Raw genomic sequence first — 57,671 nt, forward strand, 5'->3', positions numbered from 1 at the left:
CGATTTCTCCGGGATCACGATGGGCATCGTCTGGAGCAGCGCGGTCACGCTCGCGATCGTCGCGAGCCTTGAATCGCTGCTGAGCGTCAAGGCAGTCGACGAGATCGATCCGCGCCGTCGCTCGACCGACAAGAACTGGGAATTGATGGCGCAGGGCGGCGGCAACATCCTGTCCGGGCTGATCGGCGGCCTGCCCGTCACCTCGGTGATCGTGCGTTCGTCCGCCAACGTCGATGCCAAGGCCGAGAGCAAGCTGTCGACGATCCTCCACGGCTTCTGGCTGCTGGTCAGCGTCGCGCTGATCCCCGCGGTGCTCAACCTGATTCCGCTGTCGGCGCTCGCCGCGGTGCTGATCGCAACCGGCTACAAGCTGACCAAGCCGAAGCTCTATACCGAGCGCTTCAAGCAAGGCTGGACGCAGTTCATTCCGTTCGTCGTCACGGTCGCGGCGATCCTGTTCACCGACCTGCTCGAGGGCATCGTCATCGGCCTTGCCGTCGGCTTCGTGTTCGTCGTCGCGCGCAACTTCCGCACTGCGATCACCTTTGCCTGCGACGACGAGGATTGCCTCGTCCGTGCCCGCCGTAACCTGTACTTCATCCATAAATACGAGTTGCAGAAGTCGCTCGCCAAGGTGCCCGACAATGCGAACCTGCTGATCGACCTGTCGTCGACCAGCTATGTCGATCTCGACAACGTCGACATCATCAACGCGTTCATCAAGGGCGCGCAGTATCGCGGCATCACCGTGCTTATCCGCGGCGATCTCGCGATGCGCACGGTCAAGCTGATCAACGCCCCCCAGACCGAGGTCCGTTTCGCATGAGGCAGTACAAGCAGCTCCTGCTCGCCAACAAGGCGTGGGCGGCCGAGATCATCGAGGAGAGCGCCGACTTCTTCCAGCGCCAGCTGGTCGGCCAGAACCCGGAGTTCCTGTGGATCGGCTGTTCGGACAGCCGCGTCGGGCCCGAGCAGATGACGATGACGCCACCCGGCAACATGTTCATCCACCGCAACATCGCCAACCTCGTCAACGACGACGACATGAACCTGATGTCGGTGCTGCAATATGCGATCGACGTGCTCGGCGTGCGGCACATCATCATCTGCGGCCATTATGCGTGTGGCGGCATCCGCGCGACGCTGGACGGCGGCACCACCGGGCCGGTCGACGACTGGCTCTCCACCGCGCGCTGCGTCTTGCACGACCATGCCGACGAGATCGACGCGCAGCCCGACCGTGGGCAGAAGGTCAACCGGCTGGTCGAGGTCAATGTCCGCGACCAACTCGTCCGCCTTGCGCGTACCAAGACGATCCAGGGCGCGTTCGCGCGCGGCCAGGAAGTGCTGCTGCACGGCTGGGTCTACGACATCCGCGACGGGCTGATCAAACCGATGATGGAGATCGATTCGACGACCGTGCTCGAAGAGGTCGGTCGGCCGGACAAGGTGCTGGTTTAAGCGAGCGCTGCCTGCCTTCTTGGTTCCCCGCGAGGGTGGGGAACCAGCCTGGGCTCCCGCCTTCGCGGGAGAACAAGAACGGCAACCTGACGGTGCCGATCCGCCCCTACCCCGGTAGCTTGAACCGGACCTGTTGCGACAGGCCGCCGCAGCCGAGGCCGCCATCTGGGCGAAACGTCTTGCTGTACCGCGCGCCAGCCATCGTTTCGGTACCCGCCTTGGTAAAGACGAACGGCGGATAGCTCAGCACGGCGCGCTGATGTATTACCTTACCGTCGGCGCCGACATCGAACTGCGTCTTGGTCCACCCCTCGAAGCCCCACGCCATCGCTTCGTTGGGGAACGTCCCACCCGCGGACAGGAACCGTGGTGGCGCATCCAGGATCGCGCACTGGTTCGCCGCCAGTCCCGATCGATCGAACGTCGCACGCGCGGTGGCGGTGTCGCCCGCCTGCTGCTGGAGCGAGGCGAGACGGATCAGCGCGCCGACGCGCAACGGATCATTCGCGGCGAGCGCCTTGTCGTCCGCGACCTGCTGCAACAACACAGCGCGGCGCGTGCGCGAACTGGTCCGCTCCGCCATCAGCAACAGGATTGCCGACCGCGCCTTCGGATCGTTCGCGTAGACCGGCACCGACAGCAGCGGCGTGACCGCGCGCGCGTAGGTGCCATCCTTCCAGCTGTCCGTGCTGCCGCTCTCACGGACGCTGATGTCCAGCGACAGCCGTGCGGTCGGCGGCGCGCCCTGCGCCTCGGCGATCGCAAGCGCCCGCCGCGCGAGGACGTTGCTCTCCTCGCGTCCGACGACCGCATTGTTCACGAGTTGATAGAGCGGGGGCAGCGCGGCGATCGATGTGGGTCCGGACTTCGCCTCCGCCGCAGTCAGCGCGGCACGCTGGCGCACGACCGAAACTGCGTCTGCGCCGCGCTCCTCGCTCGGCAGCGAGAGACCCTTCGACTCGAGCCAAGTCGCCATGTCGGAATCGAGAAACTTGGTGATCGATGGGCGTTCGAACAACGTCGAACAGCGCATTTCGACCCGGACGTTGTAGCGGAAGAACGCGGGCAGCGCCTTGACCTGTTCGGGCGTCCACGACCAGTCGCGGACCGCACGCGCAAACTCCAGCGCGACCGCACCGCCGCCCGCTGCGTAGATCGGCGCGACGTTTCTCACCACGCCGTCGTCGCCGATCGTGAATTCGACCACCGCCATGTCCGCCGGCCGTAGATCGGCCTCACCGCCACACGGCGGCACGTCCATCTGCACGGCCGGATCGAACTCGCCCTTGGTCAACCGTCCCGCCCCGGTCATCGCCATATAGCGTCGCGCCTCGTCCTGTTTACCTGCCAGGAGCGACGCGATCGCTGCATCGGAACGGGCGGAGACATCGTTCACGTCGGTCTGCGAGGTCAGGCCACCGAGTTGCTTGACCGCATCGATCGCGTAAACGCGTGCCGGCTCAAAGGCGCCGCGATTGAGCAACAGAATGGCGTGGCGGCGCGCGACCAGCGCCTTCAGCTTGCCATCGGCCTTGAGCGGCTTCAGCAGCGCATCGGCACGAGCGAGCGCGGCATCCGCAGCGGCGGGGTCGGTGAACGTCTTCGTGTTGGCCAGCGCCAGGATCGAGGCGGCTTTCAGGGCAGGCGTATCCGCAGCAGTCTCGGCACTCGCATAGGAATCGCTTGCGCCGGCATAGTCGAGCGCGTCCTCCGCAATGATGCCAAGATTGTAATAGGCGCGCCAGCGGTCCTCTGCGAGCGTGGGATCGCTAGCCGGCAGCAGGGCAAGTCCGGCGCGTGCAGCGATTACCGCATCGTCGGAGCGGTCGAGCTTGAACAAAGCTGCGCTCTTGCGGGTAAGTGCGACGCCGCGGCTGCGTGACCCAGGTTTGGTACGGGCCTCGAGCTTTTCCCAGGCGGCAAGCGCCGCGGTTTTGTCACCTTTCGTATCGAGCGCGGCTGCGGCGTCGAAATCCTGTTGGACCGTGGTGGTCGCCGGGGCCTGAGCTACCACCTGAACCGACCCGGCGACGAGCGCCGCCATGCCCGCACCGAACAGACCAACATTGCCGAAACGCATCACTTTCCCCCCACGCGTAGTTCCGCCGCAGTCTGCAATGGTTCGGGGAAGGATGCCAGAGGGTCTGTAAGCCGGGTTCTGTCCATTTCCGATCCTTCGATACGGAAGTTAGGCGACCATTCCTCTAGGACGACGGTTGCCCGCCGCCTCAAGCAATCAACCCGGGTGACGAGCTGAAACGAAGCCCATGTGCCACCCCTATTCGATCTTGCTCCCGGTGGGGTTTGCCGTGCCGCCCCTGTTACCAGGCGCGCGGTGCGCTCTTACCGCACCCTTTCACTCTGACCGCCCCGACCGAAGCCGAGGGTTGGCCGTCTGCTCTCTGTGGCACTTTCCCTGAGGTCACCCTCGCCGGGCGTTACCCGGCACCGTCGTTTCGCGGAGCCCGGACTTTCCTCGCGTGTCCAAAAACACCCGCGGCCGCCCGACCCTCTGGCGAGGCGAGCCCTAGCGCGGGTGCGGGCGATGCACCACCGTTTTTAGCGAGGGCTCCCCGAAGCCAACGCTCTACCCTCCCTGGAAGGGAGGGGTCGGGGGTGGGTAGGTTGGTTTTGGTCGCAACCGTGCCGTGATGCGGAAACCGACCCACCCCTGCCCCTCCCTTTCAGGGAGGGGAGAAAGACGTCCCGACCCACCCTGCCTCTCTCTTCCACGGAAGAAGGACGTAGCGTTCGTCAGTCGTCACCCATTGGTTTCGGCAGCAGCAACGCCAGCAGGATGCATCTGCATTCGGCATCGACTTCGCCATCGACCAGTTCGGGACGGAAGCGCCGCTGGAACGCCATCGTCGCGGCCATGCGATTCTCGACGTCATAGCCGAAGCGTTCGAGCGCGAGGCAGAAGCCGCCTTCGGTCCAGCCCGGGTCCATCAAATTCTTGGTTGGTCGCGGCAATGCCAGCCGGCGCCGCGCCAGTTCGTGCCACGGAAACAGCTCGCCTGGATCGCGCTTGCGCACCGGGGCGATGTCCGAATGGCCGACGATGTTGCCGCGGGTGATCTCGTGGCGATCCTTGATCTCGGCGACCAGTTGCACAACCGATGCGATCTGCTCCGGCGGGAACGGGCGATAGCCGAACTCGTGGCCCGGATTGACGATCTCGATGCCGATGCTGGCCGAGTTGACGTCGTCGACGTCGCGCCAGTGCGACTTGCCCGCGTGCCAGGCGCGCTTGTCCTCCGCGACCATGCGCAGGACCGTGCCGTCCTCCTCCACCAGGTAATGCGACGACACCTTCGCCTCGGGATCGCGCAACCGGGCGATCGCCGACGCGCCGTCCTGCATCCCGGTATAATGCAGCACGATCATGGTGATGGGCAGCGAACGATCGTCGAAATTAGGTGACGGGGTCTCGATGAACTTCAAGCCAGCTTCCCTTCTAGCCGTCGGGCCAGCACCGGTGGCGCAGTCTCGATCGCGGCGATCGTGACGCTACATTGTGACGCCACCGCTCGACCGCATCAATAGCCTACGCGCATAAGCAGACGCTTCGTGAAGGAGTCGTGGTCGGGGCTACACGTGATTCGGCGGGTCCCTCTTGCCGTCCGCCCGCATCCGGGCGAAAGCCGCTCGCGAAAAGGGAGTTGCCATGTCCGTGATGTCCGACCGCTGGATCCGCGAGCGCGCGCTGGGCGATGCGATGATCGAACCGTTCCACGAAGCGCAGCGCCGCGACGGCTGCATCTCGTACGGGCTGTCGTCCTATGGCTACGACGCGCGCGTTGCCGACGAGTTCAAGATCTTCACCAACGTCGACAGCGCGATCGTCGACCCGAAGGACTTTGCCGCAAACAGCTTCGTCGATCGCAAGACCGACGTCTGCATCATCCCGCCGAACAGCTTTGCGCTGGCCCGCACCGTCGAATATTTCCGCGTGCCGCGCGACGTACTGGTGATCTGCTTGGGCAAGTCGACCTATGCGCGATGCGGGATCATCGTCAACGTGACGCCGTTGGAGCCGGAATGGGAGGGGCATGTGACGCTGGAATTCTCCAACACCACGCCGTTGCCGGCCAAGATATATGCGAACGAAGGCGCGTGCCAGTTCCTGTTCCTCAAGGGGAACGAGCCTTGCGAAGTGAGTTATGCGGACCGGGCGGGGAAATATATGGGGCAGCGGGGGGTGACGCTGCCGCGACTTTAGGGCTTGGGCTTGGGCTTGGGCTTGGGCTTGGGGGCTCGGGCGAGACCACCGCAGACGGTTGCTCAGCGTTAAACCTGATCTAATTGCTCAATATCGCCAAACTGCGCGATCCCGCCGCGATGCTCCCCGCAACTTGGCAACCACTTGTAGGCAGCGAGTAAACGGCATGCCCTTCTAGCCAACCTCCCCGGCGAAGGCCGGGGTCCAGGTGGTGAGGTCTCGGTGATGACGCTTACCGCTGAGTTGGCAGCGGTTCCCAACCGGGCACCGGCCTTCGCCGGGGTAGTGAGATGCTTGCCGCGGTTGACGGGGTTTTCGGCTGCTAACGACCGTAAGGTCGCAAGCGGACAGAGCACGACACATCGGATTCGCCTGATCGCAGTACCTTCCAACCGCCGTCATGGCGATCCAATCGAACGGTGAAGTACCTTCTCCTCAACTTGTTTCCCCGCGAAGGCGGGGACCCGGTCTGGGCTCCCACCTTGGCGGGAGAACAAGGTAGTACGCGACCTCCTCGGACGGCGCGCGTCAGTCGTCAGCGAGTCGCAATCTGCTGCGATTGCCGCGCCAATGCGCGGGTGGCCAGATCGTGCGAGGACGCCACTGCGCCCGATGGCAGGTCCATCGCGACCGCTGGGCGGTCGAGCACCGCCGCATACAGCGCGCGTGCCTCCGACTCGCGACCGGTACGGTGGTAGACCGATGCCAGGTTGAGCATCAGTTCGGGGCGCTGCGGGAAGATCTTCCGCTCGGCGACGATGCGCTGTTCCGCCGTCGACAGGTCGCCCGCCGCTATCGCGACGTAGCCAGTGCGATCAGTCGACGCGGACTGGTCCGCCAACGCCGGCGTTGCGGCACCCAGGGTTGCTAGAACGAACAGGACGGTCTTGCGCATCATCCATCTCCACTGACCTTCGCGTATCGGAAGGTTTCATTTTTGTGACAACGGTGTGTCACTTCGATGACTGTCATACAAGCACATTGATCAAGTTCGGTCCCGCGAGCGGATTATCTCTTCTCGATGCACCACGACGCGTTCCGCCGCTGCAGTTCGTCCGCGGTCCAGTGACGACCGCACGACAAAAAAAAAGGGCGGTCCCGGAGGACCGCCCTTTGGACGTTCGATACTGTACGCAGCCTGCCTTAGAAGGCGTTGCGATACTGCTCGTTGCCGATGAAGCCGAGCTTGGTGATCGCGGACCGCTTGATGACGGCCAGCGTGCGATCGACCACTTCATACTTCGATTCGGGATCGGGCTGGAAGTGGAGTTCAGGCTCGGGCGTCATGCCGGCGGACTGGTCCAGATACTGGCGCAGCGTGACCTCGTCGACCGGCGAACCGTTCCATGCGACCGTACCGGCGGGATCGATCGAGATCTTGTTCTTCTGCGGATCGACCGGATTCTGCGGCTGGTTCTTGCTGTTGACTGGAAGGTCGACCTTCACCGCATGCGTCTGAATGGGGATCGTGATGATGAACATGATGAGGAGAACGAGCAGGACGTCGATCAACGGCGTCATGTTCATTTCCATCATCGGCGCGCCATCTTCTTTGCCGCCGCTCATTGCCATCTTATACTACTCCTAAATACGTCCGAGCGATCATCAGCGTTCGGCATCAGCGTTCGCCATCAACGTTCAGTGGTGCCGCCGGGAGGCGGTTCGGAGATGAAGCCGACGCGGGCGAACCCAGCCTGCTGCATCGTGTAGATCGTTGCGCCAATGCAGCGATACGGTGCGTTCACGTCACCGCGGATGTGAGCCTCGGGCAATTCGAGACCAGCCGCGTTGACACCGCCCTGACGCGCGATCTCAGCCTTCAGCTTGTCGACGGCACGCTGCAGCAGCTCTTCGTGAGTCACCGGCGAAAGACCCCAGTACACCTGGCACTGTCCGCCAGCCGACGTTACCGACAGCGAGACGTTCTCAGGCTTGGTCATCGTCGGATCGAACCGAACATCCGGCAGCTTCAGCTGCACAGCCTGGACCGCGACAGTCGTCGTCACCAGGAAGATGATCAGGAGCACGAGCATGACGTCGACCAGCGGCGTCGTATTGATGTCCGATATCGAACTCTCGGTGGAATCGCCACCAACACTCATCGCCATGTGCGAACTATCCTATCCATATAATCGCCACCGGAACTGCCGGCGGCAATGAAGCGGGGCCGCTGCAAACAGCAGCCCCGCCTTTCGCGTCTTAGTTGGCGCGCGGTACGCCACCGGTCTGGCCGGCAGTCGTGGTCGTCGTAGCAGGCTTGGCCGAAACCGGCTTGGCAGCCGTTGCGATCGACGGACGCACTGCGCCGTTCGAAGCCAGGAAGCCGAGTACGTCGTTCGAAAAGGCCGACAGGTCCTCTGCGATCGACTTGTTGCGGCGCTGCAGCCAGTTGTACGACAGAACGGCAGGAACCGCGACGACCAGACCCAGAGCGGTCATGATCAGTGCTTCACCGACCGGCCCTGCGACCTTGTCGATCGATGCCTGACCCGAAGCGCCGATCTTCACGAGTGCGCGGTAGATGCCGATAACCGTACCGAACAGACCGATGAACGGCGAAACCGAACCGACCGTCGCGAGGAAGGCGAGACCGCCACCCAGCTTCGAGTTGATCGCGGCTTCCGAACGCGCCAGCGAACCGTGCAGCCAGTCATGTGCCTCGACCGGATCGGTCAGCTTCGAATGCTGGTCCTGAGCGGCCAGACCGTCGTCGACGATCTGCTTGTAGGCCGAGTTCTTCTCGAGCTTGGCCGAACCTTCGCGAAGGCTGTTCGACGACCAGAAGGCCTGACGGACGCGCTTGCCCTGGCCGATGATCTTCTGCTGCTCGAACAGCTTCGAGAACAGGATGTAGAACGACACGACCGACATCAGCACGAGAATGCCGAACACGGTCTGCGAAATCAGGCCGCCTTCGCGAAGTGCGGCTTGCAGGCCGTACGGGTTGGCGTCGGCTGCGGCGGGCGCTGCCGCTGCAAGAATGGTGGTGATCATGTTCGCTTAGTCCTCTGACTGAATTTTATCTGGTGCGGTTGACGTAGGATGGATCATTCCTGAGGCAGGACCCACCTGATGTTCAGCTGGTACGACGACCCTACGGCATTGCCGTTCTCGTCCTTGGCAGGCGTGAAACGCACCCTCGCCTTGGAGATCCGGCAGGTCGCATCATCCAGCGTCGTGTTGCCGCTGGACGACGTCACCGAACAGTCGGTCACGCGACCATCCGTACCGATCGTCAGCTTCGCGGAAACGCGACCCTGAGCACCCTCGCGCTGTGCCGACGGCGGATAATTGTCCGCGCCGAAATACTGCCCTGGGTTACCCTTGAGACCAGCAGCCTGCGAGACACGTGGCGTCGGCGGCGGTGCCGGCGGCGCTGGTGGTGCGGGCGGCGACGGCGGTGCCGTCGGCTGGAACCGAGGAATGATGCTCGACGTCGTCAGCGCGGGCGCTGGCTGCGGCGTTACCACGACTGGCGGCGGCGTCACGACCGTGGTCGGTGGCGGCGGCAGGTTTGGCTGGTCGGGTGGCGGCGGCGGGGGCTCGTCGGGCGGAGGCGGCGGCGGTGGCGGCTCCACGTCGAACGTCGTCATCTTTTCCTGGGCCTTTTTCACGTACTGGTACGCGAGGCCAGTGACGAAAGCATAGCCCAAGGCCGCATGAATCAGCGCGACGATCACGATCGCGACGATTTTGCCTCCGGACATCTTTTGGTCAGTATAGGCCATTCAGAAACGACACTCCCTTAATCTGCCTGCTCCGTACGCACGTGCCCGCAATGGGTACGCGGCACATGCGTCTGCCGTTGGCCGGAATAACCACGGGGCAGTGAGCAAGTCCTATCGCCACGTTCTGCGACACGCAAACGCTTTGTCGGACGCAACAAACGTACAACCATAGGATGGCAGAATTATTTCTGTATCGTTCAGCTTGCGTAGCGTAGCCTGAAGACATGAATCTTCTCTTTCACGTTACGGCTTCGGCCCTCTCCGTCATCATCGCGGCAACTCCTGTAAGCGCTCAGGAAACCCCGGCCGCACCCCGGGTTTTCGCCGATAACGCGGATGCGTCGCAGGGTGCGGTGCAGCGCGAACCGGCTGGCGGCATTGGATATTCCGACATCGCCGACCTGGTGCTTTCCGCCCCCGTGATCGCCGACGCGACCGTCCGATCGACGACGAAGATCAAGCCGGCCGAAGCACCGAATCTCGCGGCGGGTCATGTCAGACTATATGTCGAGGTCGACGTCACTGCGCTGGTCCGCGGCGCCGACGGGCTGCCGCCGCGAATCGGGTATCTGCTCGACGTGATGCCCGACGCAGCCGGTCGGGTGCCGAAATTCAAGAAGGCGCGCGTACTGATCTTTGCCCGACCGGTGTCCGGCGCGGTGAATCAGGTCCAGCTGGTCGCGCCCGACGCGCAGCTGGATTGGACGCCGACCGCAGATGCACGCGCCCGGAAGATCGCCCGCGATGCACTGGCGAGCGATGCGCCGCCGGTCATCACCGGTATCGGCAACGCGTTTCACGTGCCGGGCGCACTGCCCGGTGAGGGCGAGACCCAGATATTCCTGACGACTGCCGACCAGCGCCCGGTTTCGCTGTCGGTGCTACGTCGTCCCGGCGAACAGCCACGCTGGGCGGTTGCGCTGAGCGAGATCGTTGATGAATCGGCGGCGCCCCCCGCCCCGGAGACGCTGCTGTGGTACCGGCTGAGCTGCGCTTTGCCGCAGGCCTTGCCGGACCGCAGCACGGGATCGCTGGAGGCCGCCGATGCTGCGATCGCGCGGGAGGATTACGCATTCGTCGTGGCCGCGCTGGGGCCGTGCGGACGGACTCGGAAAAGCTGAACTACCCTCGGAAGCGCGCAGGCTAGCCGACAACCAGCAATTGTCCGGTGGTGGAGCGCGCCTGCTCGAGAAACGCGACCGCGGCCTCAACATCGGCGTGTCGAGCCGCCTCGGCCGGTGCCACCGCATTCACGCGGACCGCTGGCGCCAATTCGATCGCGAGGGGGCCGATCGCCGCCCTCGCCTGCGCCATCGTCAGCGGATCGAGGTTCGCGGGGATCAACACGATCCGCGATTCGCCGACTGCGCCACGGACGAGCGCCGCGATGTCCCCGCCCGGCTCCAGCCTCAGCAGCATGCGATCAGCGGCGATGTCGGACGAGGGTCACGCCGATCGCCTCGTCGGCTTCGGCGATCGCGAGCTTCACGATCTTGACCATCACGCGCAGGACGCGCGCATCCTGCAGGAACAACGTCTCGCAGATATGATCCGCAACGCCCTCGATCAGCGTGAAATGCACGCCGGCCGGCAGCGCGGTGGTCGCGGCGTTCTTCAGATCGAGATAATTCTTGGATGCCGACAACGGCGTATCCGGCGCGAAGTGTCTCGGGCAGACCATGTCCACGGTCAGAGAAATCCGCAGCGGCTGCGGCAGATGCGTCTCCTCCGAATAGATGCCGGTCAGGACCTGCACTTCGAGATCGTGGACTTCGAGTTGGAGACTGTCTTCCATCTGCGCGCCTCTAGCAGACGCACCGCGAGATGAAAGTCACACCGTTCGCGCGCCGGGTCGCCCGCGTCGATCCGGTTATCCTTGCGTTCAGCGTCGCCACGGCTAAAGCGCGCTGCCCTTCCCGCGTGTACGCGGCGCAGTCCGGGCCGGAGATGCCGTTGATCACTCTCGTTCCCCTGGCCAGCATCAACCCGACAGCGGTCGAGATGCTGCTCGATGCCGCTTTCGGCCCGGATCGGTTCACGCGAACCGCGTACACGATCCGCGGTGGCACGAAGCCGGTCGCCGCGCTCAGCTTCGCCGCGGTCGAGGATGGCGTGTTGGTTGGCTCGATCCAGTGCTGGCCGATTGCGCTGGTCGACGACAACAGACTGTTTCCGCTGACCATGGTCGGCCCGGTCGCCGTGGTACCCGACCATCAAGGAGATGGCATCGGTCGTCGCCTGATGACGCAGGCGCTCGACGCGGCCGCCGTCACGGGGCTCGACGATGCGCTCATGCTGATCGGCGACCCCGACTATTACGGCCGGTTCTTCGGCTTCACCGCCGAGCGCACCGCGCGCTGGGCCGCGCCCGGCCCGGTCGAGCGCCACCGCCTGCTCGCCCGTGGCGATGCCGTACCGGACAGCAGTGGCATGCTCGGTCCCCGCGTTGCCGAGACCATGCCGGTCGCCGCATCCGCATAAGCCACCGCTTTACCTCCGCCCCCTGCCCGCCTAGTCCGCCGCCATGCCCATGGATGCCATCCCCGATATCGCCTCGCTCAGTCTCGCCGAGATCGCCAAGCTCGTCGAAGAGGCCAAGCTCCCGCCGGTCGAGAAATGGAACCCGACTCACTGCGGCGACAGCGAGATGCGGATCGCGCGCGACGGCACCTGGTATCACCAGGGCTCGCCGATCGGCCGCCCGGCGATGGTCCGGCTGTTCTCGACGATCCTGCGCCGCGAACCCGACGGCAGCCATGTCCTCGTCACGCCGGTCGAGAAGCTCGATATCGAGGTCGAAGACGCGCCGTTCATCGCGGTGGAGATGAAGGCCGAGGGCAACGGTCGCGATGCGAAGCTCGCCTTCCGGCTCAATACCGGCGACCTCGTTACGGCGGGTCCGGAGCACCCGTTGCGCTTCGTCGAGGACACGACCGACGGAGATGGCGGTCCGCGCCCCTACCTCGCCGTCCGCGGCGGGATGGAGGCGCTGGTCGTCCGCTCGGTCTATTACGAACTCGCCGAGCGCGCGATCGCCGACGACGCGACGCCAGCGGGCCTGTGGAGCGACGGCGAGTTCTTTCCGCTGGAGCCCGCTGCATGAGCCTGACGGAACGGATGACCGCGGCGCTGGCGAAGGGCGCCGGGTCGCACATGATTTTGCTGACAGGCGACCAGCATGACGGCGATCTGACCGCCGCCGACACGCTGCTCCCCGCCGCGGTGCTGATCGCGGTGACCGATCGCGCCGATCCTGGGGTGATCCTGACGCAGCGCACCGACACGATGAGCCGCCACCCCGGCCAGATCGCGTTCCCTGGTGGTCGGATCGATCCCGGCGAGGACGTCGTGACCGCCGCGCTGCGCGAGGCCGAGGAGGAGATCGCCCTCCCTCGCGACAAGGTCCGGGTGATCGGCGAGGCCGACAGCTACCGCACGGTCACCGGGTTCCAGGTGACGCCGGTGATTGGGATCATCCCGCCCGACCTGGTCTTCACACCGAGCGAAGCCGAAGTCGCCAGCGTCTTCGAAGTGCCGCTCGCGTTCTTGCTCGACGAGGCGAACCATGTCGAGGCGACGCTCGAATGGCAGGGCCACGACCGGCATTATTACGAGATCATGTGGAACGAGCGCCGTATCTGGGGTGCGACTGCGGCGATGATCGTCAACCTTGCCCGCCGCCTGAGGTGGTCTTGATACTCCCGGCTGCGCCGTGGCGCGAACGGGACGGCCTCGAAGCACTAACGAAAGTTCTCGGCGCGGCGGAGGGCGAGTCGCGCTTCGTCGGTGGTGCGGTGCGCGACACGCTGCTCGGGATCGACGTCGCCGATGTCGACATTGCCACGCGCCTGCCGCCACAGGAGGTGATCGAGCGACTCCAGGATGCGCGGATCAAGGCGGTTCCGACCGGCCTCGCGCACGGCACGATTACTGCCGTCACCCCCGCAGGTCCGGTCGAGGTAACGACATTGCGTCGTGACGTCTCGACCGACGGCCGCCACGCGATCATCGCCTATACCGACGACTGGCGCGAGGACGCGGCGCGGCGCGATTTCACGATGAACGCGCTCTACGCCGATCCCGCGACGGGCGAGATCTTCGACTATTTCGGTGGTCTCGACGATCTCGCAGCCCGGCGCGTGCGCTTCATCGGCGACCCGTTGCAGCGGATCGCCGAGGATCACCTCCGCATCCTCCGCTTCTTCCGCTTCCACGCGCGGTTCGGCACCGCGATCGACCAAGCCGGTCTTGACGCCTGCACCGCGCGCGCGAACGACCTGATGGCGCTGTCCCGCGAACGCGTCGCGAGCGAAGTGCTGAACCTGCTGGTCGCGGCCAACGCCGTGCCCGTAGTCGCGCTGATGGTCAAGCGCGGCATTTTTCGCGCGGTACTGCCCGAGATAGATGCCAGGGGAGCAGCGCGTCTCGGCGTGCTGGCCGAGCGAGAGACGGACGCGGGCATCGCACCGGACCCGATCCGCCGCCTCGCCGTGGCGATCGCACCTGCCGCCGCCGAAGCCGTCGGAGCGAGGCTGAAGCTGTCGAACGTCGACCGCAAGCGCCTCATGGCTGCCACTGCGGGACCCGGTGAGGAAGGCCCGCTAGCCTTGGCCTATCGTGTCGGTGTGGCCGGTGCAGTCGACCGTCTGCTGATCGCTGGCGGAGACGTGTCCCAAATCAAGGACTGGACGCCGCCTGCGTTCCCGTTCTCCGGCGGGGCTCTGGTCGAGCGCGGACTTCGCAAGGGGCCGGACGTGGCTGCAATGCTGCGCCGAGTCGAGACGCAGTGGATCTCGGAAGGGTTTCCGGGCGCCGAGCGCGTGGCGGTCATCGCCGACAGACTGGTGGCGGAGGTTTCCGCCTAACCCGTTTTCAGCCGGCGTGGGCGCCAGTCAGTTGGTAGCAGTGATACAGTTGATCATCGCATACGCCGCGTCCGGCTCCAGCGGTCGTGCATAGAAATAACCCTGCCCGTACGTGCAGCCCAGCGCCGCGAGCGTCTGGGAGAGTTCATGCGTCTCGACCCCCTCGGCCGTCGTCCGCATCCCCAGTGCCTGCGCCAGACTGAGGATAGCGCGGACGATCGACACCTTGTCGCGGTCCGCCAGCATGCCCGTCACGAAGCTTCGGTCGATCTTGAGGATGTCGATCGGCAGCTTCTGGAGATAGGCGAGGTTCGAATACCCCGTCCCGAAATCGTCCATCGCCAGGTTCGTCCCAAGCGCCTTCAGCGCGTGCATCGTCCCCGCGATCCGGTCGGGATCCGAGACGATCGCGCTCTCGGTCAGTTCGAGTGTGAACCGATCTCCCGACAGCCCCGTCGAGTCCAGCGCCGCCTGCAGCACCGGGGCGATCGCATCGCGCTGCAACTGGATCGCCGACAGGTTGACGGCGAGCCTCACGCCGCACGGTCCGCCGTTCGCCGCGTCCCAGCGCGCCAGCGTCTGCGCCGCCTCCTCGATCGCCCATCGCCCCAGCGGCACGATCAATCCCGATTCCTCGGCGACCGCGATGAATTCGGTGGGCGAATGTTCGCGGCCATCCTTATCGGTCCAACGCGCCAGCGCTTCGAACGACACGATCCGGCCGGTCGCCAAGTCACAGATCGGCTGATACGCCAGCCGCAGGTCGCGGTGCTCGATTGCGCGACGTAGCGCGGTCTCCATACCGAATTGCGCGCGGGCGATCGCGAAATCCTGGACCTGATAGAACTCGGCGCGACCACTCACCTTAGCGCGTTTGACCGCGAACTGCGCGTGGCGGACCAGGTCGACATTGTCGCCGGACTCATCGGCACCAAAGGCGATCCCAACCGAGCACTCGACGTTGATCTCGTAATCGGTCAACCGGAACGGCGTTTGCAACGTTCGGTGGATCCGCTCGGCGAGCGCCTGCGCCTCCTCACGATCCTGATCGATCGATATCAGGATACCGAATTGATTTCCTCCGATCCGTGCAAGCGTATCCCGCGCGCGCAACGCGCCCTTGATCCGACGCGCCACCGTGATGAGCAATTCGTCTCCCGCCAGCGAGCCAAGGCACGAGTTCAGCCGGCCGAACCGATCGAGGTCGATCGCGAGCACGGCCCTGACCGTATGGTCTTCGAGCTCCTCGATCAGGTCCGCGAACCCTTCCCGGTTCAACAGTCCCGTCAGGCTGTCGGTCGTCATCTCGCGACGCAAGCTACGCTCGGTCTGGACCTGCGACGTCAGGTCGATGAAACTGATCGTACACCGTTCGCGGAATATGGGATCGGATCGTGCAATCGTGACGCGGTAATGGCGGCAGTCAATCTCGTCGCCCAGGACCCAATCAAAGTCGGACCTAATCTGCTCCGACCCGAGAAACGCCCGGATCCGGTCGCCGAGCTCCGCAATCATCGGCGAGCGTTCCGCAACGACGCCGAACCCAGCCAGACGATACGCGCGATTCATCGCGAACAGCTCGAGTTGCCCCGCGTTCAGGACGATATGAACCGCGGGGATCGGCACGAGTTCAAGCCCGCGTGCGACCATATCACTCGTCACGATCGGCTTTGCAGTCTGTTCGAGGGCGGTCGATGGCATGCTCCCCGGTACCGCGGGTTCGTTAAGAGGCTCTGAAGGACCCTGAATGGGGCCTTTCTCATCCATTATCCGAACCGATTATCGCGCGGAAAGCCCGTTGGCGGCATCCGCCCGGCGGCTCCGCGGGCAGCGCGCCATGGCCCAAGGTCCGATTCGGTCCGAGTGCGGCCGGTGCCGCCGCCCATCGTCCAGCTAAGCCCTTCGGCAAAGACGAACGTGATCGCGTCGGCGAGTCCGCCGTCGCGGTAGCGCTGCAACTGGAGCCCCTGCCCGCGCGTCATTTCGACCAGCTCGGCGAGCGGGAACACGAGCATCTTGCGATTGTCGCCGATCGCCGCGACGTAATCGTCGTTGGGGCCAATCGGCCGGACGATCTTCAATTGCGCACCCGGTCGCGGCGTCATTACTGTCTTGCCCTTGCGGGTTTCGGCGATCACTTCGGCGCTGCTCACCGAGAAGCCGCGGCCATCGGTTGCGACGACCAGCAGTTTCGGATGCTTGCTCGCGGGCAGCAGCGCGACGATCCCTACGCTGCCGTCAAGGTCGATCATCGCGCGCACCGGCTCGCCGAACCCGCGGCCGCCGGGCAGCTTGTCCGCCGCCAGCGTGTAGAACCGGCCGTTCTCCGCGGCTAGCAACAGCTTGTCGGTGGTCTGCGCGTGGAAAGCGTAGGCCGGGCCGTCGCCCTCCTTGAACTTCAACGCCTCCGGGCTCGCCAGATCATTGTGCCCCTTCATCGCGCGGATCCAGCCGCGCTGCGACAGGATCACGGTGATCGGCTCGCGCTCGATCATCGCCTCGAGCGGGATGTCACGGGTCGGCGCGTGCTCCTCGATCGTCGTGCGTCGTTTGCCGAGAGGGGTCTCAAGTCCGTATCGATCGCGGATCTTCGCCATGTCGCGCTTCATCCGCGCGCGCTGCTTCTTCGGATCGGCGAGCAACGCCGCCAGCGTCGCCTGCTCCTTGTCGAGCTTGTCGCGCTCGGTCTTGATCTCGAACTCTTCGAGCCGCCGCAGACTGCGCAACCGCATGTTGAGGATCGCCTCGGCCTGGCGATCGGTGAGCGCGAACTCGGCGATCATCACCTTCTTCGGCTCGTCCTCGGTGCGGATGATCTCGATCACGCGGTCGAGATTGAGGTACGCGATCAGATAGCCGTCGAGCAGCTCGACGCGGTCGGCGATCTTCGCCAGCCGGTGCTCGGTGCGCCTGCGCAACACGACGAACTGGTGATCGACCCACGCCGCCAGCGCCTCGCGCAACGACATCACGCGCGGCGTGCGGTCCTTGTCGAGCACGTTGAGGTTGAGGCTGATCCGCGTTTCGAGATCGGTCAGCCGGAACAGGCCGTCCATCAGGATCTGCGCATCGACCGTGCGGCTGCGCGGTTCGAGTACGATGCGGATCTCGGTGTCCGATTCGTCGCGCACGTCGGCGAGGATCGGCAGGCGCTTGGCGTTGATCAGATCGGCGATCTGCTCGATCAGCTTGCCCTTCTGCACCCCGTACGGGATCTCGGTGACGATCAGCTGCCAGCCACCGCCCTTCTCGCGCTCGGTTTCCCAGCGCGCACGGACGCGAAAGCCACCACGTCCGGTCGCATAGGATTCGCGGATCACCGCCGGCGGATCGACGACCAAGCCACCGGTGGGGAAATCGGGCCCCTTCACATGCTCCAGGATCGCCGCATCGTCCGCGTCGGGCGTATCGATCAGGACGATCGCCGCCTCGAGCAGTTCGGCCGCGTTGTGCGGGGGTATGCTCGTCGCCATGCCGACCGCGATCCCGCTCGCGCCATTGGCCAGCAGGTTCGGGAACAGCCCCGGGAACAGCTCGGGCTCGTGATCCTCGCCATTATAGGTCGGGCGATACGCGACCGCGTCCTCGTCGAGCCCGTCCATCAGATCGATCGCGACCTGAGTCAGCCGCGCTTCGGTGTAGCGGTAGGCGGCGGCGTTATCGCCGTCGATGTTGCCGAAATTGCCCTGCCCGTCGACCAGCGGATAGCGCATCGCGAACGACTGCGCCAAGCGGACCATCGCGTCGTAGACCGACTGATCGCCGTGTGGATGGTATTTGCCGATCACGTCGCCGACGACGCGCGCGCACTTCTTGTACCCCTGCGCCGGATCAAGCTTGAGCAGCCGCATCGCCCACAGCAGGCGCCGATGCACCGGCTTCATCCCGTCGCGAACGTCGGGCAGCGACCGCGCGGTGATCGTCGACAAGGCATAGACGAGATACCGCTCGGACAGCGCACTGTCGAAGGGGGCGTCGACGATGGAGTCGAACGGATCTTTAAAATCGGTGGCCATTGCGCGCAGCGATAGCAGCCGGGAACGAAACGATCAAAGCATGAACGTACGAAGCGGTCTGCACGTTCGATCACGATGATATGCCTGCATGACGCGGTCGATCGAGCTCGCTACACCAACCCCATGATCCGCCTTGCCTTTCTCGCGCTTGCCGCGATGTCCACGTCCGTCGTGGCGCAAACGCCTGCTTCGCCGCCGCCCAAGTTGTTGACCTGGCCCGACCTGACGAAGCGGCCGAAGCCGACGCCCGATGTGACCGTCGACTATGGCACCGACCCGATGCAGAAGGTCGACGTCTGGCTCCCCAAGGGCAAGACCAAGGGGCCGTTCCCGGTGGTCGTGATGGTCCATGGCGGCTGCTGGACGACGAGCATCGCCGATCGCAGCCTGATGAACTGGATCGCCGACGACCTCCGGAACACTGGCGTCGCGGTCTGGAATATCGACTATCGCGGCGTCGACCGGAGCGGCGGCGGCTATCCCGGTACATTTGCGGATGCTGCGAAGGCTACCGACCAACTCAAGGTCAGCGCCAAGACGTTCAACCTAGATACGCGCCACGTTCTAGCGATTGGCCACTCAGCCGGCGGCCACCTTGCGCTCTGGCTCGCCGCCCGCGCGAAGCTTCCCACGACGAGCCCCCTCTACACCGCGCACCCACTCCGCATCCGCCATGTCATCAGCCTCGGCGGCCTGCCCGATCTCAAAGCCACCGCGACTAACGCCGACAATGGCTGCGGCACCGAAGTCGTCGCGAAACTCGTCGGCACGCCCACGCCACAGCATCCGGACGTCTACGCCGACACCTCGGTCCCGCGCCTCCTGCCGCTCGGTGTAGCGCAGGATCTCGTCAACGGTCGCGAGGACCGGATCATCCCCTTCGTCATGGCGACCGACTATATCGCCAAGGCAAATGCTGTCAGCGATACCGCCACGCTCCACACCATCGCGGCGACCGGTCATGTCGAACTGATCGCGCCGGAAACGCCTGCCTGGGCCGAGGCCAAACGCCTGATCCTGTCCTATTTCGGAAAGACCCAGTGACTCTCGAAGACGCCCGCGCGCTCGACGCGACCGATCCGCTCGCCGCGTACCGCGACCAGTTCGCGCTCCCCGAGGGCGTTATCTACCTCGACGGCAACTCGCTCGGCGCGCTGACTAAGGCCACGCCCGCCGCTCTCGCCGACGTCGCGACGCGCCAATGGGGCGACCGCCTCATTAGAAGCTGGAACGAAGGTTGGATCGAGGCCCCCCAGCGGATCGGCGCTAAGATCGCCCCGCTGATTGGCGCCGCACCGGACGAGGTGATCATCGGCGACACGACTTCGACGCATCTTTTCAAGGCCTTGGTCGCCGGCCTTCGCAGCAACCCCGACCGTCACACCGTTATCAGCGAAGCCGGCAATTTCCCTACCGATCTCCATATCGCGGAAGGCGCCGTCGCCTGCGTCCCCGGCGCACGGCTCAAGGTGGTCGCGCGCGAAGAACTCGCCGCCGCACTCGACGACGACACCGCGGTGCTCCTCCTCACCCACGTTCACTACAAGACCAGCGACCGCTTCGACATGGCCGCCTGGACTGCCCGCGCGCACGACGCCGGCGCGTTGATGCTCTGGGACCTGAGCCACAGCGTCGGCGCGGTCCCGATCGACCTCAACGGCGCGAACGCCGATCTCGCGGTCGGCTGCACCTATAAATACCTCAACGGCGGCCCCGGCGCGCCCGCGTTCCTCTACGTCGCCAAGCGCTGGCAGGATACGCTCGCCAGCCCGCTCTCCGGCTGGATGGGCCACGCCGCGCCGTTTGCGTTCGAGGATGCCTACCGCCCCGCCCCCGGCATGAAGCGCTGGCTCGCCGGCACGCCTGCGATGCTCTCGACCGCTGCGCTGGAAGCCGCGCTCGATCTCTGGGCTGGCATCGACCAGCACGCCGTCGCCACCAAGAGCGCGCAACTGTTCGACATCCTCGCCGCCGCCGGCGACGCACTGGGTCTCGACTGCGTCAGCCCCCGCGATCCCGCCAAACGCGGCAGCCACATCAGCTTCCGCCACCCGCATGCCTATGAACTCACGCAAGCGCTCATAGCCCGCGGCGTCATCGGCGACTTCCGCGACCCCGCCATCCTCCGCTTGGGCCTGACACCCTTGTACCTCAGCCATAAAGACGTCTGGCGCGCAGGTGAGATATTGCGGGACACGGTGGAGACCGAAAGCTGGCGCGACCCGGCATATTCGCAACGGTTGGTCGTGACCTGAGCACGCTTGACGGCATATCCCATTCAATCGATAGTGATTAGATCGATCACGGGAGACTGTCCATGAAGTGGGTTGTTAGTAGCGCCATCGCGTTGTCCCTCGCCGGATGCAGCAAGACTCCCGAAAGTAGCGCCGGGGAGCCCGACATCGCCGGCAACTCTGTTGCCGGGGTGGCATTCGACTATAGCTATGACCTGACGCTTCCCTCGTCCCGGATCTCGGATCTTCAGGAGGAACATGCACGTGCCTGCGAACGGCTTGGCGCAACGCGCTGCCGTATAACGGGATTGCGCTACACGGTCGGCCGGCAGGGCGACGTGAGCGCGAACCTGTCGGTCAAGATCGCCGCCCCCCTTGCGCGTGCCTTTGGCCGGGCCGGGGTGAAGCAAGCGGAGAGCGTGGGCGCAACGCTGACGGGGGCCGATATCAGCGGAACCGATGTCGCCACCGCCGCCGCGGCGACCGCCACCGAACGGACCGACGTCGCAGCCGAACGCGCTCGGATCGACCGCGAACTGGCACGCGTCGATCTGTCCCCGCGCGAACGTGCCGAACTCCGCCAGCAACAGGCGGTTGCGCAGGGCCAAGCCACGGCAGCGGCCGCGACGGCATCCGAACAGCGCGAAAGTCTCGCCAATACGCCGATGTCGTTCGACTATACGACCGGCCGCGGGACCGGCCTGGTCGACCGTCTGCAAGATGCTGGCGACACTGCGCTCGGCTCGATCGGATTGACGGTCACGGCGCTGCTATGGGTATTGGCGGCACTCGGCCCGCCGCTGCTGGTGATCTTGCTGGTCTTTCTGGTCTGGCGACGCTGGATCCAGCGTTGGTGGACCGAATTGATGGTCCGCATCGATCGTCGAACCGGCCGACCGCTCGCGACTGCCCACGACGCGTCGTCCCCGCCCCTGCGATGACGTCGGGCAGTATTCCGGGGGCAGTCATGCGCCGCGATTGCACCCCCCGCACCCTTCGCCTATAGGCGCGGCCTATTCCGGCCTCGGCTTCGCGGTACATAGCGCGTAGGCTGGGGCCGCTCGATTTTCATCGCTCGATTTCCAGGGGACCGCGCATGGCTCGCCGCCGCCAGATCTACGAAGGCAAGGCCAAGATCCTCTACGAGGGTCCCGAGCCGGGCACGCTGATCCAGTATTTCAAGGACGACGCGACCGCGTTCAATGCCCAGAAAAAGGGCACGATCAACGGCAAGGGCGTGCTCAACAACCGGATTTCCGAGCACATCTTCACGCTGCTCGATCATATCGGCGTGCCGACGCACTTCATCCGCCGCCTCAACATGCGCGAGCAGCTGATCCGCCAGGTCGAGATCGTCCCGATCGAAGTCGTCGTGCGCAACGTCGCCGCGGGCTCGATCTCGACGCGCCTCGGGATCGAGGAGGGCACCAAGCTGCCCCGCACGATCATCGAATATTACTACAAGGACGATGCGCTCGGCGATCCGATGATCTCCGACGAACACATCGCCGCGTTCGGCTGGGCGAGCCAGGAGGAGATGCACGACATCGCCGACCTCGCGATCCGGGTGAACGATTTCCTGTGCGGGCTGTTCGCCGGCGTCGGTATCCGCCTGGTCGACTTCAAGCTCGAATTCGGCCGCATCTTCGACAACGACTTCGGTCGCATCATCCTCGCCGACGAGATCAGCCCCGATGGCTGCCGCCTGTGGGACATGGAAACCAACGAGAAGATGGACAAGGATCGCTTCCGTCGCGATCTTGGTGGTGAAGTCGAAGCGTATCAAGAGGTTGCACGCCGTCTTGGCCTGCTGCCCGAGGGTGCCGACAACGCCGTCCTCGACCTCGAAAAGCATCGCAAGAACCGGGGCAAGTAAATGAAACTCAAGGTTTTCGTGACATTGAAGCCCGGCGTGCTCGATCCGCAGGGCCGGGCGATCCACCACGCGCTCGGCAGCCTCGGCTTCGACGGCGTGCACGACGTCCGCCAGGGCAAGCTGATCGAACTGGAGGTCGCCGACGACACCGACGACGCGACGATCGACGGCATGTGCCGCAAGCTGCTCGCCAACACGGTGATCGAGAATTACCGGGTCGAGCGCGCATGAAAACTGCGGTCATCGTCTTCCCCGGCTCCAACTGCGACCGCGACATCGCCGTCGCGCTGGAGGCGGTGACCGGCGTCAAGCCGCTCATGGTCTGGCACGGTGATGCGGACTTGCCGGCGGATGTCGGCCTGGTCGCGGTACCCGGTGGCTTCTCGTACGGCGACTACTTGCGCTCGGGTGCGATCGCGGCGCGGTCGCCGATCATGCGCGCGGTCGTCGAGCAGGCGGGCAAGGGCTTGCCTGTGCTTGGTGTCTGCAACGGCTTCCAGGTGTTGACCGAAGCGGGGCTCCTGCCCGGCGCGCTGATGCGCAACGAGGGGCTGAACTTTGTCTGCCGCGATGTCGCGCTGACCGTCGAGACGGCGAGCTCGACGTTCACCTCGGGCTACTCAGCCGGTGAACGTGTCTCCTTCCCGGTAGCGCATCACGATGGCAATTATTTCGCCGACACCGAGACGCTCGACCGCCTCGAAGGCGAAGGCCGCGTTGCGTTCCGGTACGCCGAGAGCGTCAACGGTTCTGCGCGCAACATCGCGGGTTTGCTGAACGATAAGGGCAACGTGCTCGGCATGATGCCGCATCCGGAGCGTCGTATCGAGGCGGCGCACGGTGGCACCGATGGCCGTCGTCTGTTCGAAGGTTTGCTGGAAGCCGTCAGCGCCTGACCCTTGTTCCCCGCGCAAGCGGGGGCCCAGGATACCACCCACATCGACCGTGACCCTGGACTCCCGCGTGCGCGGGAGAACAGTCAAGGTCGAGGCGTCAAACCCGCGTGCGGAACGGCGAGAAGTCCGTCCCCCGGTCGTACACATCGACCCCCTCGCGCCGCTTCAGCCACCCCACCGCCATATACGTCAGCGGCGTCAGCAGCACCTCCCACGACACCTTCAGCAAGAACTGGCTGACCATCACCATCAGCATCGCCTCCACGGGCCAGTCCGGCGCGCCGTAGAAGGCGAGCGGGTAGAAGATCAGGCTGTCGAACGCCTGCCCCACCACGGTGCTGCCGATCGTCCGCGTCCACAGCATCCGCCCCTGCGTCCAGATCTTCATCCGCGCGAGCACGAAGCTGTTGGCGAACTCGCCGACCCAGAACGCGCAGATCGACGCGAACACGATCCGCGGCACTTGGCCGAATACGGACTCATACGCCGCCTGCCCCGTCCACCCCGCATCGGGTGGCAACGCGACGACGACCGCCGACATGAACACCATGAACAGCATCGCGCCGAACCCTGCCCAGATGCAGCGCCGCGCGTACGCATAGCCGTACACCTCGGTCAGGACGTCGCCGATCACATAGCTGACCGGAAAGAACAGGATGCCCGCGCCGAACGGCCACGCGCCGATGAACGGCAGATCGATCACCGCGCGCTTGCCCGCGCCGATGACGTTCGACAGCAGCAGGATCGTGACGAACGCCGCCATCACGAAATCGAAATAGCGAAACTGCGCGCCGCCGACCGCGCTCGCGTCGACCGGTTCGAGCCCGGGCGCCTGATCCGTTCCAATTTCCATGCCCGGCGTTATGATCGAGGTTCCAAGCCTGCACAATCCGCGCTAGTCGTCGCCGCAGCGCGCGCCCGTAGCTCAGCTGGATAGAGCAAGGAGCTTCTACCTCCTCGGTCGGGGGTTCGAACCCCTCCGGGCGCGCCAACTCGCAAGCCGCCCTCGCCGGGCTTTCCGGCAACCATGGGACCTCGCGCATGAGTGCCAGGCTAGGCGCGATGATATCGATACCACAGTTTTGGTAGCGCCTTTGAGGTTTTCCGTACGCAGTTATCGGCTGCCGGACACCGCCTTCTCATATTTTAATTGTGCGATTAATCGGTCGCGTTTACTTGAATCGTCGTGACTTCTGGGACGGGTCACCGACGTGACGTCAGGATTGGGGACTTGACGCTGACGCTGCGCAGCATACGGTACCGCTAACAAAAACGGAGGGGATAACATCGTGGAGATCGCATTCACGTCGGCGGGGGCTTTGCCCGTCGACTGGGAACAGGCGGCGTTGCTCGGTCGTATCGACCTTGGCGACGGTCCTACGCCCGTGATCGTTCGCGGTGGCCGCGTGTATGACATGTCCGCCGTTGCGCCGACAGTCGCCGATTTGATCGCGGGTGGGGATTTCGATACCGATGCCGGCGCGGATCTCGGTGCCCTCGGCGACTTAAACCTGACGCCAGCGGCCGATGGCAAGACCCGCCTGCTCAGCCCGATCGATCTCCATGTGGTCAAGGCATCGGGCGTAACCTTCGCCGTATCCGCGCTCGAACGTGTGATCGAGGAGCGTGCTCGCGGTGACGCGTCCGCAGCGACTGCGGTCCGCGCCCGCCTCGAAGAGCGCGTCGGCGGCAGCATCCGCTCGGTCGTACCGGGTTCGCCCGAAGCGACCGCGCTGAAGGCCGCGCTGATCGAAGACGGCATGTGGTCGCAATATCTCGAGGTCGCGATCGGCCCCGACGCGGAAATCTTCACCAAGGGTCCGACGCTCTCGACGATCGGCTGGGGTGGCGAGATCGGCATCCGCTCCGACTCCACCTGGAACAACCCCGAACCGGAAGTCGTGCTGGTCGTCGATCGCACTGGCAAGACGGTCGGTGCGGCGCTCGGCAACGACGTCAACCTGCGCGATTTCGAGGGGCGCTCGGCGCTCCTGCTCGGCAAGGCCAAGGACAACAACGCGTCCTGCTCGATCGGGCCGTTCATCCGGCTGTTCGACGAAACGTTCGGCATGGACGACGTCCGCGCCGCGCAGATTGCGCTGACGATCGAGGGCGCAGACGGCTACCGCCTCGAAGGCAGCAGCTCGATGGACCAGATCAGCCGCGATCCCGAGGAACTCGTCCGCCAGGCGATGAGCGAGCATCAATATCCGGACGGCTTCGTGCTGTTCCTCGGCACGCTGTTCGCACCGACGCAGGACCGCGACGAGCCCGGCCGCGGCTTCACGCATGCGGTCGGCGACGTCGTTACCATCTCCAACCCGAAGCTCGGCGCGCTGGTCAATCCGGTGACCACATCGAAGGATGCGGCGCCGTGGAACTACGGGATCGGCGACCTGATGCGCAATCTCGCGAGCCGGGGGCTGCTCGGCCATACCAAGAATCAAGGGGCGTAAGCGCGTGTTGCAGAAGACCGAAATGGCCGACCAGACGGCGATCTATCCGAGCCTGAAGGGCAAGCGCGTCCTGATCACTGGCGGCGCGTCGGGGATCGGCGCCGGTCTGGTCGAGGCGTTCGCGCGTCAGGGAGCGCATGTTGCGTTCGTCGACATGGCCAAGGACGCCGCGGAAGCGCTGATCGAGACGCTGACGCCCGACGTCGCGACCGCGCCGATATTCCTGCCGCTCGACCTGCGCGACGTCGACGCGCTGAAGGCGACCGTCGCGACGATCGAGGACCGGCTCGGCGGGATCGACGTGCTGATCAACAACGCCGCGAACGACGATCGCCACACGATTGAAGAGATCACGCCTGCCTATTGGGACGAGCGGATGGCAACCAATTTGCGCCATTTGTTCTTCGCAGGGCAAGCCGTGGTGCCGTCGATGAAGCGCGCGGGCGGCGGCGTGATCCTCAATTTCGGGTCGATTTCGTGGCATCTCGCGCTGCCCGAACTGCTGATCTACCAGACCGCCAAGGCCGGCATCGAGGGCATGACCCGCGCGATGGCGCGCGATCTTGGCGGCGACGGCATCCGCGTCAACACGATCGTCCCCGGCAACGTCGAGACGCCACGCCAGCTGAAATGGTATACGCCCGAGGGTGAGGCCGAGATCATCGGCGCGCAGTGCCTCAAGACCCGGGTCCAGCCTGCGGACGTCGCGGCGCTGGTACTGTTCCTCGCGTCGGACGATGCGCGGATGTGCACGGGCCACGATTATTTCGTCGATGCCGGGTGGCGCTGAGATGAGCCGCGCGGTTCCCGTCGAAACGACCGCGGAAAGCATCCGCGACGTCGGCGCGACTCTCGGCGAGGGCCCGATCTGGATCGCGCGTGACGCCGCGCTCTGGTTCGTCGACATCAAGTCGCCGTGCGTGCACCGGTTCGATCCGGCGACGGGAGCGCTCGACACCTGGAAGGCGCCAGACCAGATCGGCTGGATCATTCCGGCAGACGATGGCGGCTTTCTCGCCGGAGTCCGTGGCGCTCTCCACCGGTTCGATCCCGCGACCGGCGCGTTCGATGAGATTGCGGTCGTTCACGCCGAGACTCCCGGCAATCGTCTCAACGATGCCGCGCGCGATCCCAACGGCCGCGTATGGTTCGGGACGATGGACAACGCGGAATCTGAGCGCACCGGCCACGTCTATCACTGGCATGACGGTGAATTGACCAAGACGGAGATCCCGCCCGTCGCGATCACCAATGGCCCCGCGATCTCGCCCGACGGCCGCACGCTGTATGCGGTCGACACGCTCGGCAAGCGGATCGACGCCTACCCGATCGACGCGGACGGTAATGTCGGCAAGCCACGGCTCTTCCTGACGATCGGCCCCGACGATGGCCATCCCGATGGCGCGATCTGCGACTCCGAAGGCGGCGTCTGGGTCGGGTTCTTCGGTGGTTGGGCGGCACGCCGGTTCGCGCCGGACGGCACCTGCACCGACATCGTCCGCTTCCCGGTCGCGAACATCACCAAGATCGCGCTCGGCGGCCCCGACGGTCGTACCGCCTTTGCGACGACCGCCGCGAAAGGCCTCGACGACGAAGCGCTCGCAGCCCAGCCGCTGGCCGGAAACCTGTTCACCTTCCGCGTCGCCGTTCCGGGCGTTCCGGTCGAACCCGTCACACTTTAGTGCAATCCATTTTACAACACCCCATTCACGATAAGCGTCGCCGTTAGAGCGCCGTCACGGAGAGGAAAACCAATGACTATAGCGGCAGAATCCGCGCCCCAAGTGAACCGAGCCCTGATTGCGATGATCGTCATCGTCGCGACCATCGGCGGGTTCATGTTCGGCTATGACTCGGGCGTCATCAACGGCACGCAGGCGGGGCTTGAGAGCACGTTCGCACTATCGTCGCTCGGCACGGGCTTTACCGTCGGCGCGATCCTGATCGGCTCGTCGGTCGGCGCGTTCATGGCCGGGCGGCTTGCCGACAATCTCGGCCGCCGCAACGTCATGATGATCGCCGCGGTGCTGTTCATCGTCAGCGCACTCGCAGCGGGTGCGGCGACTTCGGCAACCATGTTCGTGCTCGCCCGCATCGTCGGCGGCCTCGGCATCGGTGCGGCCAGCGTGCTCGCCCCGGTCTACATCTCCGAAGTCGTCCCCGCGAACGTCCGCGGTCGGCTTTCGAGCGTCCAGCAGATCATGATCATCACCGGCCTGACCGGCGCATTCGTCGCCAACTGGTATCTCGCGCGCATCGCAGGGTCTTCGACCGCGTTGTTCTGGCTCGACTATCCGGCATGGCGCTGGATGTTCTGGATGCAGGTCATCCCCGCCGCAATCTATCTCGCGACGCTGTTCCTGATCCCCGAAAGCCCGCGCTTCCTAGTCCTCAAGGGCCGTTACGACGAGGCGCAGGTCGTCCTCACGCGCCTGTTCGGTGCCGCCGAGGCCACGCGCAAGGTCGCCGAGATCCGCGGCTCGCTGTCGGTCGATGCCCACCGCCCCAAGCTGTCCGACCTGATCGACAAGGCGAGCGGCAAGATCCGCCCGATCGTCTGGACCGGCATCGGCCTGGCGATCTTCCAGCAGTTCGTCGGCATCAACATCGTGTTCTACTACGGTTCGGTGCTCTGGCAGTCGGTTGGCTTCAGCGAGAGCGATGCGCTGCTCATCAACATCTTGTCGGGCTCGCTGTCGATCATCGCCTGCCTGCTCACGGTCGCGCTGGTCGACAAGGTCGGTCGCAAGCCGCTCCTGCTGATCGGTTCGGCCGGCATGACCGTTGCGCTGGCGATCGTCGCGATCTGCTTCGCCAGCGGCGCGATCGTCGAGGGTTCGCTGCACCTGTCGGATCGCAACGGCCTGATCGCGCTGATCGCGGCCAATGCGTATGTCGTGTTCTTCAACCTGAGCTGGGGCCCGATCATGTGGGTGATGCTTGGCGAGATGTTCCCGACGCAGATCCGCGGTTCGGGTCTGGCGGTCGCCGGCTTCGCGCAGTGGTTCGCCAACTTCGCGATCTCGGTGAGCTTCCCGACGATGGCGATCTCGCTCGGACTGTCGCTCACCTACGGCTTCTACGCACTGTCGGCGTTCGTCTCGTTCTTCTTCGTCTGGAAGATGGTTTCGGAAACGCGTGGCCGCGAGCTGGAAGATATGGTGGGGTGAAGCCGACCACCGGACCGCGGCGTAGGTCGCGGTCCGGGTAGGTACGGGTCATCGCGCGGTTCGATTTGGCGTGGTCGTGTCAGACCGCCATTGTCCTCCCCATGATAGCACTACCCCGGCGGAGGCCGGGGCCCAGTTGGCGAGGCGGAAATAACGGCGGACCTTCCTCCGTTAGCAACGTCCCCCAACTGGGCCCCGGCCTCCGCCGGGGAGGTGCGAGATAAAGCCGCTCGAAGACCTGAACGTCAGATGCCCCCTGCCCTTCTCCTTCCCCAGCCGCCTTCCGTGACTCCAGCGAAAGCTAGAGTATTTCACAGCGCGGATGACGCCCGTCACATAAAGATTCGAGGTTCCGCTCGGATAACGGGGGCAGGGATCGGCTCTGCGGGACTATCGAGTTTAGATGGCGTGGACGGGACGAGTGGCGAAGGTCCGCCGCAACATTGCCAGCATCCTCGCCATCTCTTCCGTCATTCCCCCGGGGGCGGGAAACCATACCGGTTCCCCCTGATAGCGCAGCGCTAGGCGGTCGTAGGGACCCGCCTGCGCGAAACAAAGACAGTCATAGGACGAAGGGCGAGGCACAGGCCCCGCCCCCCGCACTCTCAGTGGTTATGTCGAGGCGTCTTCGCCGAAATCCCGCGATATTTCACCGCGAAGTCGAGCACGCCGCCCTCGGCCAGCTGCCCGGTCTTCTCGCGGTACAATTCCTCCCACGGCGTATTGCTCTCGGGCACCGGCGGCAGCCCCTCGCCCTTGCGTCGCGCGATCTCGTCGGGCTCGACCAGCGCATCGCAGGTCCCAGCGATCAGATCGATCCGCACCACGTCGCCCGTCCGGATCCAAGACAACCCACCGCCGACCGCGCTCTCGGGCGAGACGTTCAGGATCGACGGACTGTCCGACGTCCCCGACTGGCGCCCGTCGCCGAGCGTCGGCAGCGCCAGCACGCCGCGCTGGATCAACGCGTCGGGTGGCTGCATGTTGACGACTTCCGCCGAGCCCGGCCAGCCGATCGGCCCCGCGCCACGAATCACCAGGATACAGCCCTCGTCGATGTCGAGCGCAGGATCGTTGATCCGGTGGTGATAATCGTCAGACCCCTCGAACACGATCGCCCGCGCCTCGAACCGATCCTCGGCCCCCGGAGTCGAGAGATAGCGCGTGCGGAACGCCGGCGAGATCACCGACGTCTTCATGATCCCGAAATCGAACAGGTTGCCCTTCAGCACCAGGAAGCCGGCGCGTTCCATCATCGGTGCATCGAACGGCTTGATCATCTCGCGATCGCGCGTCTCGCGGCCAGCGATGTTCTCGCCGATCGACCGCCCCGTGACGGTCAGGCAGCTCGTGTCGAGCTTACCGCCTGCGATCAGTTCGTGAAGCACCGCCGGCACGCCGCCCGCCCGGTGGAAGCGCTCGCCGAGATACTTGCCAGCAGGCTGCATGTTGACCAGCAGCGGCAAGTCGTAGCCATGATCCGACCAGTCCTCCGGGTACAGCGTCACGCCGGCATGCTGCGCCATCGCCATGATGTGCGGCTGCGCGTTGCTCGATCCGCCGATCGCGCTGACCACGCGGATCGCGTTGAGGAAGCTGTCTCGCGTGAGAATCTTCGACGGGCGCAGATCCTCATACGCCATCTCGACGATCCGCCGGCCGGTCTCGTACGCCATCTGCCCGCGCTCGCGGTAGGGCGCAGGAATCGCCGCGCAGCCGGTTAGCGACAGCCCGAGCGCCTCGGCGACCGCGTTCATCGTCGAGGCCGTGCCCATCGTATTGCAATGCCCGGCGGACGGCGCGCTGTCGGTGGCGCGGTTGAGGAATTCTTCCTCGTCGATCTCGCCCGCGGCCAGCTTGCGCCGGCTGCGCCAGATCACCGTTCCCGATCCGACCAGCTCGCCGTCATGCCAGCCGTCGAGCATCGGCCCGCCCGACAGCACGATCGCGGGGATATCGACGGTCGACGCGGCCATGATGCCCGACGGCGTGGTCTTGTCGCACCCGGTCGTGAGAACGACGGCATCGATCGGATAACCGTACAGCGTCTCGACCAGCCCGAGATAGGCGAGGTTACGATCGAGCGCCGCAGTCGGCCGCCGGCAATTCTCGAAGATCGGATGGACCGGAAACTCCATCGCGATGCCGCCTGCGTCGCGGATGCCGTCACGCGTGCGCTTGGCGAGTTCGAGATGGATGCGGTTGCACGGGCTCAGGTCGCTGCCTGACTGCGCGATGCCGATGATCGGTCGCCCTGAGCGCAACTCCGCCGGGGTCAGCCCGTAGTTCATGAAGCGTTCGAGATACAGCGCGGTCATGTCCGAGCGGGCGGGATCGGCGAACCAGTCGCGCGATCGGAACGGCTTCACCGGTACACGGTCCACTGCAAACTCTCCTGAACGCGGTCGATTATCTTATGGGAGCGCTACCGCGACGGTCGTCGGTCGGTCAAGCGCCAGTCGATACTATGCGTGAACGCGCGACGGTGGTCGACGACGCGGCGCAGCGTCCGACTGACGGCGGACCAGCGTATAATCGAGAACGACGTGGCCGTTCGCATCCTTGCCGCCGCTGCGACGATTGAAGATCGCCGAGACGAGCAGTTCGACCGCCGCGCGCGACATGTCGGCGATCGGCTGGTGGATCGTCGTCAGTTCGGGCCAGATCGTCGTCGCGAGCGCGCTGTCGTCGAACCCACACACCGTCAGGTCGCCCGGCACGTCCAGGCCGCGGCGATGCGCGACCGCGACGGTCGCCGCCGCCATATCGTCGTTGCTGGCGAAGATCGCTGTGGGCGCGTCCTTCGCGTCGAGCAATTGCTCAGCACCGTCGAGACCAGAGCGATAGGTAAACAGGCCGCCCACCACCAGCGACTCGTCCGGCGCCAGACCGGCATCGGCGATCGCCGCGAGATACCCCTCGTGACGAAGCCGGCTCGCGGTCTGGTTCGGGTTGCCGATGATGAACCCGATCCGCGAATGCCCAAGTTTGACGAGGTGTTCGGTCATTGCACGTGCCGCTTCGAAATCGTCGATCGTCACCGCGGCCGACCCTTCCGGTGGGGACCCGGTCGCGACGACCACGGTCGGCACGCCGGCCTCCGTCAGCACGTCGAGCACCGCGCGCGAATCGCACAGCGGCGGCGGCAGGATGACGCCGTCGATGCCGCTCTCGATCATGTGCCGCGCGACCTCGATCTCATGGTCGCCGATGTCGCATTTCTCGACGATCAACTGGACGTCGCTGCGGCTCGCCTGTTCGAGGCTGCCGACCAGGAACTCGCTCAGATACGCAGCGCTCGGGTTGCTGTAGAGCAGGCCGATCCGCATCTGCCCGCCGCCGGCCAGGCTGCGCGCGGCGCGGTTAGGTGCGTATCGCAGCGTATCGATTGCGGCATTGACCGCCTCGCGCGTTGCCTCCCGGACCTTCGCTTCCCCGTTGATCACGCGCGATACGGTCATCGGTGAGACGCCTGCGAGAACCGCGACGTCGGAAATGGTGGGTGCGCCGCTTCTGCGGCCCGAAGTGTTGCGCGGCTTGCGCGTGGCGAGGCTCATGCCGCGCTTTTTAGCAGGTGATTGCAATATTATCAGCATGTAATCTGAGTTACCGTGGTCGTATACTCAGAGAACATCGCGCCGCGGCCGTTCGCTCTTGCGTGTTATCGCTCCCAAGATTAGTCGGACAATCGGGTTTTGCCTTACCGGGCAGTAAGCACACAGGGGGACGGACGGGCTGTGCGCGTGCGATACGATCTGATCCGTACACTCTACCCCAAGCCATGGCCTCGGTGTCATATTGCCGTCCGCGACTGCTGCTACGCACTGGAACATGGTTCGCCTTCGCACCACATTGGAGCAGGTAGCTGAGAGTGATAGCGCGACCTTTGTGGCCTCGGCGCATCTTGGCCGACGATTTCCCGACGCACCGCCGTTCCGGTCGGTGCGTCCCTCGATTTGATTTGGAGAACTGACATGGACGGTACCTTCCCGATCGGCGCGCGCGCCGTAGACAGCGACGTCACCTTCCTCGCGATCGATCCGTCGACCGATGCGAAGATCGAACCCGCCTTTGCCGTTTCGAGTGAAGAAGACGTCGCGGAAGCCTGCAAGCTCGCCGAAGCAGCGTTCGATACCTTCCGCGAGACCGACCCCGAAACGCGCGCGAAATTCCTCGAGACGATCGCCGAGGAGATCGAGGCGATCCACGATCCACTCGTCGCCCGCGCGATCCAGGAAAGCGGCCTGCCCCGCCCACGCCTCGAAGGCGAGCGCGGCCGTACCACCGGTCAGCTCCGCCTGTTCGCCAAGCATCTCCGCGCCGGCACCTGGGCCTCGGTCATCATCGACGAAGCACAGCCCGATCGTAAGCCCGCCCCCCGTTCCGACCTGCGCCAACGCCGCATCGCGGTCGGCCCGGTCGCGGTGTTCGGCGCCTCGAACTTCCCGCTCGCCTTCTCGGTCGCTGGCGGCGACACCGCGTCGGCACTCGCCGCCGGTTGCCCGGTCGTGGTCAAGGGCCACCCCGCGCATCCCGGCACGTCGGTGATGGTCGGCAAGGCGATCCAGGCCGCGGTCGCCAAGTGTGGCTTGCCCGAAGGCGTGTTCTCGCTGGTCCAAGGTCCCGCGAACGAACTCGGCGCCGCACTCGTCAAGGACGCCCGCATCAAGGCGGTCGGCTTCACCGGCTCGCGCGGCGGTGGCCTTGCGCTGGTGGCACTCGCCGCAGCCCGCCCCGAGCCGATCCCGGTCTATGCCGAAATGAGCAGCGTCAACCCGGTGATCCTGTTCCCCGCCGCCCTCGCCGCGCGCGGCGAAGCGCTCGGCAAGGCCTATGTCGGCTCGCTGACGATGGGCTCGGGCCAGTTCTGCACCAACCCCGGCATCGTCGTCGCGGTCGACGGTCCAGACCTCGACACCTTCGTCGAAGCCGCCGCCGCTGCGCTTGGCGAAGCTGCGCCGCAGGTCATGCTGACCCCCGGCATCCATGCCAGCTACGACAAGGGCGTCGCCGCGCTCGCCGGTCACGATGCGGTCGAGACGCTCGCTCGCGGCACCGAGGCCGAGGGCGCAAACCGCGGTCGTGCGGCTTTGTTCTCGACCACCGGCAAGGCGTTCGTCGCCGACCCTGCGCTGTCGCATGAAGTGTTCGGTGCGGCCTCGATCATCGTCCGCTGCGCCGACCTCGCCGAGGTCCGCCAGGTTCTCGAACAGGTCGAGGGCCAGCTGACGATCACGCTGCAGATCGACGAGGGTGATTACGCGGACGCGGCAGCGCTGGTGCCGGTGCTGGAACGCAAGGCCGGTCGCATCCTCGCGAACGGCTGGCCGACGGGTGTCGAGGTTGCCCCAGCGATGGTCCATGGCGGTCCCTTCCCCGCGACGTCGGATCCGCGCACGACCTCAGTCGGTACGGCTGCGATCGAGCGCTTCCTGCGCCCGGTCTGCTACCAGGACCTGCCCGATGCGCTGCTGCCCAAGGCGGTTAAGCACGACAACCCGCTGGGCCTGCCGCGCACCGAGGGGTGATCGTGTTACGGAGATGAGGAAGGGGGTGCTATCGCATGGCAGCCCCCTCCTCCTTGTTCTCCCGCGAAGGCGGGAGCCCAGTCTGGGTCCCCGCCTTCGCGGTGAAACATGCTACCTTCAATACCACCGCGGCGAAGGCCGGGGTCCAGTTGGTGAGGTGGCAATAACTAAGGGCAACGCTTCGTTAGCAACGTCCCCCAACTGGGCCCCGGCCTTCGCCGCGGTGGTGTTAGGGGGGTGCTCGGAGGGATGCACGATCCGCCTGCCCCGCGCAAACACCCCTAATCATTGACACGCGTGCGCGCGATACCCACTAGTCCGGCATGACAACGCCTGACTCGTCGCGCACCATTTCCCTGCCCGCAGACCTCGGCAGCTACCTCGATGAATTGACCGGCGGAGGGCATGGCGACGCCGCCGCCATCGTCCGCACCGCGCTCCAGCAGATGCGGGACCGCGACGCTGGCTCGGCCGCACCAGCGGAAATCCTGATCGGCGGCGGCGAATGCGGGATGCTCGTCCGCCAGCGCGACTGGAGCGCGACCTCGCTCGGCCCGATCGACTCGTGGCCCGCCGAACTCCGCGTCACGCTCGCCAACATCCTCAACTCCCCCGTCGCCAAGGTCGTGATGTGGGGCCCCGAGCACATCATGCTCTACAACGACAGCTATCGCGCCGTCGCGGGAGACCGCCATCCCGCCGCGCTCGGCAGCCCGGTCGCGACCGCCTTCCCCGAAGTGTGGGACTGGAACCGCGCCGTCCTCGAAGCAGGCCTGAGCGGCGAGACCGTCGCCTACCGTGACCAGCCGATCCTGTTCCAGCGCCCCGACGGCCCGGAAACGCTGACGCTCGACCTGTTCTATACGCCCGTCTATTGCGCCGGTGGCACAGTCGGCGGCGTCCTGTGCACGATGGTCGACAATAGCGGCCGCGTCGAAGCCGAGCACCGCCTCGCCGCCAGCGAAGCCGAACTGCGCCGCGTCACCGATGCGGTGCCGATGCTGATCTCGTACATCGACCGCGATCACGTCTATCGTCTCGCCAACGCGCAATATGACGAGTGGCTCGGCGTCGCGCCCGAGACGATGATCGGCAAGTCCGTCCGCGAAGTGCTCGGCGACGCGGTCTACCAGGATCGCCGCCCCTCGTTCGACCGCGCGCTGGCCGGCGAGAGCTTCATCGCGCAGACCGTCTTCCCGCACCGCGACGGCCGCCCACGCCGCTCCGAATTCCGCTATGTTCCGCATATCCAGGCGGACGGCTCGGTCGCCGGCATCTACGTGCTCGGCATCGACGTCGAGGACCGTGCCGAGCGCGAAGCCGCGCTTGGCATCAGCAACGGCCGGTTCCGCACCGCGATGGACGCCGTCCACGGCGTGCTCTGGACCAACAGCCCCGACGGCCGGATGATCGGCGAGCAACCCGGCTGGGCGACGCTCACCGGCCAGTCGATCGACGAATACCAGAATTTCGGCTGGGCCGACGCGATCCACCCCGACGACGTCGCATCGACGATCAAGGCGTGGACCGCCGCCGTCCTGAACAAGTCGATGTTCGTATTCGAACACCGCGTTCGCCGCCATTGCGGGGCATGGCGCACGTTCGCCGTACGCAGCCTGCCGATCCTCGATTCAGGCGGCGAAGTCATCGAATGGGTCGGCGTCCACACCAACATCACGCATCAGCGCGCCGCTGAAGCCGCCTTGCGCGAGCAGGCCGAAGCGCTCGCCCGCCAGGTCCGCCACCGCGAGCGCGCCGAGGACCAGCTCCGCCAGCTCAACGAGACGCTCGAGGCGCGCGTGATTGCCGAGATCGGCGAACGCCGCGAGGCCGAAGCCAAGCTCGCGCAATCGCAGAAGATGGAGACCGTCGGCAAACTCACCGGCGGCGTCGCGCACGACTTCAACAACCTGCTCCAGGTCGTCTCGGGCAATCTCCAGCTGCTCGGCAAGAACCTCGCCGGCAACGAGCGTGCGGAGCGCTGGGTCGCCAACGCGATGGCCGGCGTCACACGCGGCTCGAAGCTCGCCTCGCAATTGCTCGCGTTCGGGCGTCGCCAGGCGCTCGAGCCCAAGGTCGTCAACGTCACGCGGTTCGTGCGCGGGATGGACGACATGCTGCGCCGCGCGATCGGCGAAGGCGTCGAGATCGAGACCGTGGTCGGCGGTGGCCTCTGGAACACCTTCATCGACCCCGCGCAGATCGAGAACGCGCTGCTCAACCTCGCGATCAACGCGCGCGATGCGATGGAGGGCCAGGGCAAACTCACCATCGAACTCGGCAACGCCCACCTCGACGACGCCTATGCGCGCAGCCACGAGGAGGTCGAAGCCGGGCAATACGTCCTGCTCGCAGTGTCGGACACCGGCAGCGGCATGAGCCCGGAAATCATCGAGAAGGTGTTCGAACCGTTCTTCTCGACCAAGAGCGAAGGCAAGGGGTCGGGCCTCGGCCTGTCGATGGTCTACGGCTTCGTCAAACAGTCCGGCGGCCATGTGAAGATCTATTCGGAGGTCGGCGAAGGCACCACGATCAAGCTCTATCTGCCGCGCGCGATGGAGAGCGAGGATTTCGAGGTCGTCGCCGATGCGGGGCCGATCTGCGGCGGCACGGAGACCGTGCTGGTGGTCGAGGATGACGACGAGGTCCGCACCACCGTGGTCGAACTGCTGACCGACCTCGGCTACAGCGTCCTGAAGTCGGTCGACGCGGCCAGCGCGCTCAACGTGGTCGAGAGCGGCGTGCCGATCGATATCCTCTTCACCGACGTGGTGATGCCCGGAACGCTGAAAAGCCCGGAACTCGCGCGCAAGGCGAAGGAGCGGCTGCCCAATCTCGTGGTGCTGTTTACGTCGGGCTATACCGAGAACTCGATCGTGCACGGCGGCAAGCTCGATGCTGGCGTCGACCTGCTGTCGAAGCCGTATTCGCGCGAGGCATTGGCACGGAAATTCCGCGAAGTGCTGGCCAATCGGCAGCGCGGCGACTCGCCTGCCGCCAAGAGCGCCCGCGATGCACGGATCGAAGCGGATCGACGGCTGGACGCGTCGGCACGGCGCACTGTCCTACTGGTCGAGGACGACGAGATGATCCGCGCGAACACTGCCGAGATGCTGCAAGGCAGCGGCTTCGTGGTGGTGGATGCCGCCAGTGCGGAGGACGCGATGACCGCGCTTCAGACCGTGCCGATCGACGCGCTGGTGACCGACATCAACCTGCCCGGCGTATCGGGACCGGACTTCGCCCGCACCGCGCGCGCGTTGCGACCGGGTGTCGGGATCGTCTTCGCGAGCGGTGATACCGCGTCGGTCGAAGGGGATACGGATGCGATCATGCTGGAGAAGCCGTATGGGCTCGACGCGCTGACGGCGGCGGTGCTGGCATCGTTGGGTGAGACGGCGCTGGCGGAGCCGCTTGCGGCGGACAGGGTGGACTCGGCGGAGTAAAGCCGGTCGCAACGGAACGATCCTCCCCCGCCAGGGGAAGGTGGCAGGCACTTGCCTGACGGAGGGGGCGGCAACCCACACATCGGTTCCGTGTCCTCCCCCTCCGTCACCTTCGGCGACACCTCCCCCTTGCGGGGGAGGATTGGCGGGCGTGGCCGTCGGCCAAAGCTTGCATAGTCGAGACAAGCCTTCACGCCGCGGCAAAGCCGCGTCGTCGGACGGGGCTTTTGGCCCCGCCGGCCGGGCGTGATGCCGGATCCGCGCCGGAGCTTTCGCTCCGGCTTGGGCATCACGCCGCAAATTGATTCATCGTATTATGCGCTCCCCCCGCCTTCAGCGCAGCCTCACCCGCAAAATACTCCTTATGATCATCGCCAAGATCGGAACCCGACATGTTCTGGTGCTTCACGCAGGCGATGCCCTCACGGATCTCCTTGCGCTGGACGCCCTTCACATAGCCAAGCATGCCGGCATCGCCGAAATACTCCTTGGCAAGGTTGTCGGTCGAAAGCGCAGCCGTGTGATACGTCGGCAGCGTGATGAGGTGGTGGAAGATCCCCGCCCGCTTCGCCGAATCCGCCTGGAAAGTGCGGATGCGTTCATCGGCTTCGTCGGCGAGCGTCGTGCCATCGTAATCGACGCTCATAAGCCGCGCGCGATCGTAGGCGGAGACGTCCTGACCCGCAGCCGACCACGCATCGAACACCTGTTGGCGGAAGTTCAGCGTCCAGTTGAAGCTCGGCGAGTTATTATAGACGAGCTTTGCGTTCGGCACGACCTTGCGGATGCGATCGACCATGCCCGCGATCTGCTCGATATGCGGCTTCTCGGTCTCGATCCACAGCAGGTCGGCGCCGTTCTGTAGCGACGCGATGCAGTCCATCACGCAACGATCCTCGCCGGTCCCTGCGCGGAACTGGAACAGGTTCGACGGCAGGCGCTTGGGACGGAGCAGCTTGCCGTCGCGGTTGAGGATGACGTCGCCGTTCTGCGCGGTCGCCGGGTCGATCTCCTCGCAGTCGAGGTACGAGTTATACTGGTCGCCGAGGTCGCCCGCTTCCTTGCTGACCGCGATCTGCTTGGTGAGGCCGGCGCCGAGCGAGTCGGTGCGCGTGACGATGATGCCGTCCTCGACGCCGAGTTCGAGAAACGCGTAGCGGCAGGCGCGGACCTTCGCGAGGAAGTCCTCGTGCGGCACGGTGACCTTGCCGTCCTGGTGGCCGCACTGCTTCTCGTCGCTGACCTGGTTCTCGATCTGGAGCGCGCAAGCCCCCGCCTCGATCATCTTTCGCGCGAGCAGATACGTCGCCTCCGCATTGCCGAAGCCCGCATCGATGTCGGCGATGATCGGCACGACGTGCGTCTGGTGGTTCTCGATCGCGTTCAGCAGGCGCTGTTCCTCGATCGCGTTCCCCGCGGCGCGCGCGGCATCGACGTCGCGGAACATCATCCCGAGCTCACGCGCATCGGCCTGACGGAGGAAAGTGTAGAGTTCCTCGATCAGCGCGGGAACGCTGGTCTTTTCGTGCATCGACTGGTCGGGCAGCGGGCCGAATTCGCTCCGCATCGCCGCGACCATCCAGCCGGAGAGGTAAAGATACCGGCGGTCGGTCGTGCCGAAATGCTTCTTGATGCTGATCATCTTCTGCTGCGCGATGAACCCGTGCCAGCAGCCGAGCGACTGCGTGTAGTGCGCCGGATCCGCGTCATAGGCCGCCATGTCCTTGCGCATGATCGCCGCAGTATAGCGCGCGATGTCGAGGCCGGTGGTGAACCGGTTCTGCAGCCGCATCCGCGCGACGGACTCGGGCGAGATCGCATCCCACGTGCCGTTCTGGTCGGCGATGAGGTTGGTCAATTGGGCGATGTGCGTCTGGTAGGTCACGGGCGATCCTCGTCTGCTGCGATGATCGACGTGTAGGTATATTTACATTGCTGAGTGGCCAAATCCCCCTAAGATTGGCGTGCGCGTGTAACGAACGCCGCTTTTCGAATGTGACGATGTAAACTTCGTGACACAAGGCGGATTTCGCGCGGGATCGAATGTCCTGATCGATATCAAGTCTTGCAAATTCAAGACCAAAGCGGCGGAACATAGGTCTTCGGACACTGTTGGAAGGACTTCGCAGCCAGGAGACGGTGATGACTGAAAGCGATCCAAGAGATGACGCCCCACTAAGCACGTCCAAGCGAAGCGACGCCGTAGCGGACGCGACGCAGGACCTCGCGGACGGCAAGGGCAGCAGCATCGTTGCCCGTGCGGTTACGATCAATCGCTCGGTCGGCGAACTGTTCGCCTATTTCCGCGATTTCGCAAACCTTCCAACCTTCATGGAGAATGTCGAGCGTATCGACGTCCTCGACCAGCGTCGCTCGCATTGGGTGGTCAAGGGTCCGGCGGGAAAATCCTATGAATGGACGTCGGCGATTACCGATGAAGCGCAGGACAGCTTCATCGCATGGTCGTCGGAGGATGGCGCCGATGTGCCTAACAGTGGCCGCGTCGAGTTTCGGGATGCGGGCGCGCGCGGCACGGTGGTCGTTGCGACCATCCTGTACAATCCGCCGGGTGGCGTGATCGGCAAGTTGATCGCCAAGATGTTTCAGCGCGAGCCTGCGATCCAGGCCCGCCGAGACCTACGCCGTTTCAAGCAGTTGATGGAAACCGGCGAGATCGCGACTGCCGCGATGAACCGCAAGCAGCATGAAGAGGAACTCGCCTGATGCGCGCGATACTTATTGAGGAGCAACGCTGATGCGCGCACTGGCATGGCACGGTAAGCACGACGTCCGCGTCGATACGGTCGACGATCCCGAAATCGTCAACCAGCGTGACTGCATCATCAAGGTCACTGCAACTGCGATCTGCGGCTCCGACCTGCATTTGTACGACGGCTATATCCCGACGATGCAGGCCGGCGACATCCTCGGCCACGAGTTCATGGGCGAAGTCGTCGAGGTCGGTGCAAAGTCGACGCTGAAGAAGGGCCAGAAGGTCGTCGTCCCGTTCACGATCGCCTGCGGCAGTTGCTACCATTGCGGCAAGCACCAGTATTCGGCGTGCGACAACGGCCTCCCCGCCGACAACCAGGACATCGCGCAGGAAATCTATGGCCAGCCCATGTCGGGGTTGTTCGGCTATAGTCACATGACCGGCGGTTATGCCGGCGGACAGGCGGAATATGTCCGCGTGCCGTTCAGCGACGTCGGCCCGATCGTCATTCCCGACGGCGTCGACGACGAGAAGGTGTTGTTCCTCTCCGACATCCTGCCGACCGGCTGGATGGCGGCGGAGAACGCACAGATCGAGCCCGGCGACACGGTCGCGGTGTGGGGCTGCGGTCCGGTCGGGTTGTTCGCGGTGCAGTCGGCGTTCCTGATGGGCGCCGAACGCGTGATTGCGATCGATCACTTCCCCCACCGCCTAGACCTCGCAAAGAAGTTCGGCGCCGAGACGATCAACTACGAGGAAAGCGCGGTCTACGAGGCGCTGATGGTCATGACCGGCGGGATCGGCCCCGACGCGGTCATCGACAGCGTCGGGCTCGAGGCACACGGCTTCTTCGTCGACAACGTCGTCGACCAGATCAAGGCCTCGACCTTCCTTGGCACCGATCGGACGCATTCGATCCGCCAGGCGATCATCGCGTGTCGCAAGGGTGGGCGGGTGTCGATGCCGGCGGTGTACGGCGGGTTCGTCGACAAGTTCCCGCTCGGCGCGTTCATGGAGAAGGGGCTGACGCTCAAGACCGGCCAGACGCATGTCCAGCATTACATGCCCGCGCTGCTCAACGCGATCATGGAGGGCAAGATCGACACCACCTTCCTGATCTCGCACCGCATGGACCTGGAGGACGCCCCCAAGGGCTACGACATGTTCAAGAACAACCAGAACGAAGTGACGAAGGTCGTGCTCAAGCCCGGCTTCAACTGAGGATGACTGACAATGGCTGATAAATTCGCGATCATCACCGGCGCCTCGACGGGCATCGGCTTCGAACTGGCGACCCTGGCGGCGAAGGACGGCTACGACATACTGGTCGTAGCCGACGAGGCGTTGATCGACGCCGCCGCGCAGGACTTCAAGCAGTTCGGCACCGATGTTCAGTCGCTCCAGGCCGACCTCTCGACGATCGAAGGCGTCGACCAGTTGCTTGCGGCCACGAACGGCCGGACGATCGATCTGGTCTGCGCGAATGCCGGGCGCGGGCTCGGCAAGGCGTTCCTCGACCAGGATCTGGCCGAGTGGCGCAAGGTCGTCGACACTAACGTGATCGGCACGGCGTATCTGTTGCAGAAAACCCTGCCGCCGATGGTCACGCGCAACGCAGGCAAGGTGCTCGTGACCGGATCGATCGCAGGCTACATCCCCGGTGCGTTCCAGGCGGTGTATAACGGCACGAAGAGCTTCGTCGACAGCTTCGTCGCGGCGATCCAGAACGAGATCAAGGACGCGGATGGCGTCACGCTGACCAACCTGATGCCCGGCCCGGTCGATACCGAGTTCTTCGACCGTGCGCACATGATGGACACCGATGTCGGGACCGATCCCAAGAAGAGCGATCCCGCGGACGTGGCGAAGGACGGCTGGGACGCGCTGATGTCCGGCAAGGCCGCGGTCGTGTCGGGCTGGAAGAACAAGGTCCAGTCGGCGATCGCCAACGTCACGCCCAACGCCGTACTCGCCGAGATGCACCGCAAGATGGCCGAGCCTGGCACCGCGAACGATTGAACGACAGTTTCAACAGGAGAGAGAAGACCATGACACGATTTCTGACTGCCGCCGCGCTGATCGCGATGCCGATCGCCGCCGTATCGGCGCAGGCACCAATGCCCGCATCGAGCTATGTGATGAAGGCCGGTGCCGGCGACCTGTACGAGAAGACGTCGAGCCAGATCCTGCTCGAGACGACCACCAATCCGACGCTCAAGAGCTTCGCGCAGATGATGATCACCGATCACACCAAGAGCACCGCAGACGTAAAGGCCGCGGCGATGGCGGCGCATGTGAAGGTCGCACCGCCCAAGCTCGATCCGATGGGTGCCAAGAACGTCGCGGCACTTCGCGCGGCGAAGGGCACGGCGCGCGACCGGCTGTACGTGACGCAGCAGAAGGCGGCGCATGCCAAGGCACTGACGTTGCAGCAGGGCTATGCCGACAAGGGTACCGTGGCGGGCCTGAAGACGGTCGCGGCCGGGATCGTACCGGTCGTCCAGACGCACATCACCGAACTGCAGACGATGTAATCATACGGCGTCCTATCGACGGCGGATTACAGACGGCGCTCGCTTCACAAAGCGGGCGCCGTTCTGCATTCGGGACTCCTAATCGTCTGGAAAGCCATCCCCGGCCCCGCTAGGTCAGCGCCATGGAAACCGATATCGCCATCGCTCGCAGCGTCGCCCTGCGCCCTATCGCCGCCATCGCCGAGAGTCTGCACATTCCCGACGACGCGATCGAGCCTTACGGCCGGTACAAGGCGAAGATCTCGCTCGAATGGCTGAACGCGCGCAAGTCTTCGCCCAACGGCAAGCTCGTCCTCGTCACCGCCATCAACCCGACCCCGGCAGGCGAAGGCAAGACTACGACCTCGATCGGACTCGCCGACGCGCTTCGCCATACCGGCCGCAAGGCCGTGCTCGCCCTTCGCGAACCCTCGCTCGGCCCGTGCTTCGGGACCAAGGGCGGTGCGACCGGTGGCGGTCGTGCGCAGGTCGCGCCGATGGAGGATATCAACCTCCACTTCACCGGCGATTTCCACGCGATCACTGCGGCGCATAATTTGCTCGCGGCGATGATCGACAACCATATCCACTGGGGCAACGCGCTCCAGATCGACGTCCGCCGCGTGGTCTGGCGTCGCGTGCTCGACATGAACGACCGGGCGCTGCGCGATATCGTGCAGTCGATCGGTGGCGTCGCCAACGGCTATCCGCGCGAATCTGGCTTCGATATCACGGTCGCGTCGGAGGTGATGGCGATCCTGTGCCTTGCCGACGGGCTCGCCGACATGGAGCGACGGCTGGGCGATATCGTCGTCGCCTACACGCGGGACCGCACGCCGATCACCGCACGCGACCTGAAGGCGGATGGTGCGATGGCGGTGCTGCTGGCGGAGGCGATCAAGCCGAACCTCGTCCAGTCGCTGGAGGGGACGCCGGCGTTCCTCCACGGCGGGCCGTTCGCCAACATCGCGCATGGCTGCAACTCGGTGATCGCGACGCGGGCAGCGCTGTCGCTCGGCGATTACGTGGTGACCGAGGCGGGCTTCGGCGCGGATCTCGGCGCGGAAAAGTTCTTCGACATCAAATGCCGCCAGGCGGGGCTGGCCCCCGACGCGGTCGTCATCGTCGCGACCGCCCGTGCGCTGAAGATGAACGGTGGCGTCGCGAAGGCCGACTTGGCACGCGAAGACGTCGACGCAGTACGCCGCGGCGCGGTCAATCTCGTGCGGCATATCGAGAACATCCGCCAGTTCGGCGTTCCCGCCGTGGTCGCGATCAACCATTTCTACACCGACAGCGATGCGGAGGTCGCCGCGATCGTCGAGGCCGCTGCGCACCACGGCTCGCGCGCGATCCTCTGCCGACATTGGGCCGAGGGTGGCGCCGGTGCGGTCGAGCTGGCCGACGCGGTCGCCGAACTTTGCGACACGCACGGGGGCGGGTTCGCGCCGATCTATGGCGACGAACTGTCGCTGTTCGACAAGATCGATACCGTTGCACGCCGCATCTACCGCGCCGAGCACGCGGTCGCCGAGCCGAGCGTGCTTGCGCAGTTGAAGCGCTGGGAAGATGCGGGCTACGGTCACCTGCCCGTCTGCCTCGCGAAGACGCAGTACAGTTTTTCGACCGACCCTGCCCTGCTCGGCGCGCCGACCGGGCACATCGTGCCGGTGCGTGAAGTCCGGCTCGCGGCGGGTGCCGGGTTCGTGGTCGCGATCTGCGGAGAGATCATGACGATGCCGGGCCTGCCCCGCGTGCCCGCGGCGGAAGCGATCCGGTTGAACGACGAGGGGCTGATCGAAGGGCTGTTTTAAGTCTCAATCCTCCCCCGCCAGGGGGAGGTGGCACCGAAGGTGACGGAGGGGGCGGACAAGAAACAAGCGTTTCGCGTACCTCCCCCTCCGTCTGGCAAGTGCCAGCCACCTCCCCCTGGCGGGGGAGGATTCGCTCCGTCCTACCCGAACATCCGCTTCATCGACCGCTCAAGCATCACGAACTGCCACAACGTCCGCCCATGCTCGGCGCGACCCATCCGGTGCTCGTCGGCAATCCGCGCGAGCGTCGCCATGTCGAACCACCCAGTCTCGCCGAGCGTCCGCGACTTGGCGAGCACGGTCGCTTCGCCTGCCAGCGCGCCACGAAACCACGCGCTGATCGGCGTCACGAAGCCCATCTTCTGGCGATAGAGGATGTCGCGCGGCAGATACGGCTCCATCGCCTTCTTCATCAGCCATTTGCCCTCGCCGTGCCGCAACCGCATGGTCGCCGGCAGCGTCGCGCAGAACTCGATCAGGCGGTGGTCGAGCAACGGTTCGCGCGCTTCGAGGCCGACCGCCATGCTGGTCCGATCGACTTTGGTGAGGATGTCGCCGGGCAGCCAATGCTTGATGTCGGCATATTGCGCACGGTCGATCGCATCTCGCGCGGGCGCGTTCGCCATCGTCGCGACATAGCGGTCCTCGGCACGGTACCCGCCGAGCTTCGCGCGAGCGCCGGCGTTGAACAACTGCGCGCGGAGTTCGGTTGTGGTGACGCCGACCGATCGGGCATACGCCTCGCCGCCACCTTGCGCGAGCGCGAGCAGCGTCGACTTTGCGCGAAGCGGCCGCGGCGCCCAGTCGGCCTTCGGATACCAGCGGCCGAGCGTCCCGAAGACGTCGGCGCGCAGATGCGACGGGAGCAAGCCGCGGACGCGCTCCTCGACCGACTGGAACTTGTAGCGGCGGTATCCGGCGAGCGCTTCATCCGCGCCATCTCCAGACAGCGCGACGGTGACGCTCTCCCTGGCCAGCGCGCAGACCTGATAAGTGGCGAGCGCGGAGGCGTCCGCAAAGGGCTCGTCGAAGCTAGCGACCAGCGTATCGATCAGTCCGAAGTCACCCGACTGGACGACGCGCTCGCGGTGATCCGTGGCGAAGCGGCGCGCGACGGTGTCCGCATAGCTGCGCTCGTCGTGCCCGGCCTCGTCGAACCCGATCGTGCAGGTGCGGACCGCTTTGGGGCTCGCCTCCGCCATCAGCGCGACGACCGCTGAGCTGTCCACACCGCCCGACAGGAACGCACCCAGCGGCACGTCGGCGACCATCCGCGACCGCACCCCCGCCCGCATCCGGTCGACCAGTTCCTCGCCCAGCGCCTTGGCCGAACCGGTCGCGCGGTTGGAGAATTCGACGTCCCACCATTTGTACGGCTGCGGCACCGACTTGCCACGCTCGACCAACAGGAAATGCCCGGCCGCGAGCTTCTTCACGCCCGCGACCATGCAGGAATCATCGGGGACGTACCCGAATGCCAGATAATCCTCGACCGCGCCGAGATCGGGCACTCGCCGGAGTTGCGGATGTGCGAGCAGGCCCTTCAGTTCGGACGCGAACGCCAGCGACCCGTCGGCCAGTTCAACATAATGGAGCGGTTTCACGCCCATCCGGTCGCGCGCGAGGAACAGCGTGTGCGCGGCGGTGTCGTGGATCGCGAACGCGAACATGCCGTTCAGCCGGTCGAGCATCGACGGTCCCCAGGCGCGCCACGCGTGCAGCAGGACTTCGGTGTCGCCGGACGTCCGGAAGATCGCACCCTTGGCGGTCAGTTCGTCGCGGAGTTCGGCGAAATTATAGACTTCGCCATTGTAGGTAGTCGTGAGCGTGCCGTCCGACATCGGCTGCGGCGAGCCTTCGAGGTCGATGATCGACAGCCGGCGATGGCCGAGACCGACGCCGGGCGCAGTCCAGATGCCGTCGCCGTCGGGGCCGCGATGCGACAGCGCCGCGATCATCGCGTGGACGCGGTTCGGGTCGACCGGCTTGGGCGTGCCGGGGTGGAAGATCCCGGCGATGCCGCACATCTAGCGCATCCCCGCGGCGTGATCGGCGACCGGCGCGATCGGTCCGAGCGCGGCGAGGAAGCGCGTGATCGGGCGCGGATCGGCGCCCTCGACCGACAGATGGATCGCCACCGCGCGTTGCGGCCCCCCGAGCAACCGCGCCTTCATCGTCTCGATCTTCACCAGCGTTTCGTCCTGCGTGGTCGTGTCGCCGACCCGGTACCACGTCGCGACGATCCGCTCTACGGGTCCGGGTGCAGTGATCCGCATGACGCTTCCCCCTGCGATATCGGGCAAATCGGCGACGCGGACCCAACGATCTTCCTCGCGTAGCACGCCGGTACCGTAGGCGATCAGCTCCTTGCCCTCGTGCTGGCTGCCGAACACCGCGATGCTCATGTCGACCTGCGCGCCGGTCGCGTCGGCGTAGCGGCCGAACAGATAATGGTCTGCGCCGGGGTAATACGGCGTCCACGGCGCGCGCGTGCTGATGGGAACGCGGTGCCAGCCGGCGATCTCGGGCAGGTCGATATGCGCGGGAAGTGGCTGTGCGCGTCTGGCGACTGCTGCGCTCCAGGCTGGGAACACCGCGAACGTGGTGAGAGCGAGTGCGGTCGCGATGGCGAGATCGGTCCGTTGACGGGGTGTGACCTTGAGCTTCGCCGGATCGAACGCGGGATCATCGGGTGCGCGGTCGAACCAGCGCCAGCCGATCGCCATCACGCCCGCCATGACCAGCGCGAAGAACACCCAGCCATAGACGATATGATCGATCCCGGTCGCCGCCTCGACGGAGGTGAGGTCCGCCGCCCAGATGGTACCGAACGCGCGGAAGCCGTTGGCGACGACCGGCACGACGACCGACACGACGAGAAACACCGCGCGGCGCTGCCACGATACGAAGCAGAGGTTGGCGACGAGCACCCCGAACGCGACCATCGCGATGACGAACTTGGCGCCCGAACACGCCTCGGCGACCTCGAAATAATAGCGGCCGGCGTGGATCAGCACGCCGTCGACCACTGCCGACACGCCGACGAGGTGCAGCAGCGGCATGACGATCGCGACCGTGACGGTCTGCAGCGGCGGTTCGAGACCCTCGCCGAACGGTACGAGGAAGAACGCGTAGGCGAGCGGGAAGAGCAATCCGCGCGCCACGTTGGGGCCGAGGATCGTCACGACCGCGCCTTGCAGCATCATCACGAGCCCAAGCTGGCGCGCGAACCCGACGGAAGCAGCATCGCCCATCAGCCAGCCGCCGCCCCCGATTGCGACGAGCGCGACGCCGGGCCACCACTCGGTCGGGGTCAGTCCGGCCAGTTCAGTGCGGCGCTGCCACACGAGCCATGCGATCACCGGGCCAATGAAGAGGCAGTGGCCGAAGGTGGTGCTCGTCCACCAGATATGCGCGAGATCGGCGACATCGCTTCGGAACGTCAGGAGTATCAGCACCGCGACGACCGCGAGCGCGATGCCGTGGCGACGCCAAGCGGTCATGCCGGAAGGCCGAGCAACATGTCCAGCGGCGCGAGGCGGGCGTCCCAACCGTAGCGGCGGATGACCTGCGCGCGGGCGGACTGGCCCAGCGTAGCTGCCGTGTCGGGGGCTTCGAGCAGGTTGCAGATGCGGTCCGAGAACTCCTGTGCGGTCGTGGCGACGCGGATCGTGCCGGCATGATCGATGCCCTCGGCCGCGTCGGCGGAGGCAACGACGGGGCGGGCCATCGCCATCGCCTCGAGCACCTTGTTCTGGATCCCGCGCGCGAGTTTCAGCGGGGCGACGCAGACGTCTGCGGCGGCGACCCAGCCTCGGACGTCGTCGACTGCGCCAGTGACGGTGACCTGGTTGCTTGCGAGCGCCTGGACGGCGGCGGTCGGCGCGCGGCCGACTATCGCGAAGTGGGCGGAGTGGCGCTGGCGGACGAGCGGGAGGATGTCGCGGGCGAACCACGTCACTGCGTCGATATTGGGGCGGTAGTCCATCTGGCCCGTGAAGACGATCAACGCTTCTGCCCCCCTCCCTGGAAGGGAGGGGTTGGGGGTGGGTCGGCCCGCTTTGGTCACGCCCGGTTGCCCCTCGGGAAGCCGACCCACCCCCGGCCCCTCCCTTTCAGGGAGGGGGGAAGATTGGCGGCCGAAGTTGACCGCCGGATCGAACTTCGCCGAATCGATGCCGTTCTCGACTGCAATGATCCGCCCGGTTGCACCACCCTCCCGGAACAGCGCAGCCTCCGCTTCGCTGACGAACAGGCTAGCCGACACCCTGCTCGCCACCCCGCGCTCGAACATACCGAGCAGCCGAGCTTCGCGGCGCATTATCCAACGCATCGGGCCCCGTGCATCGTCGGCAAAACCAGCAAACTTGGCGGAGTCGACGTCGACGAAATCCATGACGACCGGCGGCCCGCCAACCGGTAGATACTGCGCCATCTGGCCGGAAAAGCAGTAGACCGCGCTTACATCGGCCAAGACGCGATTGACCGCATCCTGCATTGCCGCGCTCGCAAAGGCGGTCAGCGAAACCGGCTTACCGGTCGCGAGCGCCTCGATTGCGGCACGCTTCTGCGACTTCCGACGCGGCAGGATCGTGCAACTCGCCAGCATATCGGTGAGTACCGCCGGCGGATCGAAGTCCGCCTCGTCGTCGGCGAACGCCACCAGATGCACCGGCGTGCGCTTCGCCAGATACTGGAGGATATGGAAACTGCGGATCTTGTCGCCGCGGTCGGGCGGAAAGGGAACGCGGTGCGCCAGGAAGAGCAGGCTCACCCCAGGCCTCGGGAAATCCACGGTCCTGCTGCGTTGGCCGCCCACAGCGGGAGCTTCATCCACGTCCGCACCATCAGCGCGTATTTCGGGTTCAGCGGGTTCACCTCGCGAGCCGGCCCGTTGCTGCGCTTGGCATAAAGCCGCGGTTCGGGCGTGAAGCCCCAGTTCTTCTTGAACGCCGCCGCCCCCGTACCGGTCTTCGAACGGCCAAAGTCGAACCGCATGCAACCACGCGCGCGGGCGTGCGCCATCAGCGCGAAATACATCCGGTCGTTGGCGCGCAATCCGCGCGCGGCTTCAGTCCCGCCGCCCCAATAGGGATAGACCGTGCCGTCGAAATACAGGCTCAAGACGCTGGCGACCGCGCGGCCTTTGTGTCGAACGGTGAGAACATCGGCATCCATCACGCTCGCAACGCTGCGGAAAAGCTTGGGGGGAAAAACCGGTGTGCCGAGATTGCGAACCGACTCCGCATAAACCTGATAGTGCTCGGCAAGCAGTTTCCGATCATTTCCGATGACGATCTCAAGGTCGAAGCCGAGCGCACGGCGGACTTCGGCGCGCTGCTTTCGAGGAATCGCGAGCAGTTCCGCATCGTCGTCCGCGGCTAGATCTCGAACGAAGCCGAGATAGCTGGTGTCATCGCTATCCCAGCCGATCGGTGCAGGACCGCCGCGCAATTCTATCGAAGGGCAGCCGATCCGCAGCGCAAGGTTCCAAGCCCCCGCCGACAGCGCTTCGACCGCGTCACCCAAAGCGCCGCCATCTACGCCAAACCCGGTCGACACCAGCGCACGCCCGAACAGCGGCGAACGCATCTCCGTCAACGGCAGCACGCCATCAATCGCGCCTCCATTCTCCGAAACCAGATAATGCGCGCGCTGGCCGCAACCGTCCTGCACCGCTACGCTCCACCCTGGCAGATGGAACGGCGTGGCACCATCGCTGGCCTCGACGAACGCCGTGATCCGCGCGCACTCGCCCGGATCGCGAAGGTCGACTTCGCGCACGCCGACAGGCATCGGCGCGGTCACGCCAGTCGCGCCGCTTCGCGTGCTACGACAGTGTCCACACGGCCCCAATCGTGCCGGCCAAGCAGTCCGCGCAACTTGCCGGCCATCGCCCCGAGTCGCGAGTAATGGCGGATCTTCGACCGCATCGGCGCCGCGTCGACCCGCGGCTGCGACGGATCGATTTCCCACGGGTGAAAATAGAACATGGCCGGGCGGTCTTCGCGATTGACCTGCCGCACCGCGAGATCGGTGATCGCCGCCGGGAGCAGCCGAAAGAATCCGCCCCCGGTCGCCAGCTTGCGCTCGCCGAACTTAGCCACCGTCACCGGGACTTCGATCAACGCGCTGTCGGCAAGCGGCTTGAATCCGTAACGCGGTGCATCGAGCCAACCGTAATGATCATGCTTCACCGGCGCGACGCTGGAGGAATAGGCATAGCCCGCCTCGGCAAGTTCGACGTGCGCCCAAGGCGTCCGCTGGTCGATCGAGAAGCTCGGCGCGCGATACCCCGTGACCTTCGTCCCCGCCGCGTCCTCGATCGCCGTTCGAGCACGTGTGAGGTCGGCGCGAAACACGTCCGGCGTCATTGTGAAGACGCGCTGGTGGTCCCAGCCGTGACTGGCAACCTCATGTCCGGCGTTGACGATGCGGCGGATCAGGGCGGGGTAGCGGTGGGCTACCCAGCCTAAAGTGAAGAACGTTGCCTTCGTGTCGCGCTCGGCGAACAGGGCCATGACCGCGTCGGTGTTGGCCTCGACGCGCGGCTGGAGCGAGTCCCAGTCGGCCTTGTCGATCACCTTCTCGAACGCGCCGACCTGGAACCAGTCCTCAACATCGACGGACATACCATTGAGAACAGGCATTTCAGGCAGCATCGTGCCAGGCGGCCACACCGCGGATGGGTGCGTATTCGGGCTTGGTATCGTCGCCCTCGACCCAGTCGACCAGCAGCGTCAGCACGCGACGTAGCGCCTTGTCCTGCATGTCCACCCGCGCCTCGAGTTCAGCGAGTCGCTCCTCGACCGCAGGATCGGTGCTCGGCATGTCAGCACGCGGCGTGGACACGGGTTCGCGCGGTTCGTGCGCGTTATGCGCACCTTTTCCCCGGTCCTGCGCGATCATTGGCAGGTCGCCCTCAAGGTCACGTTGCACCGCCCGCACCGTATCGCCGTCGATTACCGTGAGGTCGTCGATCGCCGCGTGCAGCATCACGCGTCCAGCCAGCTGGTTCAAACGACGCGGCACACCGGCCGACCCGGTGAAGAACGCCGCGAACGCATCCTCGGTAAAATCGGGGTTACTCGTCCAGCCGACCACCGTCAGGCGGTGCGCGAGATAGTCGGAGACCTCATGCTCCTCCATCGGATCGAGATGGTGGATCGCGATCACGCGCTGGCGGAGCTGTTCGAGACGCTCCGAGCCGTGGAGCCGGTCGCGGAACTCGGGCTGTCCGAGCAGGACGATCTGCAGCAGCGCATGGCCGCCGGCCTGGAAGTTCGACAGCATCCGCAGTTCTTCGAGCGCATCGACGGGCAAGGCCTGCGCCTCGTCGACGATCAGCAGCGTCCGCTTGCCGGTGCGCGCGACCGCGTGCAGCCCGCGCTCGATCGCGGTGAGCAGTTCGGCCTTGCTCAGTCCGGCCGGATCGACCTGCAGGTCGGTGGCGACGATCCGCAGCAGGTCGTCAGCCTCGATCGCGGTCGAGACGAGCTTTATCGCGTTCAGCCGCTGAAGGTCGATCGTGTCCATCAAATGACCGACGAGCGTCGTCTTGCCCGCGCCGATATCGCCGGTGATGACGATGAAGCCCTCGCCCTGCGCCAGACCATAGCCGAGATACGCCATCGCCTTGCGGTGGGTGGCGGTCTCGAACCAGAATTTGGGATCGGGGGTGAGCTGGAAAGGCCGACCCGTCAGTCCATAATGTTCATCGTACATAAGCTGCTCGCCTTCAGAACTGGTACCGCGCACCGATCAGCGCCTGCGCCGACCAGTCGCTGTCGAGGTCGCCGACCTTGAAGCTGTAAAGCCCGAGCGACGCGGTGGTGCCGAGACGCCCGAAATTGTGAAAATATGTCCCCGTCCCGCCGTAAGACCACACGCCGGTATCGCCGGTGATGTCGTCGACGCCGCTGTCGTAATAATTCACGAACAGGTCGGCGTTGACGCCGGAAACCGGGGTCAGCCTGCGCGTGTAGAAGAGCTGGCCGTAATAGCTTTCATCATCGAGACCCGCGACGACCAGGCCGGGCGCGAGCCGCGGCGCATAGAGCTTGCGATTGGCGTAGCCGATGCCCGCGCCCCAGGTGGAGCGCCCGCGCGTCGCCGAGATCACGCCGTCGATCCCGCGTGCGCGGTAGCTGGCGGTCGAGATCGACTGGAACACGTCGTTGAGGCAGCCGCCGGGTAGCGCACCGGTGGAGCCGAACACGCAGCCATTGAACTGCTGGCCGAAACCCTGCTGGTTGCCGCTCAGGAAGCTGGTCGGCAAATTGCCGATACCGGTCCGGAGCTGACGGCCGAAGGTCTGCACGCCGTCATACACGTTGACCGCGAGGCCGACGGAGTCCGATGCCTGATAGGTCGCGGTGCCGGTGTAGCTGAGCGATCCGTAGCGGCGCCCGACATGCCCCTCCACCGAGGTCCGGCGATTGGGCCGCCAGACGACACCGGCGTCGTAATAGATGCCGTCGGTGCGATAGGCGACGCGGCGCGGCGATGCCTGGTTGGTGACGAAGCGACCGTCGCGATCGAGCACGGGCGTGCCGGTCGCGTCGACGACCGGATCCTTCTGGCTCGTCTCGATCTTCTCGTAACCGACGCCGGCGGTGAGCGCGACATAGGGCGAGATCGGCTGGAGTATGTCGCCGCGGCCGTAATAGCCCTCGTAACGCTGCTTCAACTGGCTGGSGGTCTCGCGGTCGTAAGCGCCGCTGACCGTGAGCCCGAACGGCGCGATCGCACCGGGGCGCACCGAGGCGCTGGCGGTCACGGTGTTGCCGATCGAATCGTCGTAATAATCGAGCCGTTGCCCGCCTAGGCCCGCATCGCCGAACGTCGGAGTATCGACCTTGGTATAGCCGAGCCGATAGTTCGCGTTCAGCGTCACCGGGCCGGCGTTGCTGGTGAAGCTGGGGCCGGCATAGACCGAATAGATCTGGCTGACGTTGCTGACATTGCCGACGAGGACGCCGGGCGCCGCGCCTCGGATATCGGAGCGCGACCGGGTGGCGATACCGGCAGCCTCAAGCGTGAGGTTCGGCGTGACGCGGGCATCGACGCGCGCGAGGCCCGAATGGATATCATCGTCGCCGAGACGATCGCCCCAGCCGAATCGATGCTCGTACCGATAGCTGACTTGGCCCGAGATACGCTGGGTCTGGACCGCTGCGTCGACGCCGGCGGCGAGGCTGGTATAGGTCAGCACGTCGCCACCGTTGAGATCAGCGGACAGCGTCTGGTTTGCCTCGACATACGGATTGATCGTGATGCGGCGCGACGATTGCGCGGGTTGCGTCGGCAGATCAGCCTGCGCGACGACCGGCGTGGCGGGCAGTGCCGCGAGCACGCAACCGCCGGCGATCAACGCCAACTTCCGCGCCATACGCCTGGTGTGCAGTGTCCGCATCACGACGCATGCCCGTAATAGCTGCCGAACCGCGCACCGCCCTGGACGAACGACACTGCATTCAGCACGAGTTGGATATGCTCGCACCCGTCGAGCAGGTTCACTGCCGCCCGCAATTCATTCTCGGGGGTGTGGTCGGCGCGGACGACGAGCATCACCTGCCCTACCCGCATCGCCAGCACCGATGCCGGCGACGCCGCCAGCGCAGGGGGTGAATCGAAGATCACGACACGGCGCGGATTGGCCTCGAGCAGGCGCGCGATCACCGACTTGGTCCGCGCGCTGGCGAGCAGTTCGGTATCCATGCTGGTCTTGGACCCGGCAGGCAGGATCGAGAGATGCGGTACGTCGGTCTGGATGACGAAATCCTCGACGTCGATCCGCGTATCGCCCAGCGCATCGAGCAGTCCGGGGCCATCGGTGAGGCCGAGCTGCGCGACGACATCGGGCTTTGCGACGTCGGCATCGACCAGCAGCACTTCGGTATCACGCTCGGCGGCGATCGAGAGCGCGAGGTTGATCGCGCAGAACGTCTTGCCGTCGCCGGGGCGCGCCGAGCAGACCAGGATCATGCGCGCCTTGTCGGCGCTACCGCTCTCCGCGATCCGCGCGCCGGTGATCAGCAACTGCCGCTTGATCAGCCGGAACTCCTCGGCAAGCGGGCCGACGGGCGCGCCGGGGACGATCATGCCGTTCGCGGCCAGCATCCCGCGATCGATCCGCACGGTGTCGGATGCTTCGTCGGGCAGGTAGAATTCGTCGGGAAGCTCGTCACCGACCGGTGCGCGCAGTTCTTCCGGGATCGCTAGGAAGGTGGGGTCGACGAATTCGTGCGGCGGCTCGGCCTCGGATAGCGGCGCAGACGCCGCAACAGGCGTTTCTTCGAGCGGCGTTTCGAACTTCGGCGACCCGGTCTCCGGCACCTCGACGACAGGGGGGACCACGGGCGCGGCCACGGGCGCAACCGGGGGCGTCTCGACCTGCGGCGGAGTCGGCACGACGGTACCGCGCAGCCGGGCGTGCGCGTTGAAATCATACACCTTGGCCGCTCGTTCGAGCAGCGAGGGTTCGCGATCAGGCTTCGTCACGGTCATCCCCCTATGCCGCCAGTCCGCGCTGGAGGATCTCGACCCCCAGCAACAGGACATAGGCGACGCCCAGTGCGGCCGTACCGCCCAGGAACATCTTCAACTTGTGCCGACGCTGGCCGGATTGCACGCGCGTCACCACTTCGCCGATCGACCCGATCACCGGCATGCCTGCCGCCTTTTCAAGCCGCGCGGTCGTCGCGAACGTGGATCGCAGCTGCCCCATCGCGAAGGCCGCACCGATCCCCGCCGCGAGTCCCGCGATCAGAACCCCCGTGAGTAGCAGCAATCTGTTCGGCGCGCTCGGCTTGCTCGGCATCGTCGGCGGATCGATCACGCTGAACTTCACGTGATCGCTCTGCGACTGCGCTTGACCAACGATAGCGGTCTGCTCGCGCTGTTTGAGCAGCGCGTCGTACTGGTCCTTCAGCACCTGATAATCGCGATCGATCGAGCCCTGTTCGGCGGCGACTTCCGGATCGCCCGATAGCTTCGAATTGAGCAGGTCGAGGTCGCCCTGCAACTGGCTCCGCCGCATCCGTAGCGAGGCGACCGTGGCGGTGCGATCCGCGACCATCGACTGGAGCGACGCGTAGAGCGGGTTCTGTGCGCTGCCCCCTGCACTGCCACCCGCCAGCGGCTCGCTGCGCGCCGCCGCGGTGGCCGATGCGAGCTGGCTCTTCAGCGCGATCACGTCGGGGTGGTTCTCGGTATAGCCGCGCGCGCGGGCATCGGCGAGCTGGCCCTGGATTGCCTGGAGCCGTGCGCGCGCGGGCCCGGCCGCGCCGGCGACGCCCCCCGTCCCCGCGACCGTTGCCGGCGTCCCGGCCATCTGGCCCTGGACCGCGGCAAGGCTCGACTGCGCGGCGGCGAGGTCGCCGTCGACCTGCGACATCTGCGACCGCGCGGCGCTGATCCGGTCGCTGACCGAACCCGTGCCGGGCAGAGCGCCGAGATAGCGGTTCTGGAAGTCGGCGCGCTTGGCTTCGGCGTCGGCGAGCTGCTTCTGGCGCGAGGCGAGCTGCTGATCGAGGAAAGTCAGGCTCTGCGTCGTCTTCGAGCGATCGCCGGCGAGGTTCTGTTCGACGAACAGGTCGATCAGCTTCTGCGTGATCTGGCGCGCGAGCTTCGGCGTCGCCGCGCTCGTCGTGATCTGGAACAGATTATCCTGTTGCGACACGATCTTGATGTTCGGGGCCAGCGCCGCGACGCGGTCGGCGACGTCCCGGTCGCTCGACACGGTGTTCGCGAGATCGGTGCCGCGCACGACCTTTTCGAGGTTCACCGCCGAGATCAGCGTCGTGCGAATCGTGTCGACCGTCATCGGCGCGACCTGTGGCACGCCGTCCATGCCCGAGGGCAGGATCGTCTGCATCTGTACGAACACGCGCGCGGTCGAATCGTAGCGGCTCGGGATCTGCGACACGACCAGCCAGCCGAGCACGCACACGCCCCATGCCACCGCGAGCGCCAGCCAGCGCCGCGTCCAGATCGCATGGAGCGCGATCCGCACCTCGTCGTAGATCCCGTTCATCCCGATCGCCTCAGAACATCGATTCGGGGATGATGATCACGTCGCCCGGCGCGAGCCGGACGTTGGCCGACGAATCGCCCTTCTTGAGCAGGTTGTTGATCTGCAACCCGAACTCGGTCTGCTTGCCGGTCGCGCGATCGTAGCGCACCAGCCGCGCCTTGTTGCCCGCCGCATACTGGCTGAGCCCGCCGACCGCGATCATCGCATCGAGCAACGTCATGTTGGCGCGGTAGGGGATCGACGCGGGCTTCTCGGTCGCACCGACGACCCGGACCTGCTGGCTGTAGGTGCCGCTGAAATTCTCGACGATCACCGAGACGATCGGATCCTTGATATAGGCCCCCAACGCCTTCTTGATATCGTCGCTGAGCATCGCGGGGGTCTTGCCGACCGCGGGCAGGTCGTTGATCAGCGGCGTCGTGATCCGGCCGTCGGGACGCACCTGGACCTTCGACGACAGCTCGGGATTGCGCCAGACGAAGATGTTGAGCTGATCGAGCGGGCCGATCACATATTCCTCGCCCGGCAGTTCCTGCTTCGCGACGAACGAGGCGGGCGGCAGTGCGGGCGGCGTGCTGCCGGTCGTGCACGCGCCGAGCGTGGTCGCGGCGAGGCCTAGGGTCAGCAGGGATTTCGATACAGATCCGGAACGCATGGGTAACTTTCTCCTGGCGCCGCACCGTCCATCGGTTGCCC

50 protein-coding genes, 1 tRNA gene and 1 other RNA gene (1 of these 52 cut by a window edge) are annotated in these 57,671 nt (G+C 65.5%); 26 read left to right on the forward strand and 26 right to left on the reverse strand.

Annotated elements, in window-relative coordinates:
• On the forward strand, nucleotides 1-826 hold the 3' portion of the coding sequence (locus ASE69_RS02560; protein ID WP_082452774.1) for a SulP family inorganic anion transporter. Its footprint begins 755 nt before the window's first position; only the last 826 of its 1,581 coding nucleotides appear in the window; the start codon falls outside the window, past its left edge; its stop codon occupies nucleotides 824-826.
• Nucleotides 823-1,461: a carbonic anhydrase gene (locus tag ASE69_RS02565; RefSeq protein ID WP_056482375.1), complete on the forward strand. Its 639-nt coding sequence runs from the start codon at nucleotides 823-825 to the stop codon at nucleotides 1,459-1,461. The genes ASE69_RS02560 and ASE69_RS02565 overlap by 4 nt, the downstream gene beginning before the upstream one ends.
• A gap of 106 nt (nucleotides 1,462-1,567) precedes the next feature.
• Here ASE69_RS02565 and ASE69_RS02570 read toward each other — a convergent pair whose 3' ends face one another.
• The 3 genes from ASE69_RS02570 to ASE69_RS02575 form a co-directional block, all read right to left on the reverse strand.
• On the reverse strand, nucleotides 1,568-3,541 hold the full coding sequence (locus ASE69_RS02570; protein ID WP_056482378.1) for a hypothetical protein: 1,974 nt from the start codon (nucleotides 3,539-3,541) through the stop codon (nucleotides 1,568-1,570).
• A 51-nt stretch (nucleotides 3,542-3,592) separates the two neighbouring features.
• Nucleotides 3,593-3,977, reverse strand: an RNA gene (gene rnpB, locus ASE69_RS03595) — RNase P RNA component class A.
• Nucleotides 3,978-4,215: 238 nt separating this feature from the next.
• Complete coding sequence (locus ASE69_RS02575; RefSeq protein WP_056059541.1) at nucleotides 4,216-4,848, reverse strand: N-acetylmuramoyl-L-alanine amidase; 633 nt, start codon at nucleotides 4,846-4,848, stop codon at nucleotides 4,216-4,218.
• Nucleotides 4,849-5,128: 280 nt separating this feature from the next.
• On the opposite strand from ASE69_RS02575, the gene dcd reads away from it, so the two are divergent.
• Nucleotides 5,129-5,683, forward strand: a complete 555-nt coding sequence (gene dcd, locus ASE69_RS02580; protein ID WP_055878967.1) for a dCTP deaminase — start codon at nucleotides 5,129-5,131, stop codon at nucleotides 5,681-5,683.
• A 535-nt stretch (nucleotides 5,684-6,218) separates the two neighbouring features.
• Here dcd and ASE69_RS02585 read toward each other — a convergent pair.
• The 5 genes from ASE69_RS02585 to ASE69_RS02605 form a co-directional block, all read right to left on the reverse strand.
• A complete protein-coding gene (locus tag ASE69_RS02585; RefSeq protein ID WP_056483046.1) occupies nucleotides 6,219-6,578 on the reverse strand; it encodes a tetratricopeptide repeat protein in 360 nt (119 codons plus the stop codon).
• A gap of 248 nt (nucleotides 6,579-6,826) precedes the next feature.
• A complete protein-coding gene (locus tag ASE69_RS02590; protein WP_056058196.1) occupies nucleotides 6,827-7,255 on the reverse strand; it encodes an ExbD/TolR family protein in 429 nt (142 codons plus the stop codon).
• 59 nt (nucleotides 7,256-7,314) lie between these two features.
• Nucleotides 7,315-7,791, reverse strand: a complete 477-nt coding sequence (locus ASE69_RS02595; protein ID WP_056058193.1) for an ExbD/TolR family protein — start codon at nucleotides 7,789-7,791, stop codon at nucleotides 7,315-7,317.
• Nucleotides 7,792-7,882: 91 nt separating this feature from the next.
• On the reverse strand, nucleotides 7,883-8,677 hold the full coding sequence (locus tag ASE69_RS02600) for a MotA/TolQ/ExbB proton channel family protein (protein WP_056058190.1): 795 nt from the start codon (nucleotides 8,675-8,677) through the stop codon (nucleotides 7,883-7,885).
• A 53-nt stretch (nucleotides 8,678-8,730) separates the two neighbouring features.
• Complete coding sequence (locus ASE69_RS02605; protein WP_056058187.1) at nucleotides 8,731-9,411, reverse strand: energy transducer TonB; 681 nt, start codon at nucleotides 9,409-9,411, stop codon at nucleotides 8,731-8,733.
• Nucleotides 9,412-9,635: 224 nt separating this feature from the next.
• On the opposite strand from ASE69_RS02605, the gene ASE69_RS02610 reads away from it, so the two are divergent.
• Nucleotides 9,636-10,532: a hypothetical protein gene (locus ASE69_RS02610; protein WP_056482384.1), complete on the forward strand. Its 897-nt coding sequence runs from the start codon at nucleotides 9,636-9,638 to the stop codon at nucleotides 10,530-10,532.
• Between the two features lie 22 nt (nucleotides 10,533-10,554).
• Here ASE69_RS02610 and ASE69_RS02615 read toward each other — a convergent pair whose 3' ends face one another.
• Nucleotides 10,555-10,830 carry a Rossmann fold domain-containing protein gene (locus ASE69_RS02615; protein ID WP_056482387.1) on the reverse strand — a complete coding sequence of 92 codons (276 nt, stop codon included), beginning with the start codon at nucleotides 10,828-10,830 and terminating at the stop codon, nucleotides 10,555-10,557.
• Nucleotides 10,831-10,834: 4 nt separating this feature from the next.
• Nucleotides 10,835-11,206, reverse strand: coding sequence for a dihydroneopterin aldolase (locus tag ASE69_RS02620; protein WP_056482390.1), 372 nt, complete (start codon nucleotides 11,204-11,206; stop codon nucleotides 10,835-10,837).
• Nucleotides 11,207-11,364: 158 nt separating this feature from the next.
• Here ASE69_RS02620 and ASE69_RS02625 point away from each other — a divergent pair, with 158 nt between their 5' ends.
• From ASE69_RS02625 to ASE69_RS02640, 4 genes are read left to right on the forward strand one after another with little or no spacing between them, the layout of a single operon-like run.
• Nucleotides 11,365-11,892 (forward strand): GNAT family N-acetyltransferase, encoded by a 528-nt coding sequence (locus ASE69_RS02625; RefSeq protein ID WP_056483048.1) that lies wholly within the window; start codon nucleotides 11,365-11,367, stop codon nucleotides 11,890-11,892.
• Nucleotides 11,893-11,935: 43 nt separating this feature from the next.
• On the forward strand, nucleotides 11,936-12,514 hold the full coding sequence (locus ASE69_RS02630) for a DUF1285 domain-containing protein (protein ID WP_056482393.1): 579 nt from the start codon (nucleotides 11,936-11,938) through the stop codon (nucleotides 12,512-12,514).
• Nucleotides 12,511-13,107 (forward strand): CoA pyrophosphatase, encoded by a 597-nt coding sequence (locus tag ASE69_RS02635; protein ID WP_056482395.1) that lies wholly within the window; start codon nucleotides 12,511-12,513, stop codon nucleotides 13,105-13,107. The genes ASE69_RS02630 and ASE69_RS02635 overlap by 4 nt, the downstream gene beginning before the upstream one ends.
• Nucleotides 13,098-14,276, forward strand: a complete 1,179-nt coding sequence (locus ASE69_RS02640) for a CCA tRNA nucleotidyltransferase (RefSeq protein WP_056482399.1) — start codon at nucleotides 13,098-13,100, stop codon at nucleotides 14,274-14,276. Before ASE69_RS02635 ends, ASE69_RS02640 begins: the two co-directional genes overlap by 10 nt.
• Nucleotides 14,277-14,303: 27 nt before the next feature.
• Here ASE69_RS02640 and ASE69_RS02645 read toward each other — a convergent pair whose 3' ends face one another.
• Both ASE69_RS02645 and parC read right to left on the reverse strand, forming a co-directional pair.
• Nucleotides 14,304-15,977 carry a putative bifunctional diguanylate cyclase/phosphodiesterase gene (locus tag ASE69_RS02645; protein ID WP_056482402.1) on the reverse strand — a complete coding sequence of 558 codons (1,674 nt, stop codon included), beginning with the start codon at nucleotides 15,975-15,977 and terminating at the stop codon, nucleotides 14,304-14,306.
• A 65-nt stretch (nucleotides 15,978-16,042) separates the two neighbouring features.
• Entirely contained in the window at nucleotides 16,043-18,292 is a 2,250-nt protein-coding gene (gene parC, locus ASE69_RS02650; protein ID WP_056482405.1) for a DNA topoisomerase IV subunit A, read from the reverse strand.
• A gap of 123 nt (nucleotides 18,293-18,415) precedes the next feature.
• Between parC and ASE69_RS02655 the strand changes: the two genes are divergently transcribed.
• The 6 genes from ASE69_RS02655 to purQ all read left to right on the forward strand — a co-directional run bounded on the left by ASE69_RS02655 (nucleotide 18,416) and on the right by purQ (nucleotide 23,298).
• The gene (locus ASE69_RS02655) at nucleotides 18,416-19,336 is read left to right on the forward strand and encodes an alpha/beta hydrolase family protein (RefSeq protein ID WP_082452775.1); all 921 of its coding nucleotides are present in this window, start codon (nucleotides 18,416-18,418) and stop codon (nucleotides 19,334-19,336) included.
• Nucleotides 19,333-20,547 carry a kynureninase gene (kynU, locus tag ASE69_RS02660; RefSeq protein WP_056482408.1) on the forward strand — a complete coding sequence of 405 codons (1,215 nt, stop codon included), beginning with the start codon at nucleotides 19,333-19,335 and terminating at the stop codon, nucleotides 20,545-20,547. The genes ASE69_RS02655 and kynU overlap by 4 nt, the downstream gene beginning before the upstream one ends.
• A gap of 62 nt (nucleotides 20,548-20,609) precedes the next feature.
• A complete protein-coding gene (locus ASE69_RS02665; RefSeq protein ID WP_156362090.1) occupies nucleotides 20,610-21,467 on the forward strand; it encodes a hypothetical protein in 858 nt (285 codons plus the stop codon).
• Nucleotides 21,468-21,622: 155 nt separating this feature from the next.
• Entirely contained in the window at nucleotides 21,623-22,402 is a 780-nt protein-coding gene (gene purC / locus ASE69_RS02670) for a phosphoribosylaminoimidazolesuccinocarboxamide synthase (protein WP_056050712.1), read from the forward strand.
• On the forward strand, nucleotides 22,403-22,633 hold the full coding sequence (gene purS, locus ASE69_RS02675) for a phosphoribosylformylglycinamidine synthase subunit PurS (protein WP_056482414.1): 231 nt from the start codon (nucleotides 22,403-22,405) through the stop codon (nucleotides 22,631-22,633).
• The gene (gene purQ / locus ASE69_RS02680; protein ID WP_056482417.1) at nucleotides 22,630-23,298 is read left to right on the forward strand and encodes a phosphoribosylformylglycinamidine synthase subunit PurQ; all 669 of its coding nucleotides are present in this window, start codon (nucleotides 22,630-22,632) and stop codon (nucleotides 23,296-23,298) included. Before purS ends, purQ begins: the two co-directional genes overlap by 4 nt.
• Nucleotides 23,299-23,395: 97 nt before the next feature.
• Here the strand turns inward: purQ and ASE69_RS02685 are convergent, their stop codons facing one another.
• Nucleotides 23,396-24,151, reverse strand: coding sequence for a queuosine precursor transporter (locus tag ASE69_RS02685; protein ID WP_056482420.1), 756 nt, complete (start codon nucleotides 24,149-24,151; stop codon nucleotides 23,396-23,398).
• Between the two features lie 61 nt (nucleotides 24,152-24,212).
• Here ASE69_RS02685 and ASE69_RS02690 point away from each other — a divergent pair.
• From ASE69_RS02690 to ASE69_RS02710, 5 genes are all read left to right on the forward strand, one after another.
• Nucleotides 24,213-24,289: transfer RNA gene (locus ASE69_RS02690), tRNA-Arg, on the forward strand.
• 295 nt (nucleotides 24,290-24,584) lie between these two features.
• A complete protein-coding gene (locus ASE69_RS02695; RefSeq protein WP_156362091.1) occupies nucleotides 24,585-25,754 on the forward strand; it encodes a fumarylacetoacetate hydrolase family protein in 1,170 nt (389 codons plus the stop codon).
• A gap of 22 nt (nucleotides 25,755-25,776) precedes the next feature.
• Complete coding sequence (locus tag ASE69_RS02700) at nucleotides 25,777-26,544, forward strand: SDR family NAD(P)-dependent oxidoreductase (RefSeq protein ID WP_056482426.1); 768 nt, start codon at nucleotides 25,777-25,779, stop codon at nucleotides 26,542-26,544.
• Entirely contained in the window at nucleotides 26,528-27,436 is a 909-nt protein-coding gene (locus ASE69_RS02705; protein WP_156362092.1) for an SMP-30/gluconolactonase/LRE family protein, read from the forward strand. Before ASE69_RS02700 ends, ASE69_RS02705 begins: the two co-directional genes overlap by 17 nt.
• A gap of 72 nt (nucleotides 27,437-27,508) precedes the next feature.
• The gene (locus ASE69_RS02710) at nucleotides 27,509-28,924 is read left to right on the forward strand and encodes a sugar porter family MFS transporter (RefSeq protein ID WP_082452776.1); all 1,416 of its coding nucleotides are present in this window, start codon (nucleotides 27,509-27,511) and stop codon (nucleotides 28,922-28,924) included.
• A gap of 605 nt (nucleotides 28,925-29,529) precedes the next feature.
• Here the strand turns inward: ASE69_RS02710 and ASE69_RS02715 are convergent.
• Together ASE69_RS02715 and ASE69_RS02720 are read right to left on the reverse strand one after the other, a co-directional pair.
• Nucleotides 29,530-31,308, reverse strand: a complete 1,779-nt coding sequence (locus ASE69_RS02715) for an IlvD/Edd family dehydratase (RefSeq protein ID WP_056482432.1) — start codon at nucleotides 31,306-31,308, stop codon at nucleotides 29,530-29,532.
• 81 nt (nucleotides 31,309-31,389) lie between these two features.
• A complete protein-coding gene (locus ASE69_RS02720) occupies nucleotides 31,390-32,481 on the reverse strand; it encodes a LacI family DNA-binding transcriptional regulator (protein WP_056482435.1) in 1,092 nt (363 codons plus the stop codon).
• Nucleotides 32,482-32,898: 417 nt separating this feature from the next.
• Here ASE69_RS02720 and ASE69_RS02725 point away from each other — a divergent pair, with 417 nt between their 5' ends.
• A complete protein-coding gene (locus ASE69_RS02725; protein ID WP_056482437.1) occupies nucleotides 32,899-34,452 on the forward strand; it encodes an aldehyde dehydrogenase (NADP(+)) in 1,554 nt (517 codons plus the stop codon).
• Nucleotides 34,453-34,775: 323 nt separating this feature from the next.
• The gene (locus ASE69_RS02730) at nucleotides 34,776-37,898 is read left to right on the forward strand and encodes a PAS domain-containing protein (RefSeq protein WP_082452777.1); all 3,123 of its coding nucleotides are present in this window, start codon (nucleotides 34,776-34,778) and stop codon (nucleotides 37,896-37,898) included.
• 289 nt (nucleotides 37,899-38,187) lie between these two features.
• Here the strand turns inward: ASE69_RS02730 and ASE69_RS02735 are convergent, their stop codons facing one another.
• Nucleotides 38,188-39,783 (reverse strand): isocitrate lyase, encoded by a 1,596-nt coding sequence (locus ASE69_RS02735; RefSeq protein WP_056482440.1) that lies wholly within the window; start codon nucleotides 39,781-39,783, stop codon nucleotides 38,188-38,190.
• Between the two features lie 257 nt (nucleotides 39,784-40,040).
• Between ASE69_RS02735 and ASE69_RS02740 the strand changes: the two genes are divergently transcribed.
• From ASE69_RS02740 to ASE69_RS02760, 5 genes are all read left to right on the forward strand, one after another.
• On the forward strand, nucleotides 40,041-40,622 hold the full coding sequence (locus tag ASE69_RS02740) for an SRPBCC family protein (protein ID WP_056482443.1): 582 nt from the start codon (nucleotides 40,041-40,043) through the stop codon (nucleotides 40,620-40,622).
• 31 nt (nucleotides 40,623-40,653) lie between these two features.
• Nucleotides 40,654-41,832 carry a zinc-dependent alcohol dehydrogenase gene (locus tag ASE69_RS02745; protein WP_056482446.1) on the forward strand — a complete coding sequence of 393 codons (1,179 nt, stop codon included), beginning with the start codon at nucleotides 40,654-40,656 and terminating at the stop codon, nucleotides 41,830-41,832.
• A gap of 12 nt (nucleotides 41,833-41,844) precedes the next feature.
• Entirely contained in the window at nucleotides 41,845-42,630 is a 786-nt protein-coding gene (locus ASE69_RS02750) for an SDR family NAD(P)-dependent oxidoreductase (RefSeq protein ID WP_056482449.1), read from the forward strand.
• Between the two features lie 29 nt (nucleotides 42,631-42,659).
• Entirely contained in the window at nucleotides 42,660-43,145 is a 486-nt protein-coding gene (locus tag ASE69_RS02755) for a DUF4142 domain-containing protein (protein WP_056482452.1), read from the forward strand.
• 122 nt (nucleotides 43,146-43,267) lie between these two features.
• Nucleotides 43,268-44,938 (forward strand): formate--tetrahydrofolate ligase, encoded by a 1,671-nt coding sequence (locus ASE69_RS02760; RefSeq protein WP_056482455.1) that lies wholly within the window; start codon nucleotides 43,268-43,270, stop codon nucleotides 44,936-44,938.
• Nucleotides 44,939-45,078: 140 nt separating this feature from the next.
• Here the strand turns inward: ASE69_RS02760 and ASE69_RS02765 are convergent, their stop codons facing one another.
• Genes ASE69_RS02765 through ASE69_RS02810 form a run of 10 tightly spaced genes read right to left on the reverse strand, consistent with a single transcriptional unit; the run spans nucleotide 45,079 to nucleotide 57,630 of the window.
• Nucleotides 45,079-46,965: an XrtA/PEP-CTERM system amidotransferase gene (locus ASE69_RS02765; RefSeq protein ID WP_056482458.1), complete on the reverse strand. Its 1,887-nt coding sequence runs from the start codon at nucleotides 46,963-46,965 to the stop codon at nucleotides 45,079-45,081.
• Nucleotides 46,966-48,441 (reverse strand): exosortase A, encoded by a 1,476-nt coding sequence (gene xrtA, locus ASE69_RS02770; RefSeq protein WP_056482461.1) that lies wholly within the window; start codon nucleotides 48,439-48,441, stop codon nucleotides 46,966-46,968.
• Entirely contained in the window at nucleotides 48,438-49,712 is a 1,275-nt protein-coding gene (locus ASE69_RS02775; RefSeq protein ID WP_056482464.1) for a glycosyltransferase, read from the reverse strand. The genes xrtA and ASE69_RS02775 overlap by 4 nt, the downstream gene beginning before the upstream one ends.
• Nucleotides 49,709-50,746, reverse strand: coding sequence for a FemAB family XrtA/PEP-CTERM system-associated protein (locus tag ASE69_RS02780; protein WP_056482467.1), 1,038 nt, complete (start codon nucleotides 50,744-50,746; stop codon nucleotides 49,709-49,711). The genes ASE69_RS02775 and ASE69_RS02780 overlap by 4 nt, the downstream gene beginning before the upstream one ends.
• Complete coding sequence (locus ASE69_RS02785) at nucleotides 50,743-51,570, reverse strand: XrtA system polysaccharide deacetylase (protein ID WP_200924093.1); 828 nt, start codon at nucleotides 51,568-51,570, stop codon at nucleotides 50,743-50,745. Before ASE69_RS02785 ends, ASE69_RS02780 begins: the two co-directional genes overlap by 4 nt.
• A 19-nt stretch (nucleotides 51,571-51,589) precedes the next feature.
• Entirely contained in the window at nucleotides 51,590-52,663 is a 1,074-nt protein-coding gene (locus tag ASE69_RS02790) for an ExeA family protein (protein ID WP_056482470.1), read from the reverse strand.
• Between the two features lie 13 nt (nucleotides 52,664-52,676).
• Nucleotides 52,677-54,329: a hypothetical protein gene (locus ASE69_RS02795; protein WP_235517951.1), complete on the reverse strand. Its 1,653-nt coding sequence runs from the start codon at nucleotides 54,327-54,329 to the stop codon at nucleotides 52,677-52,679.
• Between the two features lie 23 nt (nucleotides 54,330-54,352).
• On the reverse strand, nucleotides 54,353-55,447 hold the full coding sequence (locus ASE69_RS02800; RefSeq protein WP_056482473.1) for an AAA family ATPase: 1,095 nt from the start codon (nucleotides 55,445-55,447) through the stop codon (nucleotides 54,353-54,355).
• Between the two features lie 4 nt (nucleotides 55,448-55,451).
• Nucleotides 55,452-56,975, reverse strand: a complete 1,524-nt coding sequence (locus ASE69_RS02805) for an XrtA system polysaccharide chain length determinant (protein WP_056058096.1) — start codon at nucleotides 56,973-56,975, stop codon at nucleotides 55,452-55,454.
• Nucleotides 56,976-56,985: 10 nt separating this feature from the next.
• Nucleotides 56,986-57,630: an XrtA/PEP-CTERM system exopolysaccharide export protein gene (locus tag ASE69_RS02810; protein WP_056482476.1), complete on the reverse strand. Its 645-nt coding sequence runs from the start codon at nucleotides 57,628-57,630 to the stop codon at nucleotides 56,986-56,988.
• Between the last annotated feature and the right edge of the window lie 41 nt (nucleotides 57,631-57,671).

Origin of the sequence: Sphingomonas sp. Leaf208 (genome assembly GCF_001421415.1) — a bacterium.
GTDB lineage: Bacteria > Pseudomonadota > Alphaproteobacteria > Sphingomonadales > Sphingomonadaceae > Sphingomonas.

Excerpts from the sequence above, each read along its gene's own strand:
- purQ (WP_056482417.1), top strand. The coding sequence starts at position 22,630 with ATGAAAACTGCGGTCATCGTCTTCCCCGGCTCCAACTGCGACCGCGAC.
- ASE69_RS02655 (WP_082452775.1), top strand. The coding sequence starts at position 18,416 with ATGATCCGCCTTGCCTTTCTCGCGCTTGCCGCGATGTCCACGTCCGTC.
- ASE69_RS02755 (WP_056482452.1), top strand. The coding sequence starts at position 42,660 with ATGACACGATTTCTGACTGCCGCCGCGCTGATCGCGATGCCGATCGCC.
- ASE69_RS02705 (WP_156362092.1), top strand. The coding sequence starts at position 26,528 with ATGCCGGGTGGCGCTGAGATGAGCCGCGCGGTTCCCGTCGAAACGACC.
- ASE69_RS02630 (WP_056482393.1), top strand. The coding sequence starts at position 11,936 with ATGCCCATGGATGCCATCCCCGATATCGCCTCGCTCAGTCTCGCCGAG.
- ASE69_RS02570 (WP_056482378.1), bottom strand. The coding sequence starts at position 3,541 with ATGCGTTTCGGCAATGTTGGTCTGTTCGGTGCGGGCATGGCGGCGCTC.
- ASE69_RS02610 (WP_056482384.1), top strand. The coding sequence starts at position 9,636 with ATGAATCTTCTCTTTCACGTTACGGCTTCGGCCCTCTCCGTCATCATC.
- ASE69_RS02605 (WP_056058187.1), bottom strand. The coding sequence starts at position 9,411 with ATGGCCTATACTGACCAAAAGATGTCCGGAGGCAAAATCGTCGCGATC.
- ASE69_RS02725 (WP_056482437.1), top strand. The coding sequence starts at position 32,899 with ATGGACGGTACCTTCCCGATCGGCGCGCGCGCCGTAGACAGCGACGTC.
- ASE69_RS02765 (WP_056482458.1), bottom strand. The coding sequence starts at position 46,965 with ATGTGCGGCATCGCCGGGATCTTCCACCCCGGCACGCCCAAGCCGGTC.
- ASE69_RS02750 (WP_056482449.1), top strand. The coding sequence starts at position 41,845 with ATGGCTGATAAATTCGCGATCATCACCGGCGCCTCGACGGGCATCGGC.
- ASE69_RS02720 (WP_056482435.1), bottom strand. The coding sequence starts at position 32,481 with ATGAGCCTCGCCACGCGCAAGCCGCGCAACACTTCGGGCCGCAGAAGC.
- ASE69_RS02565 (WP_056482375.1), top strand. The coding sequence starts at position 823 with ATGAGGCAGTACAAGCAGCTCCTGCTCGCCAACAAGGCGTGGGCGGCC.
- ASE69_RS02760 (WP_056482455.1), top strand. The coding sequence starts at position 43,268 with ATGGAAACCGATATCGCCATCGCTCGCAGCGTCGCCCTGCGCCCTATC.
- ASE69_RS02710 (WP_082452776.1), top strand. The coding sequence starts at position 27,509 with ATGACTATAGCGGCAGAATCCGCGCCCCAAGTGAACCGAGCCCTGATT.
- ASE69_RS02810 (WP_056482476.1), bottom strand. The coding sequence starts at position 57,630 with ATGCGTTCCGGATCTGTATCGAAATCCCTGCTGACCCTAGGCCTCGCC.
- ASE69_RS02730 (WP_082452777.1), top strand. The coding sequence starts at position 34,776 with ATGACAACGCCTGACTCGTCGCGCACCATTTCCCTGCCCGCAGACCTC.
- ASE69_RS02595 (WP_056058193.1), bottom strand. The coding sequence starts at position 7,791 with ATGGCGATGAGTGTTGGTGGCGATTCCACCGAGAGTTCGATATCGGAC.
- ASE69_RS02665 (WP_156362090.1), top strand. The coding sequence starts at position 20,610 with ATGAAGTGGGTTGTTAGTAGCGCCATCGCGTTGTCCCTCGCCGGATGC.
- ASE69_RS02635 (WP_056482395.1), top strand. The coding sequence starts at position 12,511 with ATGAGCCTGACGGAACGGATGACCGCGGCGCTGGCGAAGGGCGCCGGG.
- parC (WP_056482405.1), bottom strand. The coding sequence starts at position 18,292 with ATGGCCACCGATTTTAAAGATCCGTTCGACTCCATCGTCGACGCCCCC.
- ASE69_RS02785 (WP_200924093.1), bottom strand. The coding sequence starts at position 51,570 with ATGTCCGTCGATGTTGAGGACTGGTTCCAGGTCGGCGCGTTCGAGAAG.
- dcd (WP_055878967.1), top strand. The coding sequence starts at position 5,129 with ATGTCCGTGATGTCCGACCGCTGGATCCGCGAGCGCGCGCTGGGCGAT.
- purS (WP_056482414.1), top strand. The coding sequence starts at position 22,403 with ATGAAACTCAAGGTTTTCGTGACATTGAAGCCCGGCGTGCTCGATCCG.
- ASE69_RS02615 (WP_056482387.1), bottom strand. The coding sequence starts at position 10,830 with ATGCTGCTGAGGCTGGAGCCGGGCGGGGACATCGCGGCGCTCGTCCGT.
- ASE69_RS02645 (WP_056482402.1), bottom strand. The coding sequence starts at position 15,977 with ATGCCATCGACCGCCCTCGAACAGACTGCAAAGCCGATCGTGACGAGT.
- ASE69_RS02700 (WP_056482426.1), top strand. The coding sequence starts at position 25,777 with ATGGCCGACCAGACGGCGATCTATCCGAGCCTGAAGGGCAAGCGCGTC.
- xrtA (WP_056482461.1), bottom strand. The coding sequence starts at position 48,441 with ATGACCGCTTGGCGTCGCCACGGCATCGCGCTCGCGGTCGTCGCGGTG.
- ASE69_RS02805 (WP_056058096.1), bottom strand. The coding sequence starts at position 56,975 with ATGAACGGGATCTACGACGAGGTGCGGATCGCGCTCCATGCGATCTGG.
- ASE69_RS02800 (WP_056482473.1), bottom strand. The coding sequence starts at position 55,447 with ATGACCGTGACGAAGCCTGATCGCGAACCCTCGCTGCTCGAACGAGCG.
- ASE69_RS02685 (WP_056482420.1), bottom strand. The coding sequence starts at position 24,151 with ATGGAAATTGGAACGGATCAGGCGCCCGGGCTCGAACCGGTCGACGCG.
- ASE69_RS02740 (WP_056482443.1), top strand. The coding sequence starts at position 40,041 with ATGACTGAAAGCGATCCAAGAGATGACGCCCCACTAAGCACGTCCAAG.
- ASE69_RS02600 (WP_056058190.1), bottom strand. The coding sequence starts at position 8,677 with ATGATCACCACCATTCTTGCAGCGGCAGCGCCCGCCGCAGCCGACGCC.
- ASE69_RS02790 (WP_056482470.1), bottom strand. The coding sequence starts at position 52,663 with ATGTACGATGAACATTATGGACTGACGGGTCGGCCTTTCCAGCTCACC.
- ASE69_RS02590 (WP_056058196.1), bottom strand. The coding sequence starts at position 7,255 with ATGGCAATGAGCGGCGGCAAAGAAGATGGCGCGCCGATGATGGAAATG.
- ASE69_RS02585 (WP_056483046.1), bottom strand. The coding sequence starts at position 6,578 with ATGCGCAAGACCGTCCTGTTCGTTCTAGCAACCCTGGGTGCCGCAACG.
- ASE69_RS02575 (WP_056059541.1), bottom strand. The coding sequence starts at position 4,848 with ATGATCGTGCTGCATTATACCGGGATGCAGGACGGCGCGTCGGCGATC.
- purC (WP_056050712.1), top strand. The coding sequence starts at position 21,623 with ATGGCTCGCCGCCGCCAGATCTACGAAGGCAAGGCCAAGATCCTCTAC.
- ASE69_RS02745 (WP_056482446.1), top strand. The coding sequence starts at position 40,654 with ATGCGCGCACTGGCATGGCACGGTAAGCACGACGTCCGCGTCGATACG.
- ASE69_RS02620 (WP_056482390.1), bottom strand. The coding sequence starts at position 11,206 with ATGGAAGACAGTCTCCAACTCGAAGTCCACGATCTCGAAGTGCAGGTC.